This is a genomic window from Jatrophihabitans sp. sgz311053, from assembly GCF_056135305.1.
In genome coordinates, this window is the sequence record NZ_JBWAXP010000001.1 from 283,533 (window position 1) to 339,516 (window position 55,984).

At 71.0% G+C, this 55,984-nt stretch carries 50 protein-coding genes (2 of these 50 only partly in view); 20 read left to right on the forward strand and 30 right to left on the reverse strand.

Translation table 11 applies throughout. The features are described 5' to 3' along the window. The 6 genes from AC0NZQ_RS01075 to AC0NZQ_RS01100 all read left to right on the forward strand — a co-directional run. Window positions 1-462, forward strand: the final stretch of a protein-coding gene (locus AC0NZQ_RS01075) for a LacI family DNA-binding transcriptional regulator (RefSeq protein ID WP_474527763.1). Its footprint begins 549 nt before the window's first position; only the last 462 of its 1,011 coding nucleotides appear in the window; its start codon lies beyond the left edge, outside the window; it ends in the stop codon at window positions 460-462. Between the two features lie 146 nt (window positions 463-608). Next, window positions 609-2,279 carry a ribulokinase gene (gene araB / locus AC0NZQ_RS01080; protein WP_474527764.1) on the forward strand — a complete coding sequence of 557 codons (1,671 nt, stop codon included), beginning with the start codon at window positions 609-611 and terminating at the stop codon, window positions 2,277-2,279. After that, window positions 2,276-2,953, forward strand: coding sequence for an L-ribulose-5-phosphate 4-epimerase (locus AC0NZQ_RS01085; RefSeq protein WP_474527765.1), 678 nt, complete (start codon window positions 2,276-2,278; stop codon window positions 2,951-2,953). The genes araB and AC0NZQ_RS01085 overlap by 4 nt, the downstream gene beginning before the upstream one ends. Before the next feature lie 20 nt (window positions 2,954-2,973). Beyond that, entirely contained in the window at window positions 2,974-4,476 is a 1,503-nt protein-coding gene (araA, locus tag AC0NZQ_RS01090; RefSeq protein ID WP_474527766.1) for an L-arabinose isomerase, read from the forward strand. Window positions 4,477-4,533: 57 nt separating this feature from the next. Further along, window positions 4,534-5,754 (forward strand): D-arabinono-1,4-lactone oxidase, encoded by a 1,221-nt coding sequence (locus AC0NZQ_RS01095; protein WP_474527768.1) that lies wholly within the window; start codon window positions 4,534-4,536, stop codon window positions 5,752-5,754. A gap of 98 nt (window positions 5,755-5,852) precedes the next feature. Further along, window positions 5,853-7,826, forward strand: a complete 1,974-nt coding sequence (locus tag AC0NZQ_RS01100; RefSeq protein ID WP_474527769.1) for a hypothetical protein — start codon at window positions 5,853-5,855, stop codon at window positions 7,824-7,826. A 3-nt stretch (window positions 7,827-7,829) separates the two neighbouring features. Here the strand turns inward: AC0NZQ_RS01100 and AC0NZQ_RS01105 are convergent, their stop codons facing one another. Together AC0NZQ_RS01105 and AC0NZQ_RS01110 are read right to left on the reverse strand one after the other, a co-directional pair. Beyond that, complete coding sequence (locus AC0NZQ_RS01105; RefSeq protein ID WP_474527770.1) at window positions 7,830-8,129, reverse strand: DUF4235 domain-containing protein; 300 nt, start codon at window positions 8,127-8,129, stop codon at window positions 7,830-7,832. A gap of 71 nt (window positions 8,130-8,200) precedes the next feature. Further along, complete coding sequence (locus AC0NZQ_RS01110; RefSeq protein ID WP_474527771.1) at window positions 8,201-8,962, reverse strand: N-acetylmuramoyl-L-alanine amidase; 762 nt, start codon at window positions 8,960-8,962, stop codon at window positions 8,201-8,203. 118 nt (window positions 8,963-9,080) lie between these two features. Here AC0NZQ_RS01110 and AC0NZQ_RS01115 point away from each other — a divergent pair, with 118 nt between their 5' ends. Next, window positions 9,081-11,240 carry an NADP-dependent isocitrate dehydrogenase gene (locus AC0NZQ_RS01115; RefSeq protein WP_474527772.1) on the forward strand — a complete coding sequence of 720 codons (2,160 nt, stop codon included), beginning with the start codon at window positions 9,081-9,083 and terminating at the stop codon, window positions 11,238-11,240. A 71-nt stretch (window positions 11,241-11,311) separates the two neighbouring features. On the opposite strand, the gene AC0NZQ_RS01120 is transcribed toward AC0NZQ_RS01115, so the two are convergent. Further along, window positions 11,312-11,629 (reverse strand): putative quinol monooxygenase, encoded by a 318-nt coding sequence (locus AC0NZQ_RS01120; RefSeq protein ID WP_474527773.1) that lies wholly within the window; start codon window positions 11,627-11,629, stop codon window positions 11,312-11,314. Window positions 11,630-11,727: 98 nt separating this feature from the next. Here AC0NZQ_RS01120 and AC0NZQ_RS01125 point away from each other — a divergent pair, with 98 nt between their 5' ends. Further along, window positions 11,728-13,869 (forward strand): hypothetical protein, encoded by a 2,142-nt coding sequence (locus AC0NZQ_RS01125; protein WP_474527774.1) that lies wholly within the window; start codon window positions 11,728-11,730, stop codon window positions 13,867-13,869. 22 nt (window positions 13,870-13,891) lie between these two features. Here the strand turns inward: AC0NZQ_RS01125 and AC0NZQ_RS01130 are convergent, their stop codons facing one another. The 4 genes from AC0NZQ_RS01130 to AC0NZQ_RS01145 all read right to left on the reverse strand — a co-directional run bounded on the left by AC0NZQ_RS01130 (window position 13,892) and on the right by AC0NZQ_RS01145 (window position 19,700). Further along, the gene (locus AC0NZQ_RS01130; protein ID WP_474527775.1) at window positions 13,892-14,560 is read right to left on the reverse strand and encodes a maleylpyruvate isomerase family mycothiol-dependent enzyme; all 669 of its coding nucleotides are present in this window, start codon (window positions 14,558-14,560) and stop codon (window positions 13,892-13,894) included. Then, complete coding sequence (locus AC0NZQ_RS01135) at window positions 14,557-15,684, reverse strand: acyl-CoA dehydrogenase family protein (protein ID WP_474527776.1); 1,128 nt, start codon at window positions 15,682-15,684, stop codon at window positions 14,557-14,559. The genes AC0NZQ_RS01130 and AC0NZQ_RS01135 overlap by 4 nt, the downstream gene beginning before the upstream one ends. Window positions 15,685-15,762: 78 nt before the next feature. Further along, on the reverse strand, window positions 15,763-16,959 hold the full coding sequence (locus AC0NZQ_RS01140; RefSeq protein WP_474527777.1) for an acyl-CoA dehydrogenase family protein: 1,197 nt from the start codon (window positions 16,957-16,959) through the stop codon (window positions 15,763-15,765). A gap of 77 nt (window positions 16,960-17,036) precedes the next feature. Continuing rightward, the gene (locus tag AC0NZQ_RS01145; protein ID WP_474527778.1) at window positions 17,037-19,700 is read right to left on the reverse strand and encodes an FAD/NAD(P)-binding protein; all 2,664 of its coding nucleotides are present in this window, start codon (window positions 19,698-19,700) and stop codon (window positions 17,037-17,039) included. Between the two features lie 84 nt (window positions 19,701-19,784). Between AC0NZQ_RS01145 and AC0NZQ_RS01150 the strand changes: the two genes are divergently transcribed. Together AC0NZQ_RS01150 and AC0NZQ_RS01155 are read left to right on the forward strand one after the other, a co-directional pair. Continuing rightward, the gene (locus AC0NZQ_RS01150) at window positions 19,785-20,471 is read left to right on the forward strand and encodes a response regulator (protein WP_474527779.1); all 687 of its coding nucleotides are present in this window, start codon (window positions 19,785-19,787) and stop codon (window positions 20,469-20,471) included. After that, window positions 20,468-21,826 (forward strand): sensor histidine kinase, encoded by a 1,359-nt coding sequence (locus AC0NZQ_RS01155; protein ID WP_474527780.1) that lies wholly within the window; start codon window positions 20,468-20,470, stop codon window positions 21,824-21,826. Before AC0NZQ_RS01150 ends, AC0NZQ_RS01155 begins: the two co-directional genes overlap by 4 nt. A gap of 3 nt (window positions 21,827-21,829) precedes the next feature. Here the strand turns inward: AC0NZQ_RS01155 and AC0NZQ_RS01160 are convergent, their stop codons facing one another. Beyond that, window positions 21,830-22,315: a hypothetical protein gene (locus AC0NZQ_RS01160; RefSeq protein WP_474527781.1), complete on the reverse strand. Its 486-nt coding sequence runs from the start codon at window positions 22,313-22,315 to the stop codon at window positions 21,830-21,832. 140 nt (window positions 22,316-22,455) lie between these two features. On the opposite strand from AC0NZQ_RS01160, the gene AC0NZQ_RS01165 reads away from it, so the two are divergent. Then, window positions 22,456-23,985, forward strand: coding sequence for an MptA/MptB family glycosyltransferase (locus AC0NZQ_RS01165; protein WP_474527782.1), 1,530 nt, complete (start codon window positions 22,456-22,458; stop codon window positions 23,983-23,985). Here AC0NZQ_RS01165 and AC0NZQ_RS01170 read toward each other — a convergent pair. The 5 genes from AC0NZQ_RS01170 to AC0NZQ_RS01190 all read right to left on the reverse strand — a co-directional run bounded on the left by AC0NZQ_RS01170 (window position 23,934) and on the right by AC0NZQ_RS01190 (window position 27,106). Next, window positions 23,934-24,239: a DUF2516 family protein gene (locus AC0NZQ_RS01170; protein ID WP_474527784.1), complete on the reverse strand. Its 306-nt coding sequence runs from the start codon at window positions 24,237-24,239 to the stop codon at window positions 23,934-23,936. The two genes, AC0NZQ_RS01165 and AC0NZQ_RS01170, sit on opposite strands and share 52 nt — an antisense overlap. A gap of 181 nt (window positions 24,240-24,420) precedes the next feature. Then, complete coding sequence (locus tag AC0NZQ_RS01175) at window positions 24,421-24,954, reverse strand: hypothetical protein (protein ID WP_474527786.1); 534 nt, start codon at window positions 24,952-24,954, stop codon at window positions 24,421-24,423. Between the two features lie 60 nt (window positions 24,955-25,014). After that, a complete protein-coding gene (locus tag AC0NZQ_RS01180; protein WP_474529385.1) occupies window positions 25,015-25,428 on the reverse strand; it encodes a helix-turn-helix domain-containing protein in 414 nt (137 codons plus the stop codon). Between the two features lie 123 nt (window positions 25,429-25,551). Then, window positions 25,552-26,511: a GAF domain-containing protein gene (locus tag AC0NZQ_RS01185; RefSeq protein ID WP_474527788.1), complete on the reverse strand. Its 960-nt coding sequence runs from the start codon at window positions 26,509-26,511 to the stop codon at window positions 25,552-25,554. A gap of 157 nt (window positions 26,512-26,668) precedes the next feature. After that, window positions 26,669-27,106, reverse strand: coding sequence for a MarR family transcriptional regulator (locus AC0NZQ_RS01190; protein WP_474527790.1), 438 nt, complete (start codon window positions 27,104-27,106; stop codon window positions 26,669-26,671). Window positions 27,107-27,145: 39 nt separating this feature from the next. Between AC0NZQ_RS01190 and AC0NZQ_RS01195 the strand changes: the two genes are divergently transcribed. Beyond that, window positions 27,146-28,381: a multidrug effflux MFS transporter gene (locus AC0NZQ_RS01195; protein ID WP_474527792.1), complete on the forward strand. Its 1,236-nt coding sequence runs from the start codon at window positions 27,146-27,148 to the stop codon at window positions 28,379-28,381. Here AC0NZQ_RS01195 and AC0NZQ_RS01200 read toward each other — a convergent pair. Further along, on the reverse strand, window positions 28,348-29,064 hold the full coding sequence (locus AC0NZQ_RS01200; RefSeq protein WP_474527793.1) for an SDR family oxidoreductase: 717 nt from the start codon (window positions 29,062-29,064) through the stop codon (window positions 28,348-28,350). The two genes, AC0NZQ_RS01195 and AC0NZQ_RS01200, sit on opposite strands and share 34 nt — an antisense overlap. A 79-nt stretch (window positions 29,065-29,143) precedes the next feature. Here AC0NZQ_RS01200 and AC0NZQ_RS01205 point away from each other — a divergent pair, with 79 nt between their 5' ends. Next, entirely contained in the window at window positions 29,144-29,701 is a 558-nt protein-coding gene (locus tag AC0NZQ_RS01205) for a TetR/AcrR family transcriptional regulator (protein ID WP_474527794.1), read from the forward strand. A 22-nt stretch (window positions 29,702-29,723) separates the two neighbouring features. Here AC0NZQ_RS01205 and AC0NZQ_RS01210 read toward each other — a convergent pair whose 3' ends face one another. Genes AC0NZQ_RS01210 through AC0NZQ_RS01230 form a run of 5 tightly spaced genes read right to left on the reverse strand, consistent with a single transcriptional unit; the run spans window position 29,724 to window position 35,303 of the window. Further along, on the reverse strand, window positions 29,724-31,841 hold the full coding sequence (locus tag AC0NZQ_RS01210) for an MFS transporter (protein WP_474527796.1): 2,118 nt from the start codon (window positions 31,839-31,841) through the stop codon (window positions 29,724-29,726). 31 nt (window positions 31,842-31,872) lie between these two features. Next, complete coding sequence (locus AC0NZQ_RS01215) at window positions 31,873-32,292, reverse strand: SRPBCC family protein (protein WP_474527798.1); 420 nt, start codon at window positions 32,290-32,292, stop codon at window positions 31,873-31,875. After that, window positions 32,289-33,713 (reverse strand): flavin monoamine oxidase family protein, encoded by a 1,425-nt coding sequence (locus AC0NZQ_RS01220; protein ID WP_474527801.1) that lies wholly within the window; start codon window positions 33,711-33,713, stop codon window positions 32,289-32,291. Before AC0NZQ_RS01220 ends, AC0NZQ_RS01215 begins: the two co-directional genes overlap by 4 nt. Window positions 33,714-33,735: 22 nt before the next feature. Next, complete coding sequence (locus AC0NZQ_RS01225) at window positions 33,736-34,665, reverse strand: carbohydrate kinase family protein (protein ID WP_474527802.1); 930 nt, start codon at window positions 34,663-34,665, stop codon at window positions 33,736-33,738. Further along, window positions 34,662-35,303, reverse strand: a complete 642-nt coding sequence (locus AC0NZQ_RS01230; protein WP_474527805.1) for a class II aldolase/adducin family protein — start codon at window positions 35,301-35,303, stop codon at window positions 34,662-34,664. Before AC0NZQ_RS01230 ends, AC0NZQ_RS01225 begins: the two co-directional genes overlap by 4 nt. A gap of 134 nt (window positions 35,304-35,437) precedes the next feature. Here AC0NZQ_RS01230 and AC0NZQ_RS01235 point away from each other — a divergent pair, with 134 nt between their 5' ends. Both AC0NZQ_RS01235 and AC0NZQ_RS01240 read left to right on the forward strand, forming a co-directional pair. Continuing rightward, window positions 35,438-36,055, forward strand: coding sequence for a TetR/AcrR family transcriptional regulator (locus tag AC0NZQ_RS01235; RefSeq protein WP_474527806.1), 618 nt, complete (start codon window positions 35,438-35,440; stop codon window positions 36,053-36,055). A gap of 88 nt (window positions 36,056-36,143) precedes the next feature. Further along, window positions 36,144-37,037 (forward strand): hypothetical protein, encoded by an 894-nt coding sequence (locus AC0NZQ_RS01240; RefSeq protein WP_474527807.1) that lies wholly within the window; start codon window positions 36,144-36,146, stop codon window positions 37,035-37,037. Between the two features lie 6 nt (window positions 37,038-37,043). On the opposite strand, the gene AC0NZQ_RS01245 is transcribed toward AC0NZQ_RS01240, so the two are convergent. After that, entirely contained in the window at window positions 37,044-38,885 is a 1,842-nt protein-coding gene (locus tag AC0NZQ_RS01245) for a GmrSD restriction endonuclease domain-containing protein (protein ID WP_474527808.1), read from the reverse strand. A gap of 423 nt (window positions 38,886-39,308) precedes the next feature. Between AC0NZQ_RS01245 and AC0NZQ_RS01250 the strand changes: the two genes are divergently transcribed. After that, entirely contained in the window at window positions 39,309-39,692 is a 384-nt protein-coding gene (locus AC0NZQ_RS01250) for a TA system antitoxin ParD family protein (RefSeq protein ID WP_474527810.1), read from the forward strand. 36 nt (window positions 39,693-39,728) lie between these two features. Continuing rightward, window positions 39,729-40,310, forward strand: coding sequence for an ATPase (locus AC0NZQ_RS01255; protein WP_474527811.1), 582 nt, complete (start codon window positions 39,729-39,731; stop codon window positions 40,308-40,310). Between the two features lie 76 nt (window positions 40,311-40,386). On the opposite strand, the gene dnaB is transcribed toward AC0NZQ_RS01255, so the two are convergent. After that, on the reverse strand, window positions 40,387-41,787 hold the full coding sequence (gene dnaB / locus AC0NZQ_RS01260; protein ID WP_474527812.1) for a replicative DNA helicase: 1,401 nt from the start codon (window positions 41,785-41,787) through the stop codon (window positions 40,387-40,389). A 390-nt stretch (window positions 41,788-42,177) separates the two neighbouring features. Here dnaB and AC0NZQ_RS01265 point away from each other — a divergent pair, with 390 nt between their 5' ends. Continuing rightward, window positions 42,178-43,200 carry a 1-aminocyclopropane-1-carboxylate deaminase gene (locus tag AC0NZQ_RS01265; protein WP_474527813.1) on the forward strand — a complete coding sequence of 341 codons (1,023 nt, stop codon included), beginning with the start codon at window positions 42,178-42,180 and terminating at the stop codon, window positions 43,198-43,200. Here the strand turns inward: AC0NZQ_RS01265 and AC0NZQ_RS01270 are convergent. The 6 genes from AC0NZQ_RS01270 to AC0NZQ_RS01295 all read right to left on the reverse strand — a co-directional run bounded on the left by AC0NZQ_RS01270 (window position 43,120) and on the right by AC0NZQ_RS01295 (window position 47,081). After that, window positions 43,120-44,091 (reverse strand): DMT family transporter, encoded by a 972-nt coding sequence (locus AC0NZQ_RS01270; protein WP_474527814.1) that lies wholly within the window; start codon window positions 44,089-44,091, stop codon window positions 43,120-43,122. The genes AC0NZQ_RS01265 and AC0NZQ_RS01270 overlap by 81 nt on opposite strands. A 130-nt stretch (window positions 44,092-44,221) precedes the next feature. Continuing rightward, window positions 44,222-44,668 (reverse strand): 50S ribosomal protein L9, encoded by a 447-nt coding sequence (rplI, locus tag AC0NZQ_RS01275; RefSeq protein ID WP_474527815.1) that lies wholly within the window; start codon window positions 44,666-44,668, stop codon window positions 44,222-44,224. A 14-nt stretch (window positions 44,669-44,682) separates the two neighbouring features. Continuing rightward, window positions 44,683-44,919, reverse strand: coding sequence for a 30S ribosomal protein S18 (gene rpsR / locus AC0NZQ_RS01280; RefSeq protein ID WP_073389184.1), 237 nt, complete (start codon window positions 44,917-44,919; stop codon window positions 44,683-44,685). Window positions 44,920-44,957: 38 nt separating this feature from the next. Continuing rightward, window positions 44,958-45,464: a single-stranded DNA-binding protein gene (locus AC0NZQ_RS01285; protein WP_474527816.1), complete on the reverse strand. Its 507-nt coding sequence runs from the start codon at window positions 45,462-45,464 to the stop codon at window positions 44,958-44,960. Between the two features lie 2 nt (window positions 45,465-45,466). Further along, on the reverse strand, window positions 45,467-45,757 hold the full coding sequence (gene rpsF, locus AC0NZQ_RS01290; protein WP_474527817.1) for a 30S ribosomal protein S6: 291 nt from the start codon (window positions 45,755-45,757) through the stop codon (window positions 45,467-45,469). A gap of 151 nt (window positions 45,758-45,908) precedes the next feature. Continuing rightward, window positions 45,909-47,081: a hypothetical protein gene (locus tag AC0NZQ_RS01295; protein ID WP_474527818.1), complete on the reverse strand. Its 1,173-nt coding sequence runs from the start codon at window positions 47,079-47,081 to the stop codon at window positions 45,909-45,911. A gap of 167 nt (window positions 47,082-47,248) precedes the next feature. On the opposite strand from AC0NZQ_RS01295, the gene AC0NZQ_RS01300 reads away from it, so the two are divergent. After that, the gene (locus AC0NZQ_RS01300) at window positions 47,249-48,031 is read left to right on the forward strand and encodes a deoxyribonuclease IV (RefSeq protein WP_474527819.1); all 783 of its coding nucleotides are present in this window, start codon (window positions 47,249-47,251) and stop codon (window positions 48,029-48,031) included. 60 nt (window positions 48,032-48,091) lie between these two features. Here the strand turns inward: AC0NZQ_RS01300 and AC0NZQ_RS01305 are convergent, their stop codons facing one another. From AC0NZQ_RS01305 to AC0NZQ_RS01315, 3 genes are all read right to left on the reverse strand, one after another. After that, window positions 48,092-49,552, reverse strand: coding sequence for a glycosyltransferase family 87 protein (locus AC0NZQ_RS01305; protein ID WP_474527820.1), 1,461 nt, complete (start codon window positions 49,550-49,552; stop codon window positions 48,092-48,094). Between the two features lie 43 nt (window positions 49,553-49,595). Next, a complete protein-coding gene (locus AC0NZQ_RS01310; RefSeq protein ID WP_474527821.1) occupies window positions 49,596-51,956 on the reverse strand; it encodes a transglycosylase domain-containing protein in 2,361 nt (786 codons plus the stop codon). 392 nt (window positions 51,957-52,348) lie between these two features. Further along, window positions 52,349-54,580, reverse strand: coding sequence for a heterodisulfide reductase-related iron-sulfur binding cluster (locus AC0NZQ_RS01315; protein ID WP_474529388.1), 2,232 nt, complete (start codon window positions 54,578-54,580; stop codon window positions 52,349-52,351). Between the two features lie 312 nt (window positions 54,581-54,892). On the opposite strand from AC0NZQ_RS01315, the gene AC0NZQ_RS01320 reads away from it, so the two are divergent. Further along, on the forward strand, window positions 54,893-55,984 hold the 5' portion of the coding sequence (locus tag AC0NZQ_RS01320; RefSeq protein WP_474527822.1) for a hypothetical protein. 555 nt of this gene lie beyond the right edge of the window; 1,092 of the gene's 1,647 nt are visible here — the first part of the coding sequence; the start codon lies at window positions 54,893-54,895; its stop codon lies off the right edge, out of view.

Genomic DNA, 55,984 nt, shown 5'->3' on the forward strand with positions numbered 1-55,984 from the left:
GCGGTCTGGCATGTCGCGGGTCCGGCAGACTGGAACGACAGCCGCAGCCGGGAGGCCGGCTGGCGGGCGGCGCTCGCGCGGGCCGGACGCGAGGTCCCGCCGCTGCTGCGTGGCGACTGGTCGCCACCGTCGGGGTACGAGGCCGGTCGCATGGCCGCCCGCATCCCGGAGTGCACCGCGATCTTCGTGGCCAACGACCACATGGCGCTCGGCGTCATCGCCGCACTGCGTGACCACGGCCGCGACGTGCCGGGCGACGTCAGCGTGGTCGGGTTCGACGACGTCCCCGAGTCGGCGTACTTCGCACCACCGCTCACCACCGTCCACCAGGACTACCCGACCGTCGGCCGGATGGGGCTGGAGCTGCTGCTGTCCCAGATCAACTCGCCCGAGGACGAGGTCGCCGCGACAACGCTGATCCCGGCGACGCTGGTGCCACGGTCGTCGACAGCACCCCGCTGACCGAAATCTTCCCGCAATGCTGGACACGGTTTGGCGTGAGTCGTAAGTTAGCGCTCACATGCGTCACGACAGCCGAGTCCGGTTGGCTCGTCGCAGGCGCGTAGCGGGTCTGCGCGGGCTGTGTTCGCGATATCAGAGAGGCTGTCATGGGTGCCATCGCCGAACCCCTGGTCATCGGAGTCGACTTCGGCACTCTGTCCGGGCGGGCGGTTGTCGTGCGGGTCGCCGACGGCGCCGAGCTGGGATCAGCCGTACACGAGTACGCCCACGGCGTGATCGAGGATCGGCTGCCGAGCAGCGGCGAGGTCCTGCCGCCGGACTGGGCGCTGCAGGTGCCCGCCGATTACGTCGACGTCCTGCGCGAGGCGGTGCCGGCTGCGCTCGCCGCGGCCGGTGTGGACGCCGCCGACGTCGTGGGTATCGCCACCGACTTCACCGCCTGCACCATGGTGCCGGTGCTCGCCGACGGCACGCCGCTCAACGAGCTGGACCGTTTCGCCGACCGGCCCCACGCCTACGTCAAGCTGTGGAAGCACCACGCCGCCCAGCCGCACGCCGACCGCATCAACACCCTGGCCACCAAGCGGGGTGAGGCCTGGCTGCCGCGCTACGGCGGGCTGATCAGCTCCGAGTGGGAGTTCGCCAAGGGGCTGCAGCTGCTGGAGGAGGACCGCGAGGTCTACGACGCCATGGACCACTGGGTCGAGGCGGCGGACTGGATCGTCTGGCAACTCTGCGGAACCTACGTCCGCAACGCCTGCACCGCAGGCTACAAGGGCATCCGGCAGGACGGTGCCTACCCGTCACGGGACTTCCTCGCCGAGCTGAACCCGGACTTCGCGGACTTCGTCGAGACGAAGCTCGATCACCGCATCGGCGAGCTGGGCGAGCGTGCCGGCGGACTGACCGCTGAGGTTGCCGCCTGGACGGGCCTGCCCGAGGGCATCGCCGTCGCCGTCGGCAACGTCGACGCCCACGTCTCGGCCGCGGCCGCACAGGCGGTCGAGCCCGGCCACATGGTGGCGATCATGGGGACCTCCACCTGCCACGTCATGAATAGCGCGGAAGTGCGCGAAGTCCCCGGCATGTGCGGCGTCGTCGACGGCGGCATCGTGGCCGGCCTGCCGGGATACGAGGCCGGGCAGAGCGGCGTCGGTGACATCTTCGGGTGGTTCGTCGATCAGTGCGTCCCCGGTGACTACGCCCAGCGGGCCGAGCGTGAGGGCCGTTCGGTGCACGAGCTGCTCTCCGAGCTGGCGGCCGAGCAGGCGGTCGGGGCGCACGGTCTCGTCGCGCTCGACTGGCATTCGGGCAACCGCTCCCCGCTCGTGGACCATGAACTGTCCGGGCTGGTCGTCGGCCTGACGCTCGCCACCCGCGCCGAGGACGTCTACCGCGCGCTGATCGAGTCCACGGCCTTCGGGGCGCGCCTGATCGTCAACACCTTCCGCGACGCCGGCGTCCCGGTCGAGCGCTTCACCGTCACCGGCGGCCTGCGCAAGAACCCGCTCGTCATGCAGATCTACGCCGACGTGCTGCGCCTGCCGCTCTCGGTGCTCGACTCCGAGCAGGGGCCGGCCCTCGGCTCGGCGATCCACGCCGCGGTCGCGGCGGGGTCCTACCCGGACATCAGGGCCGCCTCCGCCGCGATGGGACGCATCACCGAGAACGTCTGGGTGCCTGACCCCGCCCGCGCGCGCGCCTACGAAGACCTCTACGCCGAGTACCTGACCCTGGTCGAGATCTTCGGCCGGGGCGAGCAGTCGATGCGCCGGCTCAAGCAGATCCGCCGTGCGGCCCGCGGAGGCAAGGCATGATCGCCGTCGACCGGTCGGTGCGCGAGGCCGCCGCCGCCGTCGCCGCCGAGGTCGCCGAGCTGCACGACGAGCTGCCCCGCAACGAGCTCGTCGTCTGGACCGCCGGCAACGTCTCGGCCCGCGTCCCCGGCACCGAGCTCTTCGTCATCAAGCCGTCGGGCGTCGCCTACGACGAGCTGGACGGCGACGCGATGGTCGTCTGCGACCTCCATGGCAACCTGGTCGACGGCACCCGGTCACCCTCGTCCGACACTGCCGCGCACGCGTACGTCTACCGGCACCGGCCGGATGTCGGCGGCCAGGTCCACACCCATTCGACCTACGCGACCGCGTGGGCCGCACGCGGCGAGCCGATCCCCTGCGTGCTGACGATGATGGCCGACGAGTTCGGCGGCGACATCCCGGTCGGCCCGTTCGCGCTCATCGGTGACGACTCGATCGGGCAGGGCATCGTGGAGACGCTGGCCGGCTCCCGCTCGCCGGCGGTGCTGATGCGCAACCACGGCGTCTTCACCATCGGCGCCACTGCCCGGGCCGCGGTGAAGGCCGCGGTGATGTGCGAGGACGTCGCCCGCACGGTCCACATCTCGCGGCAGCTCGGCACTCCGCTGCCCATCCCGCAGGCGGACATCGACTCGCTCTACGACCGCTACCAGAACGTCTACGGACGATGACGTCCCCGAAAGGCCACCTCATGACTGCGTCGTCCGACAAGCAGGTCTGGTTCCTCACCGGCAGCCAGGACCTCTACGGCCCGGAGGTGCTGGACCAGGTCGCGCAGCAGTCGCAGCAGGTCTGCGCCGACCTCGAGGCCGGCGGCCTGCCCGTCGGCGTCCGCTGGCTGCCCGTGCTGAAGGACTCCGACACCATTCGCGCCACGATGCGCGAAGCCAACTCCGACCCCTCCTGCGTGGGGGTCATCGCCTGGATGCACACCTTCTCGCCGGCCAAGATGTGGATCGCCGGACTCACCGAGCTGCGCAAGCCGCTGCTGCACCTGCACACCCAGGCCAACCAGTCCCTGCCGTGGACCACCATCGACATGGACTTCATGAACCTCAACCAGGCCGCCCACGGCGACCGGGAGTTCGGTTACATCCAGTCCCGGCTGCGCGTGCCGCGGGTGACGGTGGCCGGGCACGCCGCCGACGAGCGCACCCGGCTCGGCGTGAGCCGCTGGATGCGCGTCGCACTCGGCATCGACGAGATCCGATCGCTGCGGCTGGCCCGCTTCGGTGACAACATGCGCGATGTCGCGGTCACCGAGGGGGACAAGGTCGAGGCGCAGCGCGTCTTCGGTGTCTCGGTCAACACCTACGGCGTCAACGACCTCGTCGCCGTGGTCGACGCGATCGCCGACGCCGAGGTGGACAAGCTCGTCGCGGAGTACGCCGACGTCTACACCGTCGCCCCGGAGCTGCTGCCCGACGGCGAGCGGCACGAGTCGCTGCGCTACGCCGCGCGGATCGAGGCCGGCCTGCGGTCGTTCCTCGGCGACGGCGGCTTCGGCGCCTTCACCACCAACTTCGAGGACCTCGGCGGTCTGCGCCAACTGCCGGGGCTCGCCGTGCAGCGACTGATGGCCGACGGTTACGGCTTCGGCGGCGAGGGCGACTGGAAGACGTCGGTCCTGCTGCGGACCTTCAAGACGATGGCCGCCGGGCTGCCGGGCGGGACGTCGTTCATGGAGGACTACACCTACCACCTCGGCCCCGGTCCGCAGCGAATCCTGGGCGCGCACATGCTCGAGGTCTGCCCGAGCATCGCCGCGGAGCGACCGAGTGTCGAGATCCACCCGCTGGGCATCGGTGGGCGCGAGGACCCGGTGCGGCTGCGGTTCGGCGCCGCACCGGGGTCCGCGGTCGTCGTCGGCCTCAGCGACCTCGGCGACCGGTTCCGGCTCGTCGGCAACACGGTCGAGGTCGTCACGCCGGACGACGAGCTGCGTGCCCTGCCCGTCGCCGCCGCGGTGTGGGAACCGCACCCGGACCTCCCCACCTCGGCCGAGTGCTGGCTCACGGCCGGCGGTCCGCACCACACCGTTCTCACGGCGCAGCTGGACGCGACGACCATCGAGCAGTTCGCCGAGCTGCTGGGCGTCGAGCTCGCGATGATCGACTCGCGTACCGAGGGGCCGCGGTTCCGGCAGGAGCTGCGGTGGAACGCTGCCTACCACCGGCTGGCCGCCGGTTTGTGATCCTTCGCCCTGCGGGCGGATCATGGACGGTGTGACCTCTGCATTGTCGACGGCAGCATGACCACGAACTGGTCCGGCAACATCGCCTACGCCGCGCGCGAGCTGGCCCGACCGGGTTCGGTGGCCGAGCTGCAACAGCTCGTCGCCGGCGCTCCGCGGGTCAAGGCCCTCGGGAGCAGGCATTCCTTCAGCCCGGTGGCGGACACGCCGGGTGTGCTCGTCTCGACCGGCGATCTGGATCTCACGGTGGAGTTCGACGGCGAGGTTGCGATCGTCCCCGGCGGGATGCGGTACGGCGAGGTCATCCCGGTGCTCGCCGCGCACGGCCGCGCGCTGGCCAACCTCGGATCGCTGCCGCACATCTCGGTGGCCGGCGCCGCCGCGACCGGAACCCACGGCTCCGGCGCGGGCAACCAGTGCCTCGCGACGCATGCCGTCGCCGTCGAGTTCGTCCGTGCCGACGGCGAGCTCGTCGTCGTCCGGGAGGGTGACGTCGACTTCGCCGGCAGCGTGGTCTCCCTCGGCGCGCTGGGGGTGGTCACCCGGCTGTGGCTGCGCACCGAACCCGAGTACGCGATGCGGCAGGAGGTGTGGAGCGACCTGACCGTCGACACCGTCATCGACAACCTGGACGAGATCCTCGACAGCGCCTACAGCGTCAGCGTCTTCCACCGTCCCGGCAGTTTTACGCAGATCTGGGCTAAATCGCGCGAGGACGGACCGCGTCCGGACGGCGGCCGGTGGGGTGGCGTCCCCGCAACCGGTCCGGTGCATCCCATCGCCGGCGAGGACCCCGCCGCCGCCTCGCCCCAGCTCGGCCGCCTCCGGCCGTGGCACGAGGTGCTGCCGCACTTCCGCATCGAGTTCACGCCGAGCAGCGGCGAGGAGCTGCAGAGCGAGTACTTCGTCCCCCGGTCGGTGGGCCCGGCGGCCCTCGCCGCCTTCCTCGCCGTCGACCTCGCCGATCTGGTCCAGGTGATCGAACTGCGCTGCGTCGCCGCCGACGACCTCTGGTTGGGGACGGCGCGTGGCCGTGACAGCCTCTGCCTCCACGTCACCTGGGTCGACGACGAGGCGGCGGTGCAGGAGGCCTGCACGCGACTGGAGGCCGCCCTCGCCCCCTTCGAGCCTCGCCCGCACTGGGGCAAGGTCTTCGCCATGCCGGCCGACGAGCTTCGCGCCGCCCACCCCGGCTTGAACGACTTCGCGGCCCTCGCCGCCCGGCTCGACCCGGAGCGCTGCTTCGCCAACGACTACCTGGAGCGCTACGTCTACTGACCTCTCTCGATGCAGGGGTAGGGCGAATCTAAAGTTTGTGTTAGGTTTTGCAGGCGTGCGGGGCGCAGGCAACAGCACCCTGACACGAGGAGCGCGGTATGCGTTCAGCCCTGCTCACGGCGGCCATGGTGGTCGCCGCCGGCCTGGCCGTCCCCGCCACGCTGGCCGCCGCGCAGCCGGACCCCGCCGCCCCGAGCACGACGTACCGCAATCCCGCACTGGCGGGGGCCGCGACGGTGAGCGTCACCGGCACGCTGACCCCGATCCATCGCGAGGACGGCCCCGACTCCTACGCCGTGGCGCTCCCCGGTGGCCGGCTCGTCCCTGTCTCGCTCGCTCGGGCGGAGGAGTTCGCCGGCCCGCGTAGCTTCCGCGGCGAGCTCGCCATCACCCCGGTCGTCGAGCGGCGGGCCGAGTCGCGCGGCGCCACGATCGACGCCGACGAGGAGGTGAGCGGCAGCAGCGCAGACGGCCGAGCCGTCCTCGCCGCCGCCAGCACGGCCACCACGCCGTTGCCCGTCACCACCGCCGCGATCGGTGAGCAGGCAGTGGCCCCGTCGGCCACGGCGTCGAGCCACCGCCTCTACGTCGCAGCCATCACCAACCGCGGCACCCTCGAATCGGACAGCGCCATCGCCGCCAAGACCGAGCAGATGCGCAATTACTGGACCACCGAGAGCGACGGCTACATCTCCTCCTTCACGCAGCCGGCCGCCACCGTCAAGTACGCCACCTCGGTGAGCGGCTGCGGTCTCGGTGACCCGTCCGCGACCTGGAACGAGGCCGCCGGCAAGTTCCCCGGCGTCAACTTCAACGACGCCGGCAATCACCTCATGGTCGTCGTCCCCGACTCCTGCGGTGACAACGGCGCGGCAGGCATCGGCACGGTGGGCTGGTCGCTGCGCGCCGGCGGCTGGACCACCGTCACCCTCGGCGACACCGCCGTCGCGGTCGGGGTCCACGAGCTGGGTCACAACCTGTCGCTGCAGCACGCCAACGTCGAGCGCTGCGCCCCCACCTGCGGCATCGACGAGTACTGGGACCTCTACAGCATCATGGGCCTCGCCGTCGGCGGCGGCTCCTGGACCCCGGCTGCCCTGGACACCGCCTACCGCGTGCAGACCGGCATCGCGAGCAGCGACGAGGTCCCCACCGTGACCACCAACTCGACGCTCCACCTCAACGGCCGGGGGACGGCATCCGGGCGGCGTGGGTTGATCGTCACCGACCCGTCGTCAGGCGCGAAGTACGCCGTCGAGTACCGCTCCGGCACCGGACGGGACGCCACCTCGTTCTACGCACGCCGCTACACCTTCTACGGTTACGCCTACCGCCCCGGCGTGGTCGTCGAGCGAATCGAGTCCGACGGTTCGACGAGCATGATGACCCGCCAATCCGACGGCACGACCATCACCTCGTTCGTCGCCGGCGAGTCGTTCCGCCGCGGCAAGATCGCCATCACCGTCGACGGCATGACGAGCGACGGCGCCGACGTCGCCGTGACGATCGACGGCACCACACCCGGCACCGCGTCCCCTGCGGCGCTGCAGCCCGGCCGACCCCGGGTGCTGGGCGTCGCCCGCGTCGGCTCCCGCCTCGTGGCGGCCACGGGAACCTGGACCCCCGCCCCGTCGCGGTACAGCCTGCAGTGGCTCAGCAACGGCACGCCGCTGCCGGGAGCGACCGGTGCGTCACTGGTGGTCCCCCGCAGCGCCTACGGCTCACGGATCAGCGTCCGCGTCACCGGCTACCGGGACGGCTACGCCACGGCGAGCGCCACCTCCACCGCGACCGCCCCCGTCGGACGAGGACGGATCAGCACCCGCCAGGTCAGCATCACCGGCCGGGCCAAGGTGGGCCGCACCCTACGCGCCACCACCGCCACCTGGCAGCCGCGTCCGACCCTCAGCTACCGCTGGTACGCCAACGGCCGAGCCATCGCCAAGGCCACCGCGCGCAGCCTCACGATCACCAAGCCGCTGCGCGGCAAGCGCCTCAGCGTCACCGTCACTGCCCGTCACTTCGGCTACGAACCCGCCAGCCGCACCAGCGGCAAGACCTGGGTGCGCTGATCGTCAGGCGACCTTGTCCCGCGGTTCGGTGTTACCCGGCCACGCGCCCGTCGCCCGTTCGAAGCCGGTGGCACCGGCTCGGTCGACAAGCGCCTTGACGCCGCCGAAGATCGCCCCCTGAACAGCAGCGGAGATGAGCACTTCCTTCCACGACGCGTCCAGATCCTTGGCGTCCGGGGCGTCGTTCTTGCCGCCGGCGACCTTCCAGATCTGCTTGAAGAGCGCGCCGGCGATCACGCCACCGAGCACGCTGGCGAGGATGCCGAACGGTTTGTAGACAAGCTTGAGCACGGTGTCCTCCACGAGAGTCGACGGGGCCGCCGGCGACGGTCCCCTCTCCGCGACCTACCCCGACCGACGCCTGCGAGATCAGCTCAGCGCCGGATCGGGACGCACCGCTCCACCGCGGCCACGAGCGACGCGGCATAGATCCGACGGTCGGCGGCACTGAGGCCTATCCGGCCGCGGCTGTTGCCGCCCGCCTCGTTGTAGATCCACGGCACTCGCGAGAGCAGCTGCACCATCCACATCCGTCCGCCCGCGAGACCCCGCGACCCCAGGTCGTACCCGGCGTCGCGCTGCACGTGCACCGGAACGCGCTGCACCCGCCGTCGCTCCGAGGCGAAGAGCGCGGCGTATCGCGCGCTCGTCCGGGCCAGGGCCTTGTCGCGGAAGACGACCTTGCGTCCCGTCGGCGTGCGGCGGTAGCCACCCACCGACTGGCGGTAGACGATGTTGTTGCCACGGCGGAACCCGATGCCGCCCGGCCGCCCCGCCTGATCGTGGATGCTCAGCGCCAGATCGGCGTGCACGCGGTTGGCGACCGCCGCGCGCTGCGCGAGGCTGCGTCGCTGGCCGAGCGTCCGCTTCGTCAGCACGACGCGGTAACCGGCGCGACGCAGCGAGGTGGCGACGAGCTTCGCCACCTGCCACATGTCCCGCATCTCCGGCTCGTTCTCGTAGTCCGAGACGTCCAGACCGGTGCGCCGGTCGATGGCGTGGACGGTGCGGCTGTGGCCCGGGTCGAGGACGATCACCGGTCGCCGGGGAGCGGCTGCGCTCGCCGGGAGCGCCGAGGTCAGCCCGGCGACGAGCACGGCGACCAGCGACAGGACGAGCACTCGGCGTGCGGGCATGACGTCACATCCGAAAGGGCGGGGGGTGACTCATGATGCCAGCGCCAGCGCCCCGCGTCGCTTCGATAGCGTGGATGCCGTACATCCGAGGCATCCACGACCACCGGGACGGCGGCGCATGAAGATCATCTACACCCACACCGACGAGGCGCCGGCGCTGGCGACGCAGTCGCTGCTGCCGATCGTCCAGGCCTACGCCAAGCCTGCCGGCATCGAGCTGGAGCTGCGCGACATCTCGCTGGCCGGCCGCATCCTCGCCGCCTTCGGCCACCAGGCCGACGCGCTGGCCGAGCTCGGCGACCTGGCCAAGACGCCCGACGCCAACATCATCAAGCTGCCCAACGTCAGCGCCTCCATCCCGCAGCTCAAGGCGGCCATCGTCGAATTGCGCGAGCAGGGCTACGACCTGCCCGACTACGAGGACGCCCGCGAGCAGTACGACAAGGTCAAGGGCTCGGCCGTCAACCCGGTGCTGCGCGAGGGCAACTCCGACCGTCGCGCCCCGGCGAGCGTCAAGGCCTACGCCCGGAAGCACCCGCACTCGATGGGCGCGTGGTCGCAGGACTCGAAGTCGCACGTCTCGACGATGACCGAGGGTGACTTCCGATCGACGGAGAAGTCCACGACGGTCGAGAGCGCCACCGACGTCCGCATCGAGCACGTCGCTGCCGACGGTGCTGTCACCGTGCTCAAGGAGAAGACCTCGCTGCTCGCCGGCGAGGTCATCGACGCCGCGGTGATGCGCAAGGCCGCGCTCACCGAGTTCCTCGCCGCCCAGGTCGCCGACGCCAAGGAGCGTGGCGTCCTGCTGTCGGTGCACCTCAAAGCCACCATGATGAAGGTCTCGGACCCCATCATCTTCGGCCACGCCGTCCGCGCCGTCGTCGGCGACGTCTACGACAGCTACCCCGACGTCAGCCCCAACGACGGCCTCGGCACGCTGCTCAGCGCCCACCCCGAGGCCAAGGAGGCTGTCGACGCCGCCATCGCCGCGGGTCCCGACGTCGCCATGGTCGACAGCGACCGCGGCATCACCAACTTCCACGTCCCGAGCGACGTCATCATCGACGCCTCGATGCCGGCCGCGATCCGCACGTCCGGCCAGATGTGGGACTCCGACGGCGGTCAGCAGGACACCAAGTACGTCATCCCGGACTCGTCCTACGCCCCGCTCTACGCCGAGACCATCGAGCACTGCCGCGCCAACGGCGCCTTCGACCCGTCGACGATGGGCACGACCCCCAACGTCGGGCTGATGGCGCAGAAGGCCGAGGAGTACGGCTCGCACGACAAGACCTTCGAGATCGAGTCGGCCGGCACTGTCCGCGTCGTCGACGCCGCGGGCAGCACGCTGCTCGAACACGACGTCGAGGCCGGCGACATCTGGCGGATGTGCCAGACCAAGCACGACCCGATCCAGAACTGGGTCGAGCTCGCCGTCGCCCGTGCCCGCGCGACCGGTTCACCGGCCGTCTTCTGGCTGGACGAGAGCCGCGCCCACGACGCCGAGGTGCTGAAGAAGGTCCGCCCGGCCCTCGAGGCGCTCGGCACCGACGGCCTGCAGATCGAGATCCTGGACGTCGCCGCCGCCACCCGCTTCACCCTGGAGCGGGCCCGCAAGGGCGAGGACACGATCTCGGTCACCGGCAACGTGCTGCGCGACTACCTCACCGACCTCTTCCCGATCCTCGAGCTGGGCACGAGCGCGAAGATGCTCTCGATCGTCCCGCTCATGAGCGGCGGTGGCCTCTTCGAGACCGGCGCCGGTGGCTCGGCGCCGAAGCACGTGCAGCAGTTCGTCAAGGAGAACCACCTGCGGTGGGACTCCCTCGGCGAATTCCTCGCCCTCGCGCCGTCGCTGGAGATGCTGGCCGAGAAGACGGACAACCCGCGGGCCAAGGTCCTGGCCGACACCCTCGACCGCGCCACCAGCACCTTCTTGGACGAGAACAAGTCGCCGTCTCGCAAGGCTGGCGAGCTGGACAACCGCGGCAGCCACTTCTACCTGGCGCTGTACTGGGCCAAGGAGCTCGCGGGCCAGACCGAGGACGCCGAGCTCGCCGCGGCCTTCACCGACATCGCGGAGCGGCTCGCCGCCGACGAGGCGACGATCGTGGCCGAGCTCAACGGTGTGCAGGGCGGCCCGGTCGACATCGGCGGCTACTACCAGCCGGACCCCGCCAAGGTCTCGGCCGCGATGCGTCCCAGCGCGACGCTCAACGCCGCGCTGCGCGCCCTCGGTGGCGAGCCGGACGACAGCGTCGTCGAGCCGCACTGATCCGGTCGCGAGACCGAACGAGGCCCCCGCAGGTGATCCTGCGGGGGCCTCTGCGTTCCAGAGTCGTCCGGTCAGTCGACCTTCATCTCACCCAGCTCGGACCAGCCGTCTCCCTCGGCCTCGAAGCTGATGATCTTCGGCGTCGCCGTCAGATGCGGCGGGAGATCCTGCCGCGCCTTAATGAAGTGGGCCGAGTTGACGTGCTCGCCGCCGGCGTCGCCGTCGCGGAACGCCTCGATGAGGACGTACTCGGCCGGGTCGTCTACGCTGCGCGACCACTCGAACCACAGGCAACCGGGTTCGCTGCGGGTCGCTTCGGTGAACTCCTTCGAGATCTGCGGCCAGGCCTCGGGGTCCTTGGGACGGAACTTCGCGGTGATGACGATCATGCGGACATCCTTCCCGCCACGAGAGGTTGTCAGCCGGTCACGGCACGACAACCCCCTCGACTCCCGGTGGCCACCCCTGCCGTGGTGTGATTCGTGTTGTGCCCGTCCGATCCTGCCTGCGGCGCGGTGCGCTCGTCGCGACCGCGCTGGCGGTCTTGCTCAGCGGAGTGGCGGCGGCACCCGCGGCGACGGCGGCGACGCCGTGGGGCACCTCCGGTGCCTCCTACGACGGCGTGCTCTGCCGAGACGGCGACACCGACGTCCCGCTCGGCTCCTGGACGGTCAACGGCACGGTCCGCGCCTTCAGCACCGCCGACATCGAGGGCCGGGGCGCGGCCCAGCAGCCGGCACCCGTGAGCGGCACGCCGCAGACGATGGCGCCCGGCCAGGCCGGCTTCTCCGGCGCGGACATCGCGACGGTGGCCGCGCTCCTCGCCGCCCATCAGGACGGCTCGGCCGCCGAGCTCGCCGAGCTGAGCGCGCTGGTCGCGCAGCTCGCCGGCGACGGCGAGGCGCAGCGCCGCTGCCTCGGCCAGGGCGGCACGAGCGCGTCGCGGGCCGACCGGCGGCTCGCCGAGGCGCGCCGTGACGCCGGCCCCTACTCGGTGTCGGTGGACCTGCCCGGCGACGTCATCCCCGGCGCCACCGCCCGCGCGACGGTGACGGTCCGCGCCGCCTCCGGCGCCGGGCTACCGGACGTCCCGGTCGTGGTGAGCGGCGGCGGCTCGACCTCCAGCGCCAGCACCGGCGACAACGGCACCGCGCGCGTGGACGTCGTCGTCCCGCCCGCGGCGGCCACCACGATCACCGCCACGGCGAAGGTCCCCGACGGCCTCACCTACCTCGACTCCACCCCCGCGGCCGTGGCGCTTGCACCGCTGCGCGACATCACCGGCACCGGCGTGCTGCGCCCGGTGCTGCACCCGCGGCCTGCCGTGTCGGTCTCGGCCGACCAGCTCGTGCTCTCCGGCGGCACGCTCCGGCCGCAGGCGGCCGTCGCCGGCACGTTCGGCTACTCCGGCTCCGGCCAGCTCGCCTTGCACGGTCCGGTCGCGCCGCCGAACGGGCGCGCCTGCGCGACGATCGACGACGCCACCCTGGTGAAGGCGCCGACGGCGTACCAGGACGTCTTCACCTTCCGCGGCGATGCCCGCTACCGGGCGCAGCAGTCCGGACCGCTGCAGCCGGGCTGCTACGGGCTGGTCGCCGCCGTCACCACCACCGACAGTCAACCGGCCGAACGGGCCGACTCCGCCGTCGTCGGCGTCACCGTCGCGGCCCTCACGCTGAGCGTGCGGGCCCCACAAGTGACCGGACCGGGAGGCGTCACCGCCACCGTCGTCGGTGCCGAACCCGGCCGCGCTACCGTCCGGACGACGGTGCTGGCGCGCGGACCCCTGCCCATCGCCCAAGGTCGCTGCTCGGGCGACTTCACCACCGCCCCGGTGGCCGCGCGCTCGGCGCTCATCGCGCTGCGCCCGGCGAACGGGACCCTCGCCGCCACCGCCCGCCTTGCCGATCTCCGCGCGGTCGGCTGCTACGGCCTGGTGATCGACAGCGAGGTCAGCCTGGACGGCCGCACCGTGACCACCTCGTCCGAGCCGACGACGAGGACGGCGGTGCTGCGGCCGACGCTCAGCGTGGCGACGGCGGCGACCTCGGGACCCCGGGGCGCCGCGATGCCCGGCGTCGTGCGGGTGGCCGGCAGCCACGGCTTCGCCGGGACCGTCTCGATCGGGGTGCTGCCGGGTGACTCGCTGCCCATCGGCGGCTGCCGAGACGCCCGCTTCGCCGCCGGCGAGTTCCCGACGACGGTGAGCCGGGTGGCGACCCGCGGCGACGCGGCCTACGACTTCCGAACCCCGGCAGCGACCCGGAACGCCTGCTACGCCGTGGTCGCGCGGTTCGTCCTCACCGGCAATCCGGCCGTGACCATCACGACCGGCGCGGCACCCGACGGCGCGATCTTCCTCGCCGGAGTACGGCCGGACCCCGGCCGCGGCCTGGTGAGCCGCGAGGTGGCAGCCGGCAGCGTCCTGCGACCGCTGATCATCTTCGGACTCGTGGCGCTGCTGCTCGTCGCCGGCTGCGCCAGCCTCTTCGTCCGCACCCGCAACCGGGAGCGCGACGAGCGGGGTGACGATGCGTCAGCCTGGAGCTGGCGGCCCCACAAGGGCGAGGAGAGCACGAGCGACGCGGGGCTGCCGCTGCTGCCGGGTGAGCGGCCGGCACCGTCCTGACGATGCCGGCCCGGCCGCGCCGCTACTCGACCAGGTCGGTGTCCCGCAGCGGGGCAAAGGCGCCGAAACAGTCGATGTAGGGCTCGATGTCACCTTGGGCCACCCAGGACCGCAGCTGCCCGACCGATCGCCGCGCCAACACCAGCCGCAGCAGGTCGAAGTCCGAGGCACGGACCACGACATCGGCCTCGGGCGGTCCGAAGACGTAGCTCTCGCCCTCCAGCCGCAGCGGCTCGAGCTCCTTGGCGGTCGCCTTGGTCTCGCAGATGCCGGCCATGGTGTCGAAGAGCGACGCGTTGGCCGCGGTGTCGCGCGCGCCGGGCACCCCCAGGGCGCCGCGGAGGTCCTGCTCGTGGATGACGACGTCACCCATCGGGCGCGGGTTGTTCTCGCGCATCCACTGCTGCAGCGGCTCGGTCATGCCTCGCCACTCGTCGAGCAGCTGCGCGATGGAGTGGTCGGCACGGTCGTCGACCTGCTGCTGCGTCCAGGCCTCGTTGTGGTCCTCGGCCTCGTTGTCGGCCAGGACGTCGGCGTCCAGGCCGATCACGTGGGACAGCAGGTTGCGCACCGTCCAGGCCGGGCAGGAGGGGACGATCCGCTCGGCGGCCTCGTCGTCGAGGTTCTCGACCAGCTCGATGACGCGCTGCTGCGAGGCAGCCCACTCGGCGACCGGGTCGACGTCACTCATGCCGGGACCAGGCCCGCACCCTGCCCGACCTGCTCCAGCAGCGTGTCGGTGTCGGCCAGCGTCTTGCTGATCACGGTGAGGCGCTTGGTGTAATGACCCACCGGGTACTCCATCGTGACGCCGATGCCGCCGTGCAGCTGGATCGCGTCCTGGCCGATGTGCTTGCCGGAGAGATCGATCTGCACCTTGGCCGCCGCCACCATGCGGTGCCGCTCGACCGGGTCGTCGACCTCCAGGGCGCGCTGCGCCAGCATCGCCATGCTCTTGGCCTGCTCGTAGGAGACGTACATGTCGGCCGCGCGGAACTGCAGCGCCTGGAACACCGAGAGCGGGACCCCGAACTGCTGCCGCGTCTTGAGGTAGTCGACCGTCATGAACAGCGCCCGCTCCATGGCCCCGACGGCCTCCCAGCACAGCGCCGCGGTGGCGGTGTCGAAGACCAGGCTCAGCGCGGCCTCGGTCTCGGCCACCTCGCCGACGAGCTCACCGGACGCGCCGTCGAGCAGGACGTCCGCCCCGCCCAGACCGTCCTGCTGCAGGTAGCTGTCGCGGGCTACGGCGGCGCCGTCGACGAGGAAGACGCCGAGCCCCTCAGGCGTCTGCGCCGTCACAAGCAGCTGATCGGCGACGTCACCGCCGAGGACGGCGATCTTCTGGCCGGAGAGGGTCCAGCCGTCGCCGGTCTTCGTCGCGGTGGTCGCGATGTCGGTGAGCGACCAGCGCGAGGCCGGTTCGGTGTGCGCCAGCGCCAGGAAGGTCTCGCCGCCGGCGACGCCGGGCAGCAGCCGCTCCTTCTGCTCGGGAGTGCCGAGCGCGGTGAGCACGCCGGCGCCGAGGACGACGGTGGCGACGAACGGCTCGAGGACGAGCGCGCGGCCGAACTGCTCCATGACGACGGCGAGCTCACCGCTGCCCATGCCGGCACCGCCGTACTGCTCGTCGACGGTCAGCCCCAGCAGGCCCTGCTCGGCGTACTGCCGCCAGAGCTCACGGCTGAAGTGGTCGCCGTCGGCGGTCCCCTTCTCCAGCAGCTCGAGCCGGGTGGTCGCCGCGTAGCGCTTGTCCAGCAGTCCCTTGACGGCGTCGGCGAGCATCTTCTGCTCGTCGGTGAGGTCCAGTTCCATAGGTATTGACTCCTAGGTGCCGCTCGGCTGAGCGATGGTGAGGTGCGGTGGATGCACGGCGCTGTGCCGCGGCATCGCTCAGAACTGCAGGATCTGCTTGGCGATGATCGTGCGCTGAACCTCGTTGGAACCGCCGTAGATCGAGGCCTTGCGCCAGTTGAAGTAGGTCGGCAGTGCGTCCACCGCGCCGTCGGGCAGGGGCGCGAAGCCCTCGGGGACCTCGGCGTTCTCCCGGTAGGCGAGCGCTCCGGCGCCGAGGACGTCGACGAGCAGCTCGGTGCCGCGCTGCTGCAGCTCGGTGCCGCGGATCTTGAGCACCGACGAGACCGGGTCCGGCGTGCCGTGGCCCCGCTTGGTCTCGGTGTTGAGCACGCGCAGCACCGACATCTCGATGGCGGTGAGCTCGACCTCGAGCTGGGTGAGGCGGGCCCGGAAGATCGGATCCTCCAGCACCGGGCGACCGTTGCTCATGGTGGCGGCGGCGACCTGCTTGATGCGCTTGAGCCGCGCCTTCTGGTGACCGACGGCGACGATGCCGGTGCGCTCGTTGCCGAGGAGGAACTTGGCCTGCGACCAACCGCTGTTCTCCTCGCCGACGAGGTTCTCGGCGGGGACGCGGACGTCCTCGAAGAAGACCTCGTTGACCTCGTAGCCGCCGTCGATGAGGTGGATCGGACGGACGGTGACGCCGGGGGTGTCCATGTCCATGAGCAGCATCGAGATGCCGCGCTGCTTCTTCGCCTCCGGGTCGGTCCGGACCAGGTTGAAGATCCAGTCGGCGTGCTGGCCGAGCGTCGTCCAGGTCTTCTGCCCGTTGACGATGTACTCGTTGCCCTCGCGCACCGCGGTGGTCTTGAGCGAGGCGAGGTCCGAGCCGGCGTTGGGCTCGCTGAAGCCCTGACACCACCAGATGTCCAGGTTGGCCGTCGGCGGCAGGAAGCGCTCCTTCTGCTCCTGCGAGCCGAAGGTCGCGATGACCGGGCCGATCATCTGGACGTTGAACTGCAGCGGCTGCGGCACGTGGGCCAGGAACATCTCCTCGGACCACAGGTGGCGCTGCACCGGGCTCCAGTCCCGGCCGCCGAACTCGGCCGGCCAGTGCGGCACCGCGTAGCCGTGCTGGTTGAGAATCCGCTGCGAGGTGACGATGTCGTCCTTGCTCGGATGTCCACCGGTCGCGATGTTGTCGCGGATCTCGGCGGGGATCTCGGTGGTGAAGAACGTCCGCATCTGCTCGGCGAACGCCCTCTCCTCCTTGCTGAGGACGATGTCCATGGGCGGGCTCCCGGTGTCTACCTGCTGGTAACCCCAGCATGCCCGCGTCGGCTCGGCCTCATGCAGCCGGGTGGACCTCAGCGGGTCAATTCGGCGCAGCGTGTGCTGTCGCGCGGCGAATGACGCCGCTCCAGGCGGTTCAGCAGCAGCGAGCGTGCGAGGTCGGTGCGCCCGGATCGGGTGGCGGTGAGGATGAGCGTCTCCTCCACGATCTCGCGCTGCGCGGCACTGCCGCCGAGCCGGTCGACGCCGCGCAGCTCGAGCAGCGCCGAGGTGGCGAGGTCGTCGTCGCCGTGGACGACGTCGGTGAGCGCGTCGGCGAGGGCGGCGATCGTCTCGCGGAACTCGGGCTCGGACCGGCGGGCCGCCGCCCGGCGCAGTCGCGAGAGCCCCTGGCAGTCGCCGGCCGCGGCGAGCGCGACGGCGACGTGCAGACCGATGAAGGCCGTCGGCGGGTCCTCGACCAGGCCGCGCGGCACCGTGGCCAGGACGGGTGCGACCGCCTCGGCTGCCTGCCCCCGGTCTAGCGCGCCAGAGACGTGCCCCCGCCACAGCAGGGAGGCGGAGTCGACCAGGGCACGGACACCGGAGACCATCGGCGGCGCCAGCTGGCCGGCGTAGCGGCGCAGCGCGGCGCCGTCGTCACCCAACGCGAGTTCGTGCAGGGCGGCGTGCCACGAGAAGTGCGCCCGGTGCGAGGCCCGCGCCCCGCAGGAGGCGACCCAGCCGTCGAGCCAGTCGAGCCCGGCCCGGTGGTCACCGGTCTCGTAGTGGACGTGGGTGCGGGCGTGGACGGCGTGCCCGGCCGCCGGCTCCTCGGCGAGGGAGAGGTCGGCGAGCTCGCGCGCCTCGTCGTAACGACCCTGTTCCTGCCGGACGAAGGCCAGCAGGCCGCGATGCCACCAGTCACCGCCGTAGGCGGGTGAGAGCCCCTCCACCAGCGCCCAGGCCTCGGCGGGGATCTCGGTGGCCCCACCGAAGGCGATGGTGGGGACGGCGATGCTGACCGCGAGGGCGTCCTCGGGATAGGTCTGGATGTAGGCGAGCAGCGTCGCCGCCGAGTCCGCGCCCGGTTCCCGCACCCGCGCCGTCGCGACCTCGACGAAGCGGCGCTCGCGCTCGTCGGCGCGGGACATGGTCCGGTGGGCGGCAGCGAGGGCCGAGTCGACATCCACCTCGGCGCCCCACTCGACGCCGAGCAGGGCCCGGACGGCGTGACCTAGGGCGAAGTCGGGATCGAGGCGCACTGCGTCGGCGATCAGCTCCTCGGCCCCGGACTGCACCCGCAAGATCCGTCCCAGCGCCGCGGTGTAGGCCTCCGCCGCCCCGTCCGAGGCGGTCAGCGGCAGTCCGTAGGGATCGCGGGCCCGTCGGCGCAGCGACGGAGCCGGCAGCGAGGCGACCACCTCGGTGGCCAGAGCAGCGGCTTGGCAGCGGATCTCCGGGATCGCGGTGCTCTCCCAGAGCTGGCCGCGGCGCAGCGGCCCGACGGCCCAGACCGCGGCCGGTGCCCCGGCCGACGGGCGCAACCGGCCGGCCGCGTCGGTGGCGAAGCCGAGGTCCAGCGGTCCGGCCTGCGCGGTGCCGGCATTGAGCAGGTTCAGCACGAGCGGGTCCTCGTCCTGCTGCACCGCAACGCAGGTCCCGGTGCAGTTGAGGACGACCGCCGCCGTGACGGTGCTGCCGTCGCCGAGCTCGACGCGGACACCGCCCGGCACCTCCCGCGCCGCCGTGACCTCTGCGGCGTGGACGACCAGCGAACCCTCGGCCACGCGCGCGGCGAGCCAGTCGTCCAGCGCCGGGTCCACGCGGTGGCGGACCCGGTCCCAGCGACGAGCGGCGGTCCGGAGGAAGCCGCGGCGGGCCTGGTCGTCCATGCGGGTCCAGAGCGCGGCCGTGATCGGACGGAGGCCGTCCACCGCCCGGCGCCAGTCCCCGTCGGCCGCGCGGATGCGATCGAAGACGAGCCGGCGCAGCTGCGGCAGCGAGAGCGGTGCGTCGGGCAGCTCCGGGCTCGCCGCGGGGGGCTGTGGCTCCCGCGAGTGCGGCAGCGGCATGAGGCCGTGGCGGGAGACCACGTGGACCCGCACCCCGGCGCGTCCCCACCGCTGCGCCATGTCGGCCATGGTCAGCCCGGCCCCGACGAGCACGACCTCGTCGCCGGCCCGCACCACCGGTGCCGACGAGGCGCGCCAGGGATCGGCGACGAAGTGGTGGGAGCGGCGCAGCGCCTCCGGCGCCCACGCCAGCGACGGACTGCCGTGGCCCATGGCCAGGACGGCAGCATCTGCCGGCCGGCTGGTGCCGTCGTCCAGGGTCAGCCGCAGCCGCCGGCCGTGCCGGCGCAGGTCGGTGGCCCGGGCGGCGACGTGCTCGAGCTCCACGCCGACGGCCGGGCCGGTCTCGTCGAGCAGGCAGGACGACAGGTACTCGGCGTAGTGCAGCCGCGGGGCGAAGCCGCCGGCGGGGTAGTCCACCGCGACATGGCGCCGCAGCCAACGCAGGAAGTGCTCGGGGTCGTCGGGATAGGCACTCATCCCCTTGGCGGGGACGTTCAGCCGATGCCGGGGGTCGTGGGTGCTGTAGGCCAGGCCCTCGGCGACGCGATTCGGTTCGACGAGCACGATCCGCACCGCGCGGCCCGCAGCCCGCGCCTGCCGTGCGATGTGGATCGCGCTCAGCGTGCCGCTGGCGCCTGCCCCGACGATGGCCACGACCGCCGGCCCGGTACACCCCTGCATCGATATACTCCTTTGTCTAGCGATGTGGCAGGCAATGCTAGCGGATCAGCCGTCTCGCAGTGGGCTGCGGATTACAGTCACGGCATGTCCGAGACGCGCTCGCGAGGCCTGGTCCTCGTCGTCGAGGACGAGCCGGCCATCGCGGACGTCATCAGGCTCAACCTGCTGCGAGCCGGGTACGGCGCCGAGCTCGTGGACCGCGGGGACCGGGCGCTGGAGGCGGTACGCCGAACCCGCCCGGCGGCCATCGTCCTCGATGTCGGGCTGCCCGGACTGGACGGCATCGAGGTCTGCCGTCGGCTCCGCGCGGCCGACGACTGGACGCCACTGCTCTTCGTCACCGCCCGCGACGACGAGGTCGACCGCGTCGTCGGACTCGAGCTCGGTGCGGACGACTACGTCACGAAACCGTTCTCGCCTCGTGAGCTCGTGGCCCGCGTGACCGGGGTGCTGCGCCGCACCCAGGGACCACCGACGGCAGCCCCTCACCGCATCGGACGGATCACGCTGGACCCTGCCACCCGCCGGGCGCATCGCGACGGTGCCGAGCTCGCCCTCACCGCCACCGAGTTCGACCTGCTCGCCCACCTGATGCACCGCCCCGGTCAGGTCTTCAGCCGCGAGCAGCTGCTCGCCGCGGTGTGGGGTTACTCGTCGGCCGCCGGCACGCGGACCGTCGACGTCCATATTGCGCAACTGCGCGCAAAGCTGGGCGAGGCCAGCCCGATCCGGACCGTACGGGGCGTGGGCTACGCAGCCGAGGACGCATGACCCGGCACCGGACGTCGCTGGCCACGCGGATCGCCTGCTTCAGCGCCGGCATCGTCGTCGTCACCGCGGTGGTCGCCGGGCTGCTGGCCACCGGGCTGATCCGGACCGCCGGCACGAACAGCGGTCGACAGGTGCTGTCCCGGCTCGCCGACGTCTCGCAGTCGGTCACCGTGGACCGCCCCGGCGTACAGCGACAGGTGACCGAGGCGCTGCGCGGCGTGCACATCCGGGTCGGGATCGTCACCGCGCAGGGCACTTTGCGCACGGATGCGCGATTGGTGCGCCGCGCGGTGACACCGGGTGACATCGCTGCCCTGCGCGCGGGTCGCGACATCTCCGTCGTGCGTCGGGTCGGCGGTGCGGCGGTCTTCGTGGAGGCACGCGCCGTCACGGGCGGACGGGCACTGGTCCTCGTCCAGGCACGACGCGACGCCGCGGCCGCCGACGACCGGGCCGTGCGTCGCATCGTGGTGGCGCTGCTCGTCGCCGGCGTCGTCGCTGTACTGCTCGGCCTGGTGGTGGCCTGGCGACTGGCGCTGCCGCTGCGCCGGACGGCGGCGGCGGCCCGCTCGGTGGCCGCTGGCAACCGGGACGTGGCCCTGCCCGCCCGCGGCCCGCGGGAGGTCGTCGCGGTGAGCGAGGCGGTCACCGACATCGCGGCGGCGCTGGCGCGTTCCGAGGCACGGCAGCGCGACTTCCTGCTGTCGGTCTCGCACGACCTGCGCACCCCGCTCACCGCGGTCAACGGCTATGCCGAGCTGCTCGCTGACGGCGTCGTGCCGGCCGACGACATCGCCCGCGTCGGCGCGGCCATGCAGGCCGAGGCGAAGCGGTTGGAGCGGTTGGTCGGTGACCTGCTGGACCTCGCCCGGCTGGGCGCCGAGGACTTCCGCGTCGAGCTGGCGCCCGTCGACCTCGAGCCGCTGGCCCGCGACGCCGTCCGGGTCTGGTCCGATCGCGCCACGGCGAGCGGGGTGACGGTGCGGCTCGAGTCGGCCGGCCCCGTCCCGGCCACCACGGACGGCAGCCGGCTGCGGCAGGCGCTGGACGGCCTCTTCGACAACGCGCTGCGGGTCACCCCCGCCGGCGCGGCGATCGTGCTCGCCGTCGCGGCCGCGCCGGGTGCCGCCATCGTGCAGGTGCGCGACGGCGGCCCCGGTCTCTCCGACGACGACCTCGCGGTCGCCTTCGAGCAGGGCGCGCTCTTCGAGCGCTACCGCGGCGTCCGGCAGGTGGGCACCGGACTCGGCCTCGCCATCGTCCGTGGCCTCGTCGCCCGTCTCGGCGGGACGATCACGGCCGGACACGCCCCCGAGGGCGGGGCCTGCTTCACCCTCACCCTCCCGCCGGCGTGAGGATCAGCGGACGAACTCGACGATGCGCTTGGCGGTGACCGTCGAGGTCCCGGTGCCCATGGCCAGCACGGTGTCGCCCTTGGCCAGCTTCGCCACCGAGGACGGCTCCGGCTTGGCCTTCTTCTTGCGCTCCACGATCTTCGTGGTCTTGGCGATGACGTAGGTCTGCGCCTTGCCGTCCTTCGCGGTGACGGTGACCGAGGTCGGCGTGACCGCCGTGACCGCGCCGCGCCAGATCGTGTGCGTCACCGTGCCCTGCTTCGTCCGCGTGACGAACTGACCGTGCTCCAGGCGGCGCAGCAGCGCCCCCTTGTGCTTGGCCCGGTGGTCCTTGTCGGTCGCCGTACCGCTGGGGGCGGCCTGGCGCACCGACGCGGCAGTGAGCGCGGCGCCGTGCACGGTCTCACCACCGGAGGTGGCCAGGGCAGCGCCTGCACTGCCGACGACGGCCGCCGCGAGGCCGGCCACGGCGAGGGACTTGCGATACATGAGATACAACGGATGCTCCTTCGACGACGTGGTGTCGGCGTCAGCCTGCCGGTGCGCTGTCAGCAGAAGGCCCGGAATGTGTTCGGGTTCTGTAAGGGTCGCTACCCTCACCCCACCCATCGTCGGTCGCAGAGAGCAGCATGAACGACCTCGCCGAGAAGGCCTTGGAGGGCCTGGCCGCCGGACGCCGTCAGGTGTCCGGCCATCCGGTGACCTCACTCGGCGTCGGCGGCGCCCTCGTCGCCCTCGCGGTCGTCGTCACCGGCGGCGCAGTGGCCGACCTCCGCCCGACCCGGACGCTGACGTCCTGGTTGGAGCTGCAGGCCGATCATGGCTGGCGCGGATCGTTGCCCGGCGCCCTGCTGCTGACCGCGCTCGCGATGCTGGCGCTGACGTGGCTGCTGGCCATCGAGGTGGTGCGCCGCGTCCGGCCGAGCGAGGCGCGCACCTGGTCGCTCGTCGCGGCCGTCGCCGCCCCCTTCGCCCTCGGACCGCCGCTGATGGACACCGGTGTCTACAGCTCCGCGGCCTTCGGCTTCCTGCAGCGTGCCGGCCGGGACCCGAGCCTGACCCCGCCGGCCGCTCTCGGCGACGACGGCCTCGTCAACGCCATCGACCCCGCGGCACGCGGGACGGTGAGCGCTGCGGGTCCGCTCGGTTCGATGCTGCAGCACCTCGCGGTGTCGGTCGGCGGCGGGACGCCCCTGGGCGCGGTGATCGTGCTCCGCGTCATCGGGGTGCTGTCGGCAATCCTCATCGCGCGCTTCGCCGCCGACCTGGTCGCGGACGCCCGCGGCGACTCCGCCCGCGTCACCACCATCGTGCTCTGCGGCCTCAACCCGTTGCTGCTGCTCTGGGTGGTCTCGTCGCCGCACCCGGAGGGGCCGATGATGGCGGCGGTGCTCGCCGCGCTGGTCGCGGTCCGGCGCAAGCGCTGGCTCCGCGCGGTGGTCCTCGCGGCCATCGCGGGGTCCGTGAGCGCGCAGGCGCTGGTCGTCGTCCCGGTCGTCGTGATCGCGCACGCCCTCGCCCGCCGGGCCGCGCTGTGGCGGGTCCTGGCCCGTGACCTCACCGCGGCCGTCGTCGTGGTGGCCGCCGCCGCACTGGCCCAACCCGGCGGGACGGGGTGGATCGATGCCGTCTCGGCACAGTTCTCGTCCCACACGCCTTACTCGCTGTCCTACGCCGCCGGCCGCATCCTCGCCCCGATCGTCGAGGGAGCCTCCTTCGACGATCTCGCCGCCGCCGGCCGCATCTCGGCCGCCACGGCGGCGACCTGCGCAGTCGGCTACCTGCTCTGGACGGCCCGGCACCGCAGCGCCCCGGAGACCGCGGGCTTTGCCCTGCTCACCATGGCGCTGCTGTCACCCAACCTCTACCCCTGGTACCTGCTCTGGGGGCTGCTCTGTCTCGCCCCCGGAGCCAGGGACGAGCGTCGCACCCTGGTGGTGGCGCTGAGCATCGCAGGCTGCGTCCTCGTGCCACCGGGCTGGACCTCGGGCGCCGCCGCGGTCGTCACCGGCGTCGCCCTGGTCGTCGTTGCGATCCCGACGGTGATCCTGACGTCACGCCGTCGCCGGGACCGTCTCGCAGCTGCGGACGCGGCCGACGCGGTCGATCAGCGACCGCCCGAGATCTCCCGGACCGCAGGGCGGACGTCGGCGAGGTAGATCATCGCCACGACCGCTGACGCGAGCGAGAAGACGGAGGCGACGTTGGTGGTGTACGGGTCGCTCAGCAGCGTCCCCAGCAGACCCGAGACCGTCAGGATCGCAGCCCAGGCCGGCTTGGTGAGCTTGTCCACGGCAGGGAAGGCAGGCGCCTTGCGCGACAGACAGTCGGCCAGCGCCCACACCCGGAGCGCGACGAGGCCCCAGAAGACGATGAAGTTCGTCCAGGTGTAGAGCTCGTCGACTAGGTCCACGCTGGCGAGCGTACCGACCCTGCCCGGACGGCACGCTGTGCCTCGCCACGGAGACGACTTCGCCCCGCTCCCTCAGGGAGCGGGGCGGAGCGCCCTACCGTCCGAGACACCCCCGCGCTTCGGACGGCCAGGTCAGGCGGTCACCTCGGTGACCGAGTTCCACAGCGGGGCGAGCCGTCGCTCAGGCGTTGGTGGCGCGCTTGGCCGGGGCCTTGCGGGCGGCGGTCTTCTTGGCCGCGGGCTTGGGCGTGGCCGGCTTGGTGGCGGCGGGCTTGCGCGCGGCCTTCGTCGGCGACGGCTTGGCGGCAGGCTTGGCGGCGGGCTTGGCGGTCCCCCGGTTGGTCAGCGCCTGGACGGGCTTCACCACCCGCTCGCGGGCGGTCTCGACGACGACCTCGGAGACCTCCTCGGCGAGCTCGATCGCCTTCGCGAAGCGCGGATCCTTCTTCAGCTCGGCGAGGATCGACTCGGCGCGCTCGGCGACACCGGCCTGGTAGCTCTTGGCCTGCGCCAGGTAGGGCTCGATCGCGGACTTGATGGCCTCGACGTTGATGGCCTTCTCGGCGTTGGCGCGCAGCTCGGCGACGACGTCGGAGGCCTGCCCGGAGACGTCGTTGAGCTGGGCCTGGGCCTGGCTCAACGTGGAGTCGAGCAGCTTGCGCCCCTCGGTGACCGCGGTGTCGGCGTAGCTGCGGATGTCGCTGGCGATGGACATGACGAATCTCCTCGATGGGATGGTGGGTGGGATGGGTCGGACGGGCCGGGAGGAGCGGGCTCAGTCCCCGGACGCCGCAGGCAGCGGTCGCGTGGCCGGATCGCCAGCTGCCTGGTCGTGCTTGGCACGGTCGTTCTCGCGACGGAACGACTCGTAGACGTCGAGCAGCACCTGCTTCTGCCGCTCGCTGAGCTCGTCGTCGACCATGATCGCGCCGACCAGCTCCGGATTTCCCTCGCGGAACTCGAGGAAGCCGGCACGGACGTAGAGCTGTTCGGCTGAGATGCGCAGACCCTTGGCGATCTGTTGCAGGATCTCGGCGCTGGGCTTACGCAGACCACGCTCGATCTGTGACAGGTAGGGGTTCGAGACCCCCGCCAGCCGGGCGAGCTGCCGCAGCGACACCTGACCCTGCTCGCGCTGCTCGCGAATGAACTCGCCGATCGCGGCACCCGAGCGCTTGGCCTGCAGCACGGCGTCTTGGACCGCCTGCTCGACCTGCTCCTTGGGCTGCTCCGCGATCACTCGTCCAGTGTGGCCGAGAAGTGCTAACTATTGCAAGCAGGTCGCAAGCGACCTTCGTCACGCCGTCGCCGGTCAGCGACGGGCGAGTGCCTGCGCGGCATAGCCCGCGACCACGAGGAGGAGCAGCCGCGCCTCGGGGTGGACCTCCATCGGCTCCGTCCACGCGACGGCCAACGTGCCGAAGGTGACGCCTCCCGAGGTGAGCGGCAGGTGCGCCATGGACTGCGTTCCGGCCACGCGCATGTGCTCGCCGATACCGGGGAAGCCGGCCTCCGCCTCGTCGACGGTGGCGTGGAAGAGCGGGTCACCGTCCAGGGCCACCCGGCTCACCGGACTGGCGCCGTCGAGCGGGATGACGTCCCAGCGCGCGACAGTCTCGGCTGGCAGCGGATCCAGGCTGAGGTAGCGCATCGTCCCGGCGTCCCGGTCGGCGAGGGCGACGCCGGTGAAGTAGGCGCCCATGTGCTCGCGCAGCGCGCTGGTCACCGCGTCGCCCACCTGCTCGGGCGTCGCCGCGCGGGCGAGCGCCTCGGTGAGCAACAGCAGCAGCTGCGAGCGACGCACCACCTCGCGCCGCTCGGCACCCTCGTCGGACCACGCCGTACGGGTGGCGCCCTCCTCGTCCGGGGCGATCTCGAACCAGGTGGTGGTGATGCTGCCGCGGCGGGTGATCCCCCACTGGGTGGCCAGACCGTCGACCAGCCCCATGCCCCGTCCGGAGGTCGCCGTCACCGGGACCTCGGCGCTGCCGCGGTGGACGTGGTCGGGCACCCCGGAGGCGCGGTCCTCGATGACGTCCACCCGGACGGCGGTCCCGACCTCGATCCGGACACCCAGCCGGCTGGACTGGGTGTGGCGGACCACGTTCGTCACCAGTTCACTGACGAGCAGCTCGGCACGGCCGACCAGCGAGCGGTCGCCGCCCTCGATCGCGAGCGCGGACCGCAGCTGGGCCCGCGCCATCGCCACCGCGCCGCTGTGCGCGTCGTACCAAGTGATGGCGGGCTCGGCAGCAGGAGTTCGCAGCGGCACCGTCGGCACACTGCCAGTGAAGCGGTGCACCGGACGGGGGTCAATCACCGTCCGGGGATTCGCTCATCCCGTGTCGTCGCCGGTGCAGGGTCGTCGGCGGCAGCAGCAGCCGGACGCGGCGACGAGACCACCGGGACCGCGGGCTCGCGGCCGGGCGTCACTCCTGTCCGGGCGGCGCCGAGAGCGCGGCCTCCAGCCGCGCCAGCAGTTCGACGCACCGCCCTATCTCGACCGGCCTGACATCGACCACGGCCGCCAATTCGGCCGCCCAAGCCGCACGGAGCCGCCGGAGATTCGTCACGGCCAGCTCGGTCGGCCGGACGGCGACCCCGCGCCCGCCGTCCGAGCTGCGATGCACCATGCCCTTGCTCTCCAGAGTGCGCAGCGCCGTGCTCACGTTGGTCCGCTGCAACCTGCTGCGGGCGGCGATGTCGCCGGGCGAGCAGCCGGGGTCCAGGTCGACGAGGCGCATGACCTGCCGCTCGGTGTCGTTGAGGGAGACGAGGTCGGCGGCCACCGGCGTGCGCGAGCGGATCAGCCGGCCGACGTTCAGCACGAGGTCGGCCAGATCGGCGAGGGCATCGTCTGCGGGCATGACTGGACCCTATAGTGCTGCTTATGTGAGAATAGTTATGTGTCAATAACATCAGAGCTGGGTCGGCGTCCCCGATCGGCGCTGCTGGCCCTGGGCCTGCTCTCGGCCTTCGGCCCGATCAGCCTGGATCTCTACCTGCCGTCGCTGCCCCGGATCGCCACCGATCTCGCGGTGGGCGACGGCGCGGCACAGCTGACGCTCTCGGGCTCGCTGGCCGGGCTCGCCGTGGGACAGCTGCTCATCGGGCCGCTCTCCGACCGGGTCGGCCGCCGGCGTCCGTTGCTGGCCGGGCTCGCCGGCTTCGCCCTCTTCTCACTGGCCTGCGCGCTGGCGCCCTCGCTGCCCCTGCTCGTCCTGGCGCGCGTGCTGCAGGGGGCGTGCGGGGCGGCTGGGCTGGTCCTCGCGCGAGCGGTGGTCCGCGACGTCTTCCCGGACAGCCGGATCGCCGGCGTCTTCTCATTGCTGATGCTGATCAACGGCGTCGCCCCGGTGCTGGCTCCCCTGGTCGGCGGCGGCCTGCTGCACCTGATGCCGTGGCGGGGACTGTTCGTCGTCCTCACCGTCGTGGGCGTGGCGATCGCGCTGCTGACGGCAGCGGCAGTCCCGGAATCGCTGCCGGCCGAGGCCCGGCATCAGGGCGGGATGCGCGCGCTGGGACGGGCCGTCACCGAGGTGTCACGCGACCCGCTCTTCGCGGGCGCGACGGCGGTCCTCGCACTCGGCAGCGGCGTGCTCTTCACCTACATCTCGCTCTCCAGCTTCGTGCTGCAGAGCGAGTTCGACCTCTCGCCAGGCCGGTTCGGCGCGGTCTTCGCCATGAACTCGGTGGGCATCATGCTCGGCGGACGGCTGAGCGCCCTGCTGCTGCGCCGCCACGACAGCGCCACCGTCCTGCGGCTTGGACTGCTCACCATGACGACCGGTTCCGGACTCGCCCTGCTCGCCTCGAGCCTCGACTGGGGGCTGGAGTGCCTGCTGCCGCCGGTCTTCCTCGCCGTCGCCTCCGTCGGCCTCGTCTTCCCCAACGCGACGGCGCTCGCGCTGCTGCGCCACGGCCGCAACGCCGGGACGGCGTCGGCCCTGCTCGGGGCACTGCAGTACCTCAGCGGTGCCGTCGCCGGACCGGTGGTGACGTCCTTCGGCACCTCGGCCCTGGCCATGACGGCCGGCATGACCGTGGCCGCCGCGACCGGGCTCGTCGTCGCTCGCACCGTCGTCCACCGGCCGGCGACGGTCCCGGCTCAGCCGCCGAGTGCTGCCGAGATCTGCGCGTAACGCTCGTCGGGTCCTGCAGCCAGACCTGATTTCACGAACGCGGCCCACTGGTCGGCCAGCACCTCCGGCACGCCGTTCTCGACGGCGTCGTAGGCGGCATTGGCCACGTCCGCGGGCGAGGTCTTGGGCCCCTCGATGTCCCGGACCATGTCGGTGTCGACCAGCCCCATGTGGACCGCGACGACGTGGGTGCCCTGGCTCGCGAGTTCCAGCCGCGAGCTCTCGGCGAGCATCCATGCCGCAGCCTTGGAGGCCGAGTAGGCGCCGGCCGAGGGCGTGGTGAACCACGACAGCGCCGAGACGACGTCGACGATCGCGCCGCCCCCGTGGCGCGCCAACACCGGCGCGAAGGCCCTCGTCATCAGCAGCGGACCGTAGAAGTTGGTCTCCAGCTCCCGGCGGATAGCGGCCTCGTCGCCGGTGACCAGCGGCGCCCCGGTGGAGATGCCGGCGTTGTTGACCAGCAGCGTGACGTCGCCGGCTGCAGCGGCCGCAGCCGCGATCTGGTCCGGGTCGGTCACGTCGAGCTCGAGCGGGTGGACACCGTCGGCGGTGATCGTGCCGATGTCGCGGGCCGCGGCGTAGACCTTCGCCGCCCCGCGGCGCTTCGCCTGCTCGACGAACTGCGCGCCGATGCCCCGATTGGCGCCGGTGACGAGCACTGTCGCTCCCCGAACGTCCATGACTGCCTCATTTCGTAGTGATCGCTATTCATCTCGACGGTAGCAGATTCCGTAGCGATCGATACGTTATGGTGGAGGCATGGCCGGCCGTCCTCGCAGCTTCGATAGGGATGCCGCCCTGGCCGTCGCCGTGGAGCAGTTCTGGCGTACCGGGTACGAGTCGACGTCGGTCGCGACCCTCACCGCCGCCATGGGCGTGACGCCGCCGAGTCTCTACGCCGCCTTCGGCGACAAGGAGCGGCTCTTCGACGAGGCCGCCACGGAGTACTTCCGGCGCACCTGCGAGGCGGTGGACGCGGCGGCGGCGCTGCCGACGGCGCGCGAGGCCGTGGCGCGGATGCTGGCCGACGCGGCCCGCGCGCACACCGATTCGGCCACGCCCCCCGGCTGCCTCATGCTCACCGAACCCCGGCTCGCCGAGCAGCGCACGGCGCTGCGTCGGCGGCTGGAGGATCGACTGCGTCAGGGCGTGGACGACGGCGATCTGGACGCAGCCGTCGACATCGGCCGGCTCGCCGCCTTCCTGGTGGCGGTCATGCGAGGGATGTCGGGCTGCGCCCGCGACGGCGGGTCGAGTGCGGAGATCATCGGCATCGCCGAGACCGCGATGGCGGCCTGGCCGGAGCGCAGCTCCTGAACTGGCGACGGGTCGGGGCGCCTCAGCTCCGAGCTGCGGCCATGGCTGCGAGCTCGGCCTCCACCCTCGCCTGATGCTCCGCCGCGGCGCGCCGGGCTCGTCGGGGACTCCAGTGACCGGCCATGACGAAGAGCAGCGGCAGGAAGAGGAGCTGGCCGACGAGGCCGAGTAGCCAGTACCGGTTCCACTCGGCCGGGCTGTCCTTCGCCGCCTGTTGCACCCGCGGACCCGCGTCGGCGAGGTAGCGCAGCTTGGCCTGGACGCTGCTCGACTGCAGCGGGGTGCCGTATCGCTGCAGGAAGGCGAGGTCGGCAGCCGGGATCTTGCCCAGCGCGGTCAGCGCGTCGGCGGCACGGGACACCGGCGGCGCGTTGGTCGACATGAAGACCAGGTCGTCGGTGGGGACCTTGGCCAGCGCCGCGAGCCGTCGTGTCGCGACGGACGGGCTGAGCCCGAGGCCGCGGGCGATCTCCGCGACCGCCTTGCCGCGAGTCGCCGTGTCGTCCGGGTTCGTGAGCAGCGCGAGCTGGGTGGCCGAGTCGAGGGTGTCGGCGGCGGCGAGCTCGCCTGGATAGGTCCGTTCGATGGTGACGACACGGCTGACGGTGGCCGGCGGCAACCCGGTGATCTCGGTGAGAGCCTTCACCTGCACGACCGGGTCGTCCGGGGTCCGGGCAAGAGCGGTGCTCGTCGCGGCCGAGAGCTTGCCGGCAGCGGCGAGGCCGCTCTTGTACTTGGCCGCCAGTGTCTGCACCTTCGCCGCGATCGCCGGGTCGGCGGCCACGGCCTTCACCGCGGCGTTCTGCGCGGCGGTGAGGCCGGGGTCCTTGCCGGCGGCGAGGGCCTGCACTGCCGGGCCGTCCTGGATCAGCGTCGTCGCCGAGCCGACCATGAAGGGCAGGACGAAGGTGACCACCGTCGCGACCAACCGGACCATCCCGCCCCAGAGCGAGAGTCCGCTCGCGGTGAGTGCCGGGTTCTGCCGCTCGACGGTCTCGGTGAAGCTCGCCAACCAGGGTGCGAAGGCGAGTCCCATGAAGAGCGTCAGCAGCGACAGCGTGACGACCCACTCACGGTAGCTCGTCTGCGCCGCGGTGGTGTGGTGCATGACGAAGGTGGTCATGATCACCGCCCCGACACCCCCGACGAGCATCAGCGGCTTGCGGACGCCGAGGCGGTCGGAGATCCAGCCGAAGGCGACGAGGGCGACGACCTCGACACCCCACATCCAGTTGCCGACGGAGTTCGCCTTCGAGGCGCTGTAGCCGAAGACGGTCTGGAAGAAGATCGGCAGGAAACCGACGGCGGCGTAGTAGACGACGAGGAAGAGGCTGATGGCCAGCGCCGAGCCGAGGATGTCGAGCCGCATCAGTTGGCGCATCGGCGACCGGAGGGCGGCCTCGGTGTCCAGGCCGCGGGCGCGGGCGTCGGCGAGGGCGGCCTCGCGATCGGAGACGACGATCTGGTCGCGCAGCGGCGCGGAGAGCTCCCGCAGCAGCAGGGCGGCGAGGACGAAGACGCCGATGCCGACCCAGCCGGCGATGACGTACTCGTCCTGCCAGCGGTCGACGTGGTCGATGGTGGGGGTGACGATGGCGGCGGTGAGCAGGCTGCCGGCCACCGGGCCGATCGTCCAGAAGCCCATGGCCGTCGCGCGGCCGACCTGGGGGCTGAAGTCCCGTACGAGGGCGGGGGTCGCGACCAGGACCACCCCCTCGAAGGCGCCGAGCAGGGCGTAGCAGATGCCGACGGCCAGGGGGCTCTCGGCGAACGGGAAGCCGACCAGGCAGGTCAGCGCGCATCCCAGCACGCCGATCACCACGATGTTGGCGCGTCCGTAGCGGTCGGTGAGACCACCGAGGAGCGAGGTGACCGAGCTGAGCAGCACCGAGACGACGTTGATCATCACGAAGTACCGGAACGACATCCCGGTGGTGGCGATGACCTGGTCGCCCACGGCGCTGAGCGTGTAGTACTGGTAGTAGAAGAGGATTGTCGTCACCACGACGATCGAGAGGCTGACCAGCCTCGCCCGGCGACCGGGATAGCTGACGTACTCGCGGCGCCAGAGTCGTGTCATCCCGCCGGCCTCCGGCGGCCGCGAGCCGCCGGGAACGGCTGCGGTGAGGGTTGTGCTCATGCGGCTACCTCGCTCGTCGGTGATGTGCGGATCAGCTGGTGAGGGCGGCGCGGGTGACCTGCGCGACGACGTCGGGCAGACCGGCGGCGAGCTTGCGACCGACGGCGCGGGCGTAGACGGCGGCCAACGGCCCGGTGATGGTGACGCCGTGGGTACAGGCGAGGCCGTCGTCGGTGGGCTCCATGGTGTGCGTGATCGTCATGGTGGCGAGCGGCAGCGGAATCGCGAAGTCCATGTACCTGCCCTCGACGACCCGGGTGAAGGTGAGCGTGGAGGCCGGGGCGCCGTGGCTTTTGAGCTTGCCGGTGGTGCCGTCGCGGACCTCGCCGTCGAAGCGCACCCACTGCACGCCCGGATCGTCCTGCGCCCAGTACTCGGGCGTGGTCCAACGCCGCCAGAGCTGGTCCTCCGTGGCGGAGGTCAGCTGGGTGTGGGTACGGGTCCAGGTCATGCGCGTGCTCCTGCGGGTGTGGTGACGGGCTTGGGCGGCGCAACAGCGGCGGCGGCGCTGGTGAGGCCGGCGGCGGCCTCGCGGGCGGCGCGTTCCCCAGCGCGGACGGCGCCGTCCATGAAGCCCGCCCACTCGTCGGCGGACTCGGTGCCGCCCCAGTGGATGGGGCCGACGGCTTCGGTGAGGTGGTGCGCGTAGGGCACGACGGCGCCCGGCCCCGGCATGGCGGTGGGGCCGCCGCCGAGCCACTCCTCGGTCGCCCAGCGCTGGTCGATGGTCTCGAGGGGGTGTCGCGCCCGAGGGCCGAAGAGGTCGGCGAGGCTGCTCAGTGCGCGCAGCCGTCGCTCGGCGGCCGGCAGGTCGTCCCAGTTGCGGGCGTAGTCACCGCCGATGAAGCCGAGGAGCACGCCCCGGCCGGCATCCGGCGGGCTGGCGTCGAAGGTGATGAAGACCGGGCCCTGATCGGCCATGGACATGCCACTCAGCCCGTCCCGGCGCCAGAACGGCGTGTCGTAGACGGCGTAGAACTTCGACAGCGTCCCCTGGCTCCAGCGTTGCGAGAGCATGCGGTGCCCGTGCGGCAGCGGCGGGTCGAAGACGATGCGGCCGCGCATCGTGGGCGGCACGGCGACGATGGCCCGGCCGGCGGTGATCACCTCGGCGTCGGTGTGGACGGCAACGCCGTGGCTGGTCCACCGGATGGTGCGCACCGGCGTGCCGAGACGGACGCGGTCGCCGAGCTCGGCGGCGATCCGCAGGCAGATCTCCTGCGAGCCCGCGATGAAGTGCTCCTCCTGCGCGCCGTTGTCGGTGTCGAGCATGCGGTCCCAGCCGCCGGCCTGCTGCGCGTAGTGCAGGACGTGCAGCAGCGAGATCTCGGACGGCTCGCACCCCCAGGACGTCTTGCAGGCGATGGCCAGCAGGTCGTGCGTCGCCCGCGACGCGTGGTGGCGCTCGAGCCAGCCGGCGAAGCTGACCGCGTCGAGCTCGCGACTGTCGCGGACGGCGGCGGGCCGGCCGGGACGGATGCTCGCGGTGAGCTTGTCCAGACTTTTGCGCAATCGCGCGATATCCAGCAGCACGGCCAGGCTCAACGGCGGGATGGTGCCGCGGTAGCGCCGCAGGTCGCCGCGCCAGCGGACCAGGTTGTCGCCGTCGTCGAAGGTGCGGTGACGCGAGACCCCCAGCTCGTCGGCGAGGGCGATGATGCGGTCCTGGGTCGGCCCGACGAAGGTGCCCCCGAGGTCGACGTGCGCGCCGGCGACGCGGGCGGAGAGCACGCGTCCGCCCACTCGGTCGGCTGCCTCGACGACGCGGACCGAGAAGCCGCGCTGCAGCAGGGATCGGGCGGCGGCCAGGCCGGAGAGACCGGCGCCGACGATGACGACATCGACGTCCCGGACTGGATCAGCTGTGCTCATGGGGTTCCTTCTCGGTTAGCGGTCAGACGAGGCGGGGCGTGACAGCGGCGAAGTCCTGCACGGCTGCGAGGTCGTACCGTCCGGCGTCGGTGCCGAGGCCACCGGCGACCTTCGCGGCGACGGCGCAGCCGAGCTCGGCGGCGCCACCGGGTCGCTGACCGAGCGACAGGCCGCGCAGGAAGCCGGCGGTGAAGGCGTCGCCGCAGCCGGTGGTGTCCACGACGTCGGTCTCGTAGGCGGGGACCTCGACGATCTCGTCGGCGGTGACGACCAAGGCACCCCGCGCCCCGCAGGTGACGGCGACACAGCCGGCGCCGGCGGCGACCAGCGCGCGCGCCCCGTCGACCAGCGAGGCGGCGCCGGTGAAGCCGAGCACCTGCTCGTCGTTCGGCAGCAGGTAGTCGGTGAACGGCAGCGCCGCGGCGACCCACTCGAGCATGCCGGGGTCACCGGGTGCCAGCAGGTCGACCGACGTGACCGCGCCGCGGCGGCGGGCGTCGTCGAGGAGCTGCCCGGCGGCGTCGCCGCCGAGGAACTCGGGGCCGCCGAGGTGGAGATGCGTAACGCCGTCCCATGCCCCGGCGGGGATGTCGTCGCGGGTGAAGGCGCCGTTGGCGCCGATGAGATGCCACGCGGGACGGTCGCCGTTCGGGCGAACCGGGATCACCGAGGCAGACGTCGGGTGGTCGGGCTTGCGGATCAGGCCGGCGACGGCCACGCCCTCGGCCCGCAGCAGCGCGAGGAGGGTGTCGCCGGCGGCGTCGTTGCCGATCGCGCCGAAGCTGGCGACCTCCGCGCCGAGGCGAGCGGCGACGACGGCGGCACCGCCGGCGGTGCCGGCGGGTGAGAGGCGGATGTTCTCCACCAGTGCGCCGGACGACCCGGCGGGGATGTCGTCGATGCCGACGACGTGGGTGTCGAGGACGTGGACGCCGACGGCGGCGAGCTTCACTGGTTCTCCCGAGGGGTGCCGTAGTTGCGAGCGAGCGCCTGCTCGATCACGTCGTGCTGCTGCTCGGCGGTGAGGGCGCGGGGCGTGCCGAAGGCGAGCGCGCGGTGGTGCAGGGCGGCCAGCCACTCCAGCAGCAGCGCGTTGTCGACCGCGGCCCGGAGCGTGGCGCCGATGGCGACCGAGCCGTGGTTGGCCAGCAGCGCGGCCGAGCGGCCGTCCAGGGCGTCGCGGGTGGCGCGGGCGAGCTCGTCGGTGCCGAAGGTGGCGTAGCCGGCGACCCGGACCGCACCGCCCAGCGCGAGTTGCTGGTAGTGCAGCACCGGCAGCTCGTCCAGGACGCAGGCCGCGGCGGTCGAGTAGGGCGCATGGGTGTGGACGACGGCCGCGGTGGTGCCGGCGCGGTAGAGGCCGAGGTGCAGCCCGAGTTCGCTCGACGGCGCAAGCAGCCCGTCCAGCAGGTCGCCGGCCAGGGACACCACGGTGACGTCCGACGGCTCGCAGTGCGCCAGCTCGATCCCCGACGCGGTGATGGCGACGCTGTCGCCGTCCCGGAGCGAGACATTGCCTGCCGTGCCGATGAGCAGGCCCGCGGCGGCGAGCTCGCGTGACGCCTCCGCCACGGCTGTTCGGGGATCCATGGGTCGAGATAGTTGCACGATCGTCCCACTAAAGCCAGAGCATGGGCGATGCTTTTCTCTAAGACGGGTTCAGCACAGGACATTCGTCCAACATCTCGGCGGCGGTAGGGTCGCGAGATCGAGGGGGCGAGGTCATGACGTCGGAGGCCCGGGCCGTCCGCGCACGCGGTGTGCAGCGGCGTGACCAGCTGCTGGATGCCGCCGTCCGCGTCATCGCCACCCGCGGCCTGGAGGGGGTCTCGCACCGGTCGGTGGCCGAGGAGGCCGGGGTCCCGACATCGTCGACGACCTACTTCTTCGACAGCCTGGATCACCTGATCGCCGAGGCCGTCGCCGCCGCGATGGGGCGCGAGCTGGACCGGCTGACCCGGCTGAAGGAGGCATTCCTCGCCGGGGAGCTGTCGGCCCGCGGTTGGATCGAGCAGTACCTGGAGCTGGTCGAGGAGGAGGACGAGCAGCGCGTCACCATCGCGCAGTTCGAGATGTACCTACTCGCCGCCCGGCGTCCGGAACTGCGCGCTCAGGTTGCCGAGATCCTGGACGCCACCCGCGACGCCGGCGCCGCCGCCGCGCGGCTGCACGGCATCGAGGACGCCTCCGCCGGCGCCGCCGTCGTCGCCCTCGTCGACGGCTTCGCCCTCCACCGTCTCGCCGATCCCCAGCCCGGTCAGCTCGACGCGCTCCGTCGGGCCTTGCGGGCACTCACTATCGGCTACGTGGCCCTTGACAGTGTCGAGGCTGACCAAGGGTGAACCGGATTCCATAGCTGCTCTGCACAGCCTTACGACGAAATGCGCACCTTGCGCTCAGATTCGACGTATCGCTGTCGATGACCGGAACATGTCCATAAGAGCAGGCGACCGCTACGTCTACCTCTATCGGGATCCGGAGGACAACTCGATCCGCTACGTCGGCAAAGGCACCCGGAGCCGCGTCGACGAGGTGGTTCGAGACGTCTTCCAGACCGCGGATCCCGCGCGGCGAGTAGCCAAACTCGCACGCGCCGACAAGCGCGAGGTGCGGCGATGGTTCGCGCACTTGGACCGCAAAGGCCGGGCGCCCATCGTCGAGATCATGCCGTGCCGCGACGAGGAGGAGTCACTGGCAGTCGAGGCCAGCTTGATTTCCGCTCTCTGGGACAGCGGCACGCTGCTGAACAAGGTCCATGGACATCACCGCGAATTCGGACCCCTGGGCCTGCCAGAGAAGTTGGCGCGCCGCCGATACGAAACACGACTCGGCCGCGGCGATCTTGCCAATCGCGGAGTGATCGCGGTGCATATCGGTGCTCGCAGTTTCTACGAGGGGGACCCTCGTTACGGATCGGCGCCGCGGCTGCCGCTCAACGACGACGCCGAAGCCGGACTGCGTCTCCAGACATATCTGCGCATCTGCCGCTGGTGGCAGGTCGCCAAGCACGTCGAGCGCTGGCGGGAGAACCCCGCGACGGCGCCGGTCGCCGTCATCGGCGTGACCGGGCCGCCGCAGCGCCGTTGGGTCTGGGGTTCCCTCAAGATCAACCCTCGCTCGATTCCCCAGGAGAGGAGCGTCGAGGGTCTGTGTCAGCTGACGCCGGAACCGTCGACCGTGAGTGAGCGCGACCTCGACGCCTACCGACTCCGTGGCCGACTCCTTGCTCCCGACGCCGTCGGCCCGATCGTCAAGCCCGACGGCGCTCGCCACTTCGGGGGCATCCGCCCCCACTTCTTCGACATCATCGAGCGGCCGTCCTGAAGGCGCTCATTCGGCCTCGTCGAGCGTCTCCTCGAATTCGCTCTCCTCGAACTGAACGGAGTCCTCGGCGGCGTCGCCCCGCTCGATGTCCCGCGGAACCGCCTTGCCCATCGCCTCCTCAACCAGCGTGCACAGTCGCTCCCTGCGGTCGGCGAAGTACCCGTCGAAGTCGTCGGCACGGAGTAATTCCGCGGTCACGAGGTGGGCGTCGACCAACTCGTCGAGACGGTCTGCAGGGATCTGAGCCCTCCGCTCTATCGCGACGAGGTAGGAGGACGGCGCGGCACCCCCGATGGTGCGGTTAGTGGAGGCCGAGATGGCCGTCTTGTTGACGATGCTCTCGCGGTGTTCGTCATCGATGCCGTGCTCGTAGCACCACTTCTGTGGAAAAATGTGGTGGATGTCGACCGCGAGGTTGACGTACTGCACCTTGTCGAGCGCCTTGTCTTCCATCCAATCGCGGGCCTCGTTGCCAAGCAGTAGGGCGTAGATGCCCTTATATGCGGCCGCGCGCCGGCTACGCAACGAGTGCAGCCGCGATTCGACGAATGTCGCGTCGTTGATCGTGTTCGGCGTCACCGCATTCGGCCTGGTTGTCGCCCAGGCAGGGACCTGCTCGATGTCGCGCACGAAGCGGGTTTCGATCGCGCTGCCGTACAGCTCGCCGAGAATGCCACACCAGAACCAGCGCACCAGGTTCGCGCGCGGACCAATCAGGTCGGCGTCACGACCCATGACGACGCGGATCGCAGCCAAGGGAACAAGCTGCTTCGGGTAGGGCAAGAAGCGAGTGTCGAAGATGTGGCGGTCGGCGAGGAAGTCCGATGCCCAGACGAACGCCTCGCGCAACGGACCGACCCATTCGAGGTAGTCGCCGAGCGTCAGTCGCAGTACGTCCTCGCGCTTGGCGGATATCGCCGGTGGCCGTGGACCACCGCCGGCAAGGTTCCGCTTGCGGGTGGCCAGCAGCGTGACAGCCTGCAGGAAGTCGGTGTTCTCCAGCCCCTGCAGCACCGGGTAGGAGGCGAACTTCGACTGGGTCTCCTTCCAGTCGTCGTTCAACCGAAAGTCAGTGCCGTGCGCGTCGAAGTACGCCTTGTCGCCCGCGAACGTCGCGGTCAGCAGCTCGAAAACATTCAGCGCGAGGCCGCCCGTGTTGACCTTCTCGAACACTGTCGCGACGGCGGCCTTGCTCGTGGCGTTGTCCAGCTCGATAGCCGGGATGTTGTAGGTGTTGGCCGGCTTGATGATGGTCTCGTTGAAGCCCTTGGCGAGCTCCCGATCAGGCAGGTCGAAGAGCCACGACATCGCATCGGCATAGAGGAGTCGAAGCGGGAACATTCTGGCTTCACGCTCCTTGTCCGGCGTCGAATAGTCCTTTTCGACCACTCGTCCGAAGTGCGACCGCACAACGCCGTCGCCAGGTACCGACACCACGGCCTCGTCGATCCGGTCTTCACCCTCCAACGCGAGCCGCATGTCAACGTAGTAACGGCGGGTGAAGGTCTTGCCGCGGCTGTCCATCGTGTTCACGACACCATTGCCGGTCAGCGCCTGAGTAAGTGAGGTGAGGCGCTGCTGCCCGTCGAGCAGCAGCGAATCGGCATGAGCGCCTGACGGCACGTCCGTTCCCTCCACCGGACGCGGCTTGAACCGGATCTGGTCATTGCCGGTCTTCAAAAGCATGACGACGCCGAGAGGGTGGCCTCGCAGGATGGTCACCAGGAGCTGACGGATCCGCTCGTCCTCCCACTTATAGCCGCGCTGGAAGTCTGGCAACTGGATCTTGCCGCCGGTCGTCCACTTCAAGTACTCGCTCAGCTCGTACAACGGCGTCTGAAAACCCATGCCCTCGCCTCTCATCGTGAATGAAGATCCGATCATGCCAAAGCCGAAGCAAACCCTTCCCGCCTCGGATAGCGCGGTAGCGCTTAGCCGTAACGTCTGACAAGCACGTTTGGAGTTGACAAGGTTGACTTTTGAAGGCGTGAGACGCGCCTAGCCATGGGCGATCAGCTCCTGGCCACGTGCGCCGCAGCCAGTTCGGATCGCTATCGAAGTCGACGGCCCGAATGTAAGAACGCCAGGTCACCAGGAGGGTCCACCGCGGCCGCGACGCTCGCTGCGAGCATCAGTTCCTCAAGTGGGGCCGAGACCCAGAGCGCCTCGAGGAGAGAAGTCGGCGTGCGCGCCGGGTCGAACGTGGCCGTCGGCACACAGTGTTAGTCTTGTAGCAGGTTGCTACAGAAGCGCTTCGAGAAAGAGTTCGTGATGACTGCGACAGCCGACCGCGTCACGCGCGTGGCCTCCGACCTGTTCGACTCCGCCGCGGCCGAAGGTGCGCGCAACAGTCGCTCGGCCAAGCAGCAGCTCGACTTCTGGGCTCGCGTCGGCCGTGAGGTCACCGCCCACCAGAGCGCAGCCCGGCTCCGCATCGAAGCCGTCTTGTCCGGTGACGCGCCCATGTCTGGTCTCACCGCCGACGAACGGCTCGTGCTCAACGCGCAGATCGACGCCGAGATCGACCTCGGCATGGCCAACACCGACTTCGGTGCGGTCCTGGACGCGCGCGGCATCCGCACCGTGTCTCTCGACGAGAACGGTCACCTGGTCGAACACCGGGCGGACGGCACCCAGTCCCCCGGCTCGGCCTGACTTCCTGCCCAGCGCCGACTGTCCACCCCGTGATCGATGCGCCTTGACCTGATCGTCGGACCCAACGGCGCCGGGAAGTCGACCATCGCCGAACTGGTGCTCGCCCGCACCAGCCTGGCTGCCCCGTTCGTCAACGCCGACATCATCGCCGAACAGCGGTGGCCGGGCGACACCGAGCGACACGCCTACGAGGCCGCCAAAATCGCCGAGAACACCCGGCGCGCGCTCATCAAGGAGCGTCATCCCTTCATTGCCGAGACGGTCTTCTCACACGAGTCGAAGTTGGACCTGATCCGCACGGCGAAGGCCTGCGACTACACCGTCGCCCTGCACGTCGTGCTGGTCCCGGTCGAGGTGTCCGTCGCACGCGTCCTGCGTCGCGTGGAGGCCGGCGGGCACCCGGTCCCGGAACACAAGATCCGCGAGCGCTACGAACGCTTGTGGCCACTGGTGCGCACCGCCATCGGGCTGTGCGACTCGGCCTCGGTCTGGGACAACGCCACCGCCGACCGTCGACCGCGCCGGGTGGCCCGCTTCATCCAGGGCGTCCCCGTCGCGCCGCCGGTCTGGCCGCAGTGGACACCGGCAGGTCTGACCGACGGCTCTCCGAGGAGCTAGTCCTGGCCCTCTGCTGTCAGCAGAGCGGCGAGACCCATGGAGCCATGGGCCTCAAGTGAGATATCGCTTGGCAACCTCAGCTCGGCATGTCCGCAAACCGCGAGTACCGGCCCTGGAAGGCGACCGCGACGGTGGGGGTGGTGCCGCTGCGGTTCTTGGCGACGATGAGGTCGGCCTCGCCGGCGCGCTCGGTCTCGGTCTCGTAGAGGTCGGGGCGGTGGACGAGGAGCACGATGTCGGAGTCCTGCTCGATGGAGCCGGACTCGCGCAGGTCCGACAGCATCGGCTTCTTGTCGGTGCGCTGCTCGGACGAGCGGTTCAGCTGCGACAGCACGATCACCGGGACCTCGATCTCCTTGGCGAGCAGCTTCACCGCACGCGAGAACTCCGAGACCTCCTGCTGGCGCGACTCGACCCGCTTGCCGCTGGTCATCAGCTGCAGGTAGTCGATCACCACCATCTGCAGATCCTGCCGCTGCTTCATGCGGCGGGCCTTCGCGCGGATCTCCATCATCGTCAGGTTCGGCGAGTCGTCGATGTACAGCGGCGCCTCGGCCAGCTCGGAGGACCGCATGGCCACGCGCCGCCAGTCCTGGTCACTCATGTGCCCCGAGCGCATGTTCTGTAGCGCCACTCCGGCCTCGGCCGAGAAGAGCCGCATCATGATCTCCAGCCGACCCATCTCCAGGGAGAAGATCACCGTCGGCTTCTGGTGCTTGATCGCCGCATTGCGCGCCAGGTCGAGGGCGAAGGTCGACTTGCCCGAACCGGGCCGTCCCGCCACCGTGATCATCTGACCCGGATGCAGACCGTTCGTCACCTCGTCCAGCATCGCGAAACCGGTGGGGATGCCGGCACCGACGCCACCGCTGGACTGGATCTTCTCGATCTCGTCCATGGTGTCCTGCAGCAACGTCTCGATGTGGACGTAGTCCTCGGAGGTCCGCCGCTCGGTGACGTCGTAGACCTCGACCTGCGCCCGGTCCACGACATCGTCGATGGAGCCGGGCGTCTCCTCCCCGCCCTCACCGGAGGCCGCGTCGTACCCCATCTGCACGATGCGGGTGCCGGCCGTGACCAGGCGGCGCAGCGTCGCCCGGTCGGCGACGATCTGGGCGTAGTAGCCGGCGTTCGCGGCTGTCGGCACCAGCGAGATCAGCGTGTGCAGGTAGGGCGCGCCGCCGATCCGGTTCAGCTGCCCGGAACGGGTCAGCTCCGCCGAGACCGTCACCGCGTCGGCCGGCTCGCCGCGCGAGTAGAGATCGAGCACGGCGTCGTAGACGAGCTGGTGCGCCGGACGGTAGAAGTCGCCGGGCCGGATGACCTCCACGACGTCGGCGATCGCGTCCTTGGAGAGCATCATGGCGCCGAGCACCGACTGCTCGGCCTCGATCGCCTGCGGCGGCGTGCGGTCGAAGTCGTAGGTCCGCCGCTCACCCTGACCGGAGCGACCTCGCGCGTCGTCCACCACCGTCATCGCTGCACCCCCAACACCCGTTCGACTATATTCGCACACACCGTCTAATCCCGGTAGGGCAGGACGCTGCTCGCACGTCCGCGTGGGGCGGCCCGAGGAACGCTAGAGGCGCTGATCGGGACACGCCAAAACGGCTTGTGCACAGTGCTGGGGACAAGCTGTGGAACACGCCGGGGCGCTTGTTCACAACCTGTGCACGAACCTGTGGGTAACTCGTTCTGGAAGCGCTGACACCCCCACAATCACGGGCCTGGGCGCACCCGGGGATGTGGACGCAAAATTGGTCCGGCGCCCGAATCGAGGGTGACGGGCAGGTGGCCGATCGCCTCTGGCGACCCTGGACGGCATGCGCTAGGAAGAGTGCTCACCCCTGCGAAAGGCGGCTCCGTCGTGCCCCTCGGCGACTTCCCGCGCTATCCCCTGCTCTTCGGCCCGAGCCCTGTCCACCCGCTCGAACGGCTCACCGCCCACCTCGGCGGAGCGTCTATCTGGGCCAAGCGCGAGGACTGCAACTCCGGGCTGGCCTACGGCGGCAACAAGACCCGCAAGCTGGAGTACCTCGTCCCCGACGCGCTCGCGCAGGGTGCCACCCACCTGGTCTCGATCGGCGGGGTGCAGTCGAACCACACCCGACAGGTCGCCGCCGTCGCCGCCAAGCTCGGACTGCAGGCCCTGCTGGTACAGGAGAGCTGGGTGGACTGGCCCGACGCCGTCAACGACCGCGTCGGCAACATCCTGCTGTCCCGGATCATGGGCGCCGACGTCCGGCTCGTCGACGCCGGCTTCGACATTGGCTTCCGGGACAGCTGGGAGCAGGCGCTGGCCGAGGTCCGCGACTCCGGCGGGGTCCCCTATGCGATCCCCGCCGGCGCCTCGGACCACCGCCTGGGCGGCCTCGGCTTCGCCAACTGGGCCGAGGAGGTCGCCGCCCAGGAGGCCGAGCTCGGCGTCTTCTTCGACACCATCGTCGTCTGCAGCGTCACCGGCTCGACGCACGCCGGCATGATCGCCGGCTTCGCAGCGCTCGCGGACGCCGGGGGGCGGCCGCGGCGCGTCATCGGCATCGACGCCTCGGCCAAGCTCGACGCCACCCGCGCGCAGGTCGCCAAGATCGCGCGGAACACCGCCGAACTCATCGAGCTCGGGCGGGACCTGCGCGAGGACGAGATCACCGTCATGGCCGGCTGGGCCGGTGACTACTACGGCATCCCCGTCGACTCCACCCTGGAGGCGATCCGGCTCACCGGACGGCTCGAAGGCATGATCATCGACCCGGTGTACGAGGGGAAGTCGATGGCTGGGCTCATCGACCTCGTGACCCGCGGCGACGTCTCACCGGAGTCGACCGTCCTCTACGCCCACCTCGGCGGGCAGCCCGCCCTCAACGCCTACAGCGCGCTCTTCCGGCGCTGACACACGGGGCGTTGACGGGCGGGGCGCTGACGGGCGGTGCCGGCTGATCGCGACCCCGGCCAGCGCCAGCACACCACCGACGAAACCCCAGACCGTCGGCACCTCGCCGAGCGTCGCCCACGACAGCAGGACGGCGATGGCGGGGACGGCGAGCGTCGTCGCCGCCATCCGTCCCGCGTCGGTCCGGGAGAGCGCGTACGCCCAGGTCAGGAAGGCGACAGCCGTCGGCCCCACACCCAGGTAGACGGCCCCCAGCACGGCCCCGGACGAGGCGTCGGCCAGCTCCGAGACCGCCTGCGCCGCGAACGGCAGCGTCGCGATCAGGCCGGTGGCGCAGCCCACGAAGGTCGCCGTGACGGCGTCCACCGTCCGCAGCGCCACCTTCTGCAACAGCACCCCGGCGGCGTACAGCACCGCCGTCGCCAGCCCGAGGACGATGCCGAGCGAGTCCGCGACGCCGCCGTCGTCACCCCCGGCCGCGATGACGACGACCCCGACGAAGGCCACTCCCAGCCCCACGACCAGCGGCCGGGGGAAGCCGTCGTGGAAGACAATCCCGGCGACGACGGCGACCAGAATGGGCGCGACATTGACCAGCAACGCGGCGGTGCCGGCGTCCAGGTGGCGTTCGGCCCAGTTCAGCAGCACGGTGTAGGCCGCGAACCAGAGCAGGCCGTAGCCGACGACGAAGCCCAGCGCGCGACCCCGGGGCAACGGCCGCCGGTAGCGGGCCGCGATGACGGCGAGCACCACCGTCCCCGTCAGCAGCCGCACCAGGGCCATGGCGCCGGGCGACAGCACGTCCCCCACCGCCCGGATCACCACGAACGCGCTGGCCCAGAGCAGGACGGTGACAGCTGCGGCGGGGCCGGCGAGCGAACGGGAGGCCATGCCCCGACTGTGCCGCGGTGCCAGCGACCTCGACAAGCGAAAATCGGACGTCGAGGTCCATGCGCCCGGCGAAATGCCGCACGCCCGGCGACCACGAGGGTCACCGGGCGTGCGGAGGGTGCGGGGTCGGTCAGACGCTCTGGACGGTGACCGGGACGGACGCGACGACGTCCGGGTGCAGCTCGACGGTGACGTTGTGCGTCCCCGTCGTCTTGATGTGGCCGTCGATGTGGATGCGCTTGCGGTCCAGGGTCGGACCACCGGCGCTCTTCACGGCAGCGGCGATGTCGGTCGTGGTGATCGAGCCGAAGAGCCGACCGTCGCCACCGGCGCGGGCGTCCACCGAGACCGACAGCTTCTCGAGCGCGGACTTGATCTCCTGCGCGTGGCCGAGGTCGCGGATCTCGCGGGCGTCACGCGCACGCTTGATCTGGCTGATCTGCTTCTCGGCACCCTTGGTCCACGTGATCGCGGCACCGCGGGGGACGAGGAAGTTGCGGCCGTAGCCGTCGGCGACCTCGACGATGTCGCCGGCGAGGCCCAGCCCGGCGACCTCACGGGTGAGGATGAGCTTCATGATGTGACGCCTCCTTAGCGGGCGGTGGAGGTGTAGGGCAGCAGCGCCATCTCGCGGGCGTTCTTGATCGCCTTAGCGATCTGCCGCTGCTGCTGGGCCGTCACGCCGGTGACGCGCCGGGCACGGATCTTGCCGCGGTCGGAGATGAACTTGCGGAGCAGGTTCGTGTCCTTGTAGTCGATGTAGTCGATCTTGGCCGCGACGAGCGGGTTCTGCTTCTTCTTCGGCTTGCGAACCGGAGGCTTAGGCATGTCTGAAGGTCTCTTTCGATTCTGAAGTCAGTGAGGGATTAGAAGGGCGGCTCGTCGGAGAACCCGCCACCGCCGGACGACGAGGGGGCCGAGCCCCACGGGTCGTCGGCCGGGCCGGAGTCCGAACCACCGCCGCTGCCGGAGGAGCCGAAGCCGCCGCCACCGCCGCCGCCGGAGCCGCGCGAGGTGCGGTTGATCTTGGCCGTCGCGTACTTCAGCGACGGGCCGATCTCCTCGACCTCGAGCTCGATGACGGTGCGCTTCTCGCCCTCGCGGGTCTCGTAGCTGCGCTGCTTGAGCCGGCCCTGGGCGACGACACGCATACCGCGCTGCAGCGACTCGGCGACGTTCTCGGCCGCCTGACGCCAGATGGAGCAACGGAGGAAGAGCGCCTCGCCGTCCTTCCACTCGTTGGAGTTGCGGTCGAACTGCCGCGGGGTGGAGGCGATGGTGAAGCTCGCGACGGCCGCCCCGGACGGGGTGAAACGCAGCTCCGGGTCGGCAGTGAGGTTGCCGACCACGGTGATGACGGTCTCGCCGGCCACGATTAGCGCTCGTCCGGCCGCAGGACCTTGGTCCGCAGCACGTTCTCGTTGAGGTTCAGCTGCCGGTCGAGCTCCTGGACGGCGGCCGGGCTGGCCTGCAGGTCGACGATGGCGTAGATGCCCTCGGCGTGCTTGTTGATCTCGAAGGCCATCCGGCGGCGGCCCCACACGTCGACCTTCTCGACGGTGCCGCCGTCCTTCTTCACCACCGTGAGGAACTGCTCGAGCGACGGAGCGATCGTCCGCTCTTCGAGGGTGGGGTCGAGGATGACCATGACTTCGTAGTGACGCATGCTGATGCGAGTCCTCCTGTGGACTGGTCGGCCGCGGACTCTCCGCGGCAGGAGGTCGCCCACCGGGGACGGTGGGCGGGGAACAACCTCGCCACGATACCCGCGCCCGGGCCCGAACCCGAAATCGGCGGGGGCCCGAAGCCCCGCTCGCTCAGCTGGTGGGCTTCTTCAGCAGGAAGAGCCGCGCGTACGTCCCGGCCACCAGGGCCAGCGCGATGATGGCGAGGATCGCCAGGATCACCGGCAGCTGGCTGGACGGGCTGCCGCTGTCGGCGGCGAGCTCGACGGTCTTGCCCTTCGCGGCCGAGGATCCGGCCTCGGGCTGGCCGGCGGTCGTGGCGCCGTCAGCGCCGGACTGCTTCGCCCCGGCCGAGTCGCCGCGGGTCGGCAGGATGCCGGAGAAGCCACCGCTGGTGTAGTCGTTGCCGGAGTCGACGTAGACCTGGTTGCCCGTGGCCCCCGGCACGACCTGCTCGGGGACGCTCATCCCCGGCAGCTCGTACGGGTTGCCGGACGACGAGCTGGAGCTGGCCTTGGACGGCTGCGACGGCTTGGCCGGGCTGGTGGTCTTGCTCCCGGTCGGCAGGCGCGGGACCAGCGTGCCGAGCGACGGCACGGAGAGGGTCGGAGCCTGGACACCGGGGACGGTGATGGTCGGCAGCTGCCCGACGACCGGGACGCTCGGCGCCACCTGCACCTTCGGCAGCTGGATCGACAGACCGCCCTTCGGCGGGTTGTTCGAGACGACGATCTTGCCGACGTACTGGTTGCTGGCATTGAGCTTGACGCCGGCCCCGGCGAGCTGGTTGCCGTCGAGGTTGATGGGCACCAGACCCAGCAGCGTCACCCGCTTCATGGACCAGGTGAAGTTGTAGGTGCCGGCCTTGGGGAAGGTGAAGGTCACGGCGGGCTTGGTCTTGACCGTGGTGTTGGCCTTGCCGCCGGGGAGCTTGGCGAAGTCCGCGACGGACTGCACCGGGGCGACGGCGTCGAGGACGCCGCTGACCAGGTCGCCGAGACCCAGCTTGTCCAGACCGCGGGTCGGGACCGAGGCCGTGGTGAGCGAGACCGAGTCACCGGGCCGGATGCCGATGACGCTGCCACCGACCGGGTTCTTCGAGTCGGCCAGGCCGGAGAGCGAGAGCTGGACCTTCGCGGTGATGGGCGCGGCCTCGGCCGGGGTTGCAGCCACCAGACCGACCGCTGCGGTGGCACCGGCGACGGCCAGGGCGCTGAGCCCGGCGACGAGGCGGCGCCGCGGCCGAACCGGGCCGGCGGCGTGCGTGGCCGGGCCCGTGACTGAGCGCTCGCGTCGACGCGACATCCTCGTGTCCTCCATTACCCCGTCTTGCCCGATATGCGGGCGGCGACGACACACTTTACCTGCGTACTGCCCGTCCAACGACCCGTCGTCGGCCGGGATACGGCCCCTGCCCCGACCTCACAGCCGGCCGGCACCCACCGTCGGTAGGTCCCCGTAGTGTCCCGAGCATGCCCACATCGACCCCGGCCGCAATCGGCGCACACGTGCGTTCCGACGATCCGCTCGCCTTCGCCGAGGCGACCGGGTCGCAGTCGATCCAGCTGTTCCTCACCGACCCGCAGGCCTGGAAGGCGCCGGGCGAGCATCCGCACGCCGAGGCCATCCGGAGCAGCGGCCTGGCCGTCTACGTCCACGCGCCGTACCGGATCAACGTGGCCACCACCAACAACCGCATCCGGGTGCCGAGCCGCAAGCTGCTCATGCAGCACGCGCAGGCCGCTGCCGCGCTCGGCGCCAAAGGCCTCATCGTCCACGGCGGGCATCTCAACGAGGCCGACGACCCGTCGGTCGGCGTCGAGAACTGGCGCAAGACCTTCGCCTACGCGGCCAACGACGGCGGCTACCCCCTGCCGGTCCTCATCGAGAACACCGCCGGCGGCACCAACGCCGTCGCCCGCCGCTTCGACCGCCTCGCGATGCTGTGGGACGCCGTCGGCGAGTTCGACGCGGGTTTCTGCCTGGACACCTGTCACGCCTTCGCCGGCGGCGAGCCGCTGGACGACGTCGTGGACCGGGTCCGCGGCATCACCGGACGGATCGACCTGGTCCACGCCAACGACAGCCGCGACGCCTTCGACTCCGGCGCCGACCGTCACGCCAACTTCGGCACCGGCAGCATCGACGCCGCCGTCATCGCCGAGGTCTGCCGGGCCGCCGCCAGCGACGTCATCGTCGAGACGCCGGCCGAGGGGCAGGGCGACGACGTCGCCTACCTGCGTTCGGCCATCTGAGGCCACCGCTGCGACGGTGAGCGCCGCGAGCCGACCAGCCGGACGGAGCACCGGCGCGGGTCAGCCGGGGCTCATGTCCCGTCCGGGAGCACGGCCGAGGACGACCCCGTCGTCCGGAGCGCCGTCGAAGATGCCGCCGGCGGGATCGTCGGCGCCGTCCACGCGGACGACGTCCAGCCACGGGCACCACATCTCCCGGACGATGAGTCCGGCCAGCACCAGCAGCAGGACGTCACGGACGATGAGGACGAACATCAGCCAGCCGTAGCTGATGCCGTGGGCCGGGACCGAGAGCCCGAGAAGCAGCGTCAGCGTCAGCATCCAGACGACCACCTCGACGAACTGCCACACCAGGTTCAACCGCCACCGCGGCCGGGCCAGCGCCAGCAACGGGACGAGCCACAGCGAGTACTGCGGGCTCCACACCTTGGTCGTGAGCAGGAAGGCGAGCACGCAGAGGAAGGCCAACTGCCCGAGCCGGGGCCGGGTCGGGGCGGCCAGCCCGAGCCAGACCACCGCACCGAGGGCGACGATCAGCAGCAGCGCCACCGCGGGGCCGGGCGGCACCCATGCCGGGACGTCCAGATCGGTGATGGAGCCCTCGGCCAGCAGCCGTCCCATGGCCCAGAACGTGGAGCGCTCGGTGGTCCGCTCGGTACTGAACTTGTAGAACTCCCACCAGCCGTCGTAGTACGCGAGCCCCACCGGGGCGTTGACGGCGGCCCAGGTGAGGCCGGCCGCCAGGCAGGTCCACACCACGTCGCGGTAGCGCCGCGTCCGGACGGCCAGGATCGCCAACGCGACCAGCAGGAAGACCGGATAGAGCTTGGCGGCGACGCCGAGTCCGATCAGCGCGCCGGCGAGCACCGGTCTGTCGCGCGACCAGGCCCACAGCCCCGCCGAGGCGAAGGCCATGGCGAGCAGGTCCCAGTTCGAGAAGGCGTGGAAGACCAGCAGCGGCGAGAGGGCGAAGATCGCGGCGTCCCAGGGCCGGCCGCGGGCGGTCTGCGCCGTCGCGGCGGTGACGACCAGCGCGCAGGCGGCGAGCAGCAGCATGGTGATGGTGCCGAAGAGCACCAGCTGGGAGGCGTCGGTGAGGATCGCGTGGACGCCGCGGGTGAGCTCGGCGGTGAGCCACATGAAGCCACCGGTGAGCACCGGGTACTCGACCTTGGTGTCGCGGTACGGCACCCCGCCGACGTCCAACCGCTCGTTCGACCAGAGCGGGACGACGTCGGAATAGCAGAAGTGCGTGTACTGCTTGTTCCCCGTCCAGTCGCCGGAGGCGCAGGGCGCCTTCTGCACCACGCCGACCACGAGGGTCGCCAGCGTCATGGCGAGCAGCCAGCGCAGCGGGGTCCACCACGACCCCGGACCCACGCCGGCGTGCCGTCCCCATGCCCCGCCGACAGCCCGGGTGGCGCGCCAGGCCATCGGATCGGCCCGGCTGGGGACGCGCCGTGCGGGGCGCGGTGACGGCGCAGGGCGTGGGGTCACGGTCCCGTCCGGCGCACTCGTCACCGGCTCATCCTGACATCCACGCCGGACGGCCCCCGGCTGCCGGTCAACCGCCGCCCGGTGAGGTCGTCGGACACGGCCGGCCCAGCACGCCGCCGCACGTGGGTACCGGTGTCGGGGTCGGCGTGGGTGTCGGCGTCGGGGTGGCGGTGGTGGGCGGCGGGGCGACCGTCGTGGTCGGCGGCTGGCTCGTCGTCACCGTCGGGGTCGGCGTCGAGGTGTCACTGCTCGGAGCCGTCGTGGTCGGCGGCGGCACGTAGGTCGGCGTCGGCGCCGGCTTCTTGCCGTCCGAGTCGATCATCTGCTGCTTGGCCAGCTTCAGCTTCTTGGCGCCCTTGAGGTAGGTGTCCATGAAGGTCTTCCACGTCTTGGCCGGCAGGTCGCGACCGTACATGGGCTCGCCCGCGGAGTTGTAGATGGGCTTGGAGTACCCGGTGCCCACCCAGACGGCGGCGCTGACCTGCGGCGTGTACCCGGCCATCCAGGCGTCGCTGTTGCCGAGCGACGCGCCGCTCACCCCGGCGGTGCCGGTCTTGGCCGCGGACTGGCGCCCGTTGGCCAGCGCCGCGTCGTTGACCCCGGCGATGGGCTCGAGGGTCAGCGTGACGTCATTGGCCACGCGGGCGTCGATGGCTCGCGTCGCCTTGCCCTTGTACTCGTAGACGATCTCGCCGTCGGAGCTCGTCGCCTTGCTCACCAGGTGCGCGTCGTTGCGCATCCCGTCGTTGGCGAGCGTGGCGTAGCCGTTGGCGTTGTCCATGACGCTGATGGGGAAGTCGCCGATGCCGATGCCGAAGGTGGTCTCGCCCTTGCTGTTCACCAGCGTCGGGTTGCCGTTGCTGTCCTTCAGCGAGATGCCCATCTTGTGGGCGATGTCGGCGACGTCATCGGGGCCGAGCTCGGAGGCGAGCGAGTCGAAGGTGGTGTTCAGCGAGTACTTCATCGCGAACGAGAGCTTCACCTGGTCGGCGCTGAGATCCTTGTCGCCGGGGTCGTTGCAGATCTTGGTGCCCTCGATCCGCGCGCACTGCCGGCCCTCGACCTCGCTGTCGATCGTGTAGTGCGGCTTGCCCTCGGTCTGCTTGATGGTGTCGGTGAGCGCCGTCGCCAGCACATACGGCTTGAAGGTCGAGCCCGGCGGGCGGGAGCCGCGTCCGGCGTAGTCGTTGTAGTCGACCTTGCCGTCGTAGCCCTTCACGTCCGGCCCCGTGCCGCCGTAGTAGGCCAGCACCCCGCCGGTGGACGGGTCGATCGCCACCAGCGCGTTCTTGAGGTCCTTCTGCTTCTTCGTCAGGTCGGCGAAGTTGGTCTTGATCGCCTTGAGCGCGGCGCTCTGGGCCCGCTTGTTGATGGTGGTGCGGATGGTGAGACCGCGCTCGGCGACCTCCCGGGCGGTGATGCCCTTGGCCGCGAGCTCGGCCATCACGGCGTTCTTGACCAGGTACTTCCAGCCGAAGACGCCCAGGTCGTTCGCCCGCGCCGGCTGCACCTTCGGGTACGTCATGGCCGCTTCCTGCGCGGCCGTCAGGTGCTTGGTCTTGACCATGCCGTCCAGCACGTAGCGCCACCGGTCCTTGGCGGCGGCGAGATCGCCCTCGACCGGGTCGTAGTAGCCGGGATCGCGCAGCAGCCCGGCCAGGACCGCGCCCTGGGCCGTGGTCAGCTTGTCGACGTCGACGCCGAAGAAGGCCTGCGCGGCAGCCTGGATGCCGTAAGCGCCGCGGCCGAAGTAGACGGTGTTGAGGTAGTACTCCAGGATCTGATCCTTGCTGTACTCGCGGGAGAGCTTCACCGCGATCATCAGTTCCTTGAGCTTGCGCGAGATGGTCCGTTCGGTGCCGACGCTGGCGTAGGCGTTGCGGACGTACTGCTGCGTGATGCCCGAGCCGCCCTGGGTGTCACCGCCGGTGATGTTGGACAGCGCCGCCCGGACCGTGCCGCGGATCGAGATCGCGGAGTCCTGGTAGAAGTTGCGGTCCTCGGCGGCGAGCACGGCCCAGCGGACGTGCGGGGGCACCTGGCTCAGATTGACGATGGTGCGGTCCTCGGAGCCGACCCTGGCCATGGTGGAGCCGTCGGAGTACTGGATGGTGGCGACCTGGAGCTGCGGCAGATCCTCCGGCCGCGGCACATTCGTGAGGGCGTAGAAGAGCACGATCGCGGTGACCATGAGCCCGGCCAGCAGCCCGAGCAGCCAGGTCGAGAGGATCATGACGCGGCGGCCGAAGCGGCGGCCGCGGGACATCGCGGCGACGCGCGCCTTGGTCTTGCGACGGCGGAGGCTGCGCTTGTGCCAGCGGGTCTTGAACCAGCCGGCGTCCTCGTAGTCGCGGTCGCTCCACTCGTCCACCGGGGCCGTGGGCTTCACCGGCTGCGGCCGGCTGCGCTGGGGCTTGTGGTCGGGCACAGGAGCGGTCCTCCGTCGTGTCGGTTGGTGCAGTACGCGTGAGATCCGGACCGACGTTAACCAGAGAACCTGAGACCGGCACGTCGGAGCCGGGACCGTCTCAGCTTGCCCGGCCATCCTTCGCGCAACGCGTCGTCGTGGTGCGAAGGCGACCGGCGCCACTGCGACGACCGTTCCGGCGGGGCCCCGAGGGTAGGCATCCGAGTCCTTGATCAACTTGTGCTTTCCGCCGTTCGAGCGGCGGAAAACGCAAGTTGATCAGCGACAGCGCGGGCGAGAGCGGCCGGGGAAGGACGCAGGGCGATCGGCGACGCGGCGAGTCCGGCAACGCCGCGGGGGCGGGACAGTCGCTGCTGCGACCGTCCCGCCCCCGCGAGATCGTGCTGGAACCGCTAGCCCTGCGCCGGCTGCGGCGTCGGGTCGGGGTCCGTGGCCGGACCGTCGGCCGTCTCGGCCGCCGGCGGTGGCTGCGGGGCGCCGAGCGACTGCTGCAGCAGCTGCGCGACGTCGAGGACGGCGACGTCCTCGCGGGCCTCGCCCTCACCGACCTTCGCCGCGACGGCGTCGGAGAGCATGACCATGCAGAACGGGCAGGCGGTGGAGATGACGTCGGGGTCCCAGCTCAGGGCCTCCTCGGTCCGCTCGACGTTGACGCGCTTGCCGAGCTTCTCCTCCATCCAGAAGCGGGCGCCGCCGGCACCGCAGCAGAAGCCGCGGTCCTTGCAGCGGTGCATCTCCTGGCTCTTCAGACCCTGGATGGCACCGAGGACCTCACGCGGCGGCGTGTAGACCTTATTGTGACGGCCCAGGTAGCAGGGGTCGTGGTACGTGACGTTCTTGTCCACGGCCTCGACCGGCACCAGCTTGCCCTCGTCGACGAGCTTGCCGAGCAGCTGCGTGTGGTGGACGACCTCGTAGTGGCCGCCCAGCTGCGGGTACTCGTTGGCGATGGTGTTGAAGCAGTGCGGGCAGGTGGCGACGATCTTCAGCGGCCCGGCACGCTCGATCGAGTTCAGCGTCTCGACGTTCTGCATGCCCTGCATCTGGAAGAGGAACTCGTTGCCCAGGCGGCGGGCCGGGTCACCGGTGCAGGACTCGGCCTGACCCAGGACGGCGAACTCGACACCCGCGGTGTGCAGCAGCTCGGCGAAGGCGATCGTCACCTTCTTGGAGCGGTCCTCCAGGGCACCGGCGCAGCCGACCCAGAAGAGGTACTCGATGTCGGCGTCCAGCTTCTCGCCGGGGCTGGCCTGCCGGACCTCGAAGGAGAGGTCGGAGAACCACTCGCTGCGCCCGTTGTTGGACATGCCCCACGGGTTGCCCTTGTTCTCGATGTTGCGCAGCATGACGCCGGCCTCGGACGGGAACGCGGACTCGATGAGCACCTGGTAGCGGCGCATGTCGACGATGTGGTCGATGTGCTCGATGTCCACCGGGCACTGCTCGACGCAGGCACCGCAGGTGGTGCAGGACCAGAGCACGTCCGGGTCGATGACGCCGCCGGACTCCGCGTCACCCACCAGCGGGCGCAGCGCCTGCTCGATGTTCGAGCCGTGGATGCGGGCGTAGCCGTCCTCGGGGACGCCGTGACCGTGGAGCCCCTCGTCGGTGAACTTCGGCTCCGAACCCTCCGGAACTTCCTTGCCGAAGATGTACGGCGCCTTGGCGAAGAGGTGGTCGCGCAAATTCATGATGACGAGCTTCGGCGACAGCGGCTTGCCGGTGTTCCAGGCCGGGCACTGCGACTGGCAGCGACCGCACTCGGTGCAGGTGGCGAAGTCGAGGTAGCCCTTCCAGGTGAAGTCCTCGATCTTGCCCTTGCCGAAGACGGTGTCCTCGTCCAGCGACTCGGGGTCGCTGAAGTCGATGGCCTTGCCCTCATTGTCGGTGACGGGCAGCAGCGGCCCGAGGCCGTTCGGCTCCCGCTTGGTCAGCACGTTGAGCGGGGCGGTGCCGATGTGCAGGTGCTTGCTGTACACGACCAGCACCGAGAAGGCGAAGATGACCGCCATCTGCGCGACGATCCAGAACGTCTCGAAACCGGTGAGGTAGTCGCCCTGCGGCAGCAGCTTGCCGATCGCCCACGAGACGAACGGCGCCTTGGAGTCGCCCCAGGGGAAGTGACCCGAGGCGGACTGCGCGCCGCGGTACATGAAGAGCGTCAGCACGACCAGGAAGATGAAGCCCAGCACCATCCAGGCCGGGCCGGTGTGCGAGCCGTAGAAGCGGCTGTCGCGCTGCTTGCGCTCGGGGGCGTTCTTCACGCGGTTGATCGCGAAGTAGACGATGCCGACGAGCACCGCGACGCCGAAGAAGTCCTCGAGGAAGCCGAGGATGCGCCAGGTGCCGATGATCGGGAAGGCGAAGTCGCGGCTGATGACCAGCGCGCCGTAGGCCTCCACGATCGTCAGCCCCAGGACGATGAAGCCCCAGAAGGTCAGGAAGTGGGCGACACCGGGGACGCTCCACTTGAGCAGCTTCTTCTGCCCGAAGACCTCGACGAGCTGGTCCTTGGCGCGCTGGTTGATTCCCTCGAGGCGGGTCTTGTCCTGCTTGCCCGAACGGATCAGCTTGACCAGCCAGGCGACGCGTCGTCCGGCGATGGCCAGGGTGACCACGAGCATGCCGATGGCCAGGCCGAGGCGCCACCACCCCACGGGGTGGTATTCCCACACGACGAACCAGTTGGTACCGCTGGCCTCGGTCACGGTCTGGGTGACTGCCTGCTGCACTCGCGTCTCCTTGCGTCCGGCGGCGGGGCAACTGAGCCAGACTATTCGTTATTACCGGCGAGTAACCACTCAGCGGCGACGGTGTGGCTTTGCCCACCGCTCACCGGAGTGTCCCGGGTGGTGCGAACATCGAGTGTCGCGCCCTGAGCAGGCGCCCGCGCCCGGACGCCCGCGAGCCGGACGTTGTGGGACCATCCGGAACAGATGTCCGCCACCGTCGGCCTCCGCGCCACCGCCTCGTCGACGCCGGCCGCCGAGGCGCCGGCGCACGTTCGCGTGCCGGTGTGGGCCCGTCGGCTGGCCATGTTGGCACTGCCGTCGCTGTTCACCGCGGTCAACGCGGTGGCCTTCTTCTTCCTCCGGCCGGACGTCAACGACCTCTGGGCGGCGCGGGCCCGGGCCGCGGCGGTCCGCGACGGGGTCGGCCTGACGTACTGGTTCGACTGGTTCGGCGGTGGGACCACGCCCGGCAGCTACTCGGTCCTCACACCGCAGCTGTCGGCCCTGACCAGCAGCGAGTTCCTCTGCGCGGTGTCGGCCGTCGCCGTCGCGGTCGTCGGCACGCTGGCCGTCCGCCCCACGCACCATCCACTGCTCGGGGCCTGGGCCGTCGCGTATGCCGCCGTCGCGAATCTGTGGAGCGGGCGGGTCCCCTTCCTCTTCGGCGCGGCCATCGCGATCGGCGCCGTCATCGCGCTGCGGTCGCGGCGGGTCGTCCTCGCCGCGGCGCTGACGGTGGTGAGCATCTTCGCCTCGCCGGTCTCCGGCGCCTTCATCCTCATGGGGCTGTCGGGGACCTTCCTGACGACGAGGACGAAGCAGTGGCGACCGCCGATCGCCTGGGTGGCCGGCGTGGCCGTCGCCGCCCTGCTCGCCGTCGCGGTCGTCTTCGGCCAGCCCGGACCGCAGCCCTTCTCCGCCTGGCTCACCGGCCAAGTGCTCGTCCTGCTGGCGCTGCTCTGGCTGGCGCGGCCGCCCGACCACATCAGGACGACGATCGCCTGGTCGGCCGTCGCGGCGGTGGTCCTTTTCCTCGTCCCCAACGGGATGGGGTCGAACTTCGCGCGCTTCGCGTGGTTCGTGGTCCCCGCCGTCGTCCTGGCCACGACCCTGCGCCGGCCGAAGGTGGCGGTCCTGCTGGCGCTGCCGGCGATCGTGGCCGGCGCGTCGGGCACCGTCGCCGACCTGCGCAACGCGGTCAAGCCGGTGTCGTCGGTCGCGTACTACGAGCCGCTGGCGCGCCGGCTCGACCGGATCCCGGACCTCGTCAATTACCGGCTCGAGGTCGTCAACCAC

Excerpts from the sequence above, each read along its gene's own strand:
- AC0NZQ_RS01235 (WP_474527806.1), top strand. The coding sequence starts at position 35,438 with ATGACGTCGGAGGCCCGGGCCGTCCGCGCACGCGGTGTGCAGCGGCGT.
- AC0NZQ_RS01160 (WP_474527781.1), bottom strand. The coding sequence starts at position 22,315 with ATGTATCGCAAGTCCCTCGCCGTGGCCGGCCTCGCGGCGGCCGTCGTC.
- AC0NZQ_RS01145 (WP_474527778.1), bottom strand. The coding sequence starts at position 19,700 with ATGCAGGGGTGTACCGGGCCGGCGGTCGTGGCCATCGTCGGGGCAGGC.
- dnaB (WP_474527812.1), bottom strand. The coding sequence starts at position 41,787 with ATGACGGTGGTGGACGACGCGCGAGGTCGCTCCGGTCAGGGTGAGCGG.
- rpsF (WP_474527817.1), bottom strand. The coding sequence starts at position 45,757 with ATGCGTCACTACGAAGTCATGGTCATCCTCGACCCCACCCTCGAAGAG.
- AC0NZQ_RS01140 (WP_474527777.1), bottom strand. The coding sequence starts at position 16,959 with ATGGACATCGTCCTCAGCAAGGAGGAGAGGGCGTTCGCCGAGCAGATG.
- AC0NZQ_RS01175 (WP_474527786.1), bottom strand. The coding sequence starts at position 24,954 with ATGTCCATCGCCAGCGACATCCGCAGCTACGCCGACACCGCGGTCACC.
- AC0NZQ_RS01130 (WP_474527775.1), bottom strand. The coding sequence starts at position 14,560 with ATGAGTGACGTCGACCCGGTCGCCGAGTGGGCTGCCTCGCAGCAGCGC.
- AC0NZQ_RS01110 (WP_474527771.1), bottom strand. The coding sequence starts at position 8,962 with ATGCCCGCACGCCGAGTGCTCGTCCTGTCGCTGGTCGCCGTGCTCGTC.
- AC0NZQ_RS01155 (WP_474527780.1), top strand. The coding sequence starts at position 20,468 with ATGACCCGGCACCGGACGTCGCTGGCCACGCGGATCGCCTGCTTCAGC.
- AC0NZQ_RS01135 (WP_474527776.1), bottom strand. The coding sequence starts at position 15,684 with ATGGAACTGGACCTCACCGACGAGCAGAAGATGCTCGCCGACGCCGTC.
- rplI (WP_474527815.1), bottom strand. The coding sequence starts at position 44,668 with ATGAAGCTCATCCTCACCCGTGAGGTCGCCGGGCTGGGCCTCGCCGGC.
- araB (WP_474527764.1), top strand. The coding sequence starts at position 609 with ATGGGTGCCATCGCCGAACCCCTGGTCATCGGAGTCGACTTCGGCACT.
- AC0NZQ_RS01300 (WP_474527819.1), top strand. The coding sequence starts at position 47,249 with ATGCCCACATCGACCCCGGCCGCAATCGGCGCACACGTGCGTTCCGAC.
- AC0NZQ_RS01270 (WP_474527814.1), bottom strand. The coding sequence starts at position 44,091 with ATGGCCTCCCGTTCGCTCGCCGGCCCCGCCGCAGCTGTCACCGTCCTG.
- AC0NZQ_RS01230 (WP_474527805.1), bottom strand. The coding sequence starts at position 35,303 with ATGGATCCCCGAACAGCCGTGGCGGAGGCGTCACGCGAGCTCGCCGCC.
- AC0NZQ_RS01100 (WP_474527769.1), top strand. The coding sequence starts at position 5,853 with ATGCGTTCAGCCCTGCTCACGGCGGCCATGGTGGTCGCCGCCGGCCTG.
- AC0NZQ_RS01200 (WP_474527793.1), bottom strand. The coding sequence starts at position 29,064 with ATGGACGTTCGGGGAGCGACAGTGCTCGTCACCGGCGCCAATCGGGGC.
- araA (WP_474527766.1), top strand. The coding sequence starts at position 2,974 with ATGACTGCGTCGTCCGACAAGCAGGTCTGGTTCCTCACCGGCAGCCAG.
- AC0NZQ_RS01095 (WP_474527768.1), top strand. The coding sequence starts at position 4,534 with ATGACCACGAACTGGTCCGGCAACATCGCCTACGCCGCGCGCGAGCTG.
- AC0NZQ_RS01120 (WP_474527773.1), bottom strand. The coding sequence starts at position 11,629 with ATGATCGTCATCACCGCGAAGTTCCGTCCCAAGGACCCCGAGGCCTGG.
- AC0NZQ_RS01220 (WP_474527801.1), bottom strand. The coding sequence starts at position 33,713 with ATGAGCACAGCTGATCCAGTCCGGGACGTCGATGTCGTCATCGTCGGC.
- AC0NZQ_RS01255 (WP_474527811.1), top strand. The coding sequence starts at position 39,729 with ATGCGCCTTGACCTGATCGTCGGACCCAACGGCGCCGGGAAGTCGACC.
- AC0NZQ_RS01115 (WP_474527772.1), top strand. The coding sequence starts at position 9,081 with ATGAAGATCATCTACACCCACACCGACGAGGCGCCGGCGCTGGCGACG.
- AC0NZQ_RS01295 (WP_474527818.1), bottom strand. The coding sequence starts at position 47,081 with ATGTCGCGTCGACGCGAGCGCTCAGTCACGGGCCCGGCCACGCACGCC.
- rpsR (WP_073389184.1), bottom strand. The coding sequence starts at position 44,919 with ATGCCTAAGCCTCCGGTTCGCAAGCCGAAGAAGAAGCAGAACCCGCTC.
- AC0NZQ_RS01205 (WP_474527794.1), top strand. The coding sequence starts at position 29,144 with ATGGCCGGCCGTCCTCGCAGCTTCGATAGGGATGCCGCCCTGGCCGTC.
- AC0NZQ_RS01150 (WP_474527779.1), top strand. The coding sequence starts at position 19,785 with ATGTCCGAGACGCGCTCGCGAGGCCTGGTCCTCGTCGTCGAGGACGAG.
- AC0NZQ_RS01190 (WP_474527790.1), bottom strand. The coding sequence starts at position 27,106 with ATGCCCGCAGACGATGCCCTCGCCGATCTGGCCGACCTCGTGCTGAAC.
- AC0NZQ_RS01210 (WP_474527796.1), bottom strand. The coding sequence starts at position 31,841 with ATGAGCACAACCCTCACCGCAGCCGTTCCCGGCGGCTCGCGGCCGCCG.
- AC0NZQ_RS01240 (WP_474527807.1), top strand. The coding sequence starts at position 36,144 with ATGTCCATAAGAGCAGGCGACCGCTACGTCTACCTCTATCGGGATCCG.
- AC0NZQ_RS01085 (WP_474527765.1), top strand. The coding sequence starts at position 2,276 with ATGATCGCCGTCGACCGGTCGGTGCGCGAGGCCGCCGCCGCCGTCGCC.
- AC0NZQ_RS01165 (WP_474527782.1), top strand. The coding sequence starts at position 22,456 with ATGAACGACCTCGCCGAGAAGGCCTTGGAGGGCCTGGCCGCCGGACGC.
- AC0NZQ_RS01315 (WP_474529388.1), bottom strand. The coding sequence starts at position 54,580 with ATGCTCGTGGTCACCCTGGCCATCGCCGGACGACGCGTCGCCTGGCTG.
- AC0NZQ_RS01245 (WP_474527808.1), bottom strand. The coding sequence starts at position 38,885 with ATGGGTTTTCAGACGCCGTTGTACGAGCTGAGCGAGTACTTGAAGTGG.
- AC0NZQ_RS01250 (WP_474527810.1), top strand. The coding sequence starts at position 39,309 with ATGACTGCGACAGCCGACCGCGTCACGCGCGTGGCCTCCGACCTGTTC.
- AC0NZQ_RS01215 (WP_474527798.1), bottom strand. The coding sequence starts at position 32,292 with ATGACCTGGACCCGTACCCACACCCAGCTGACCTCCGCCACGGAGGAC.